Source organism: Variovorax sp. GW531-E2 (assembly GCF_059423125.1).
In genome coordinates this window covers 1-48,206 of sequence record NZ_JBWKXQ010000052.1, presented here as the reverse complement: position 1 = coordinate 48,206, position 48,206 = coordinate 1, and the positions used below count along the sequence as shown (strand labels likewise).

The window sequence follows — 48,206 nt, the reverse complement described above, 5'->3', positions numbered from 1 at the left end:
GCTCCTTGCGTGTGCGCATGCACACGCGGCGTCGCGCGCCTTGATTGGCCCGCCCTGGCAGGCCTTCGCGGCACCAAAACACAGTGTTTACAGGCCCTAAACTTATAGCTGTCCCCGCTTGTTGATGTTGAACGAGACAAACCCACGAAACCCGGCATGACAACCCCCAGACTCCAGCTGGCGCACATCACCAAGCGGTATCCCGCGGTGGTGGCCAACAGCGACATCTCCCTGGCCGTGCAGCCCGGCGAAATCCATGCCGTGCTCGGAGAGAACGGCGCGGGCAAATCGACCCTGATGAAGATCATCTACGGCTCGGTCAAGCCCGACGAAGGCACCGTCACCTTCGACGGCCAGGCGGTCAACCTGCGCAACCCGCAGCAGGCGCGCGCGCTGGGCATCAGCATGGTGTTCCAGCACTTCAGCCTGTTCGACACGCTCACCGTGGCCGAGAACGTCTGGCTGGGCCTGGACAAGTCGCTCGCGCTGGCCGAGGTGGCCCGCAGCATCACGGCCAAGGCCAGCGAATACGGGCTGGACATCGACCCTTCGCGCCCCGTGCACACGCTGTCGGTGGGCGAGATGCAGCGGGTGGAGATCATCCGCGCGCTGCTCACCAACCCCAAGCTGCTGATCCTGGACGAGCCGACCTCGGTGCTCACGCCGCAGGCCGTGATCCGCCTGTTCGGCGTGCTGAACAAGCTGGCCTCGGAAGGCTGCAGCATCCTGTACATCAGCCACAAGCTGCACGAGATCCAGGAGCTGTGCACCGCCTGCACCGTGCTGCGCGGCGGCAAGGTCACGGGCGTTTGCAACCCGCGCAACGAGAGCACCGAATCGCTCTCGCGCCTGATGATCGGCAGCGAGCCGCCGCCGCTGCAGCACCGCCCGCTGCATGCCGGCGCGGTGGCGCTGCGCGTGCAGGGCCTGAAGCTGGCGCGCGAAGACCAGTTCGGCGTCGACCTGGACGGCATCTCCTTCGACGTGCGCGCAGGCGAGGTCGTCGGCATCGCCGGCGTCTCGGGCAACGGCCAGAAGGAACTGCTGTACACGCTCTCGGGCGAGGACGTGCGCGCCGAGCCCGCCATGGTGCGCGTGTTCGACCAGCCGGCCGGCCGGCTGCGCCCGCGCGCGCGGCGTGCGCTGGGCCTGCATTTCGTGCCCGAGGAACGGCTGGGGCGCGGCGCCGTGCCCACGCTGGGCCTGGCGCACAACCTGCTGCTCACGCGCAGCAATGCGGTGGGCAAGGGCGGCTGGATTCGCACCGCCGAGCTCGACAAGCAGGCGCGTTCCATCATCGAACGCTTCAAGGTGAAGGCCGGCGGCCCGGGCGCGGCGGCGCGTTCGCTGTCGGGCGGCAACCTGCAGAAATTCATCGTCGGTCGCGAGATCGACGCCAACCCCAAGCTCTTCATCGTTTCGCAACCCACCTGGGGCGTGGACGTGGGCGCGGCCGCGCTCATCCACGCCGAGATCCTGGCGCTGCGCGATGCCGGCTGCGCCGTGCTCGTGATCAGCGAGGAGCTCGACGAGCTGTTCAACATCTGCGACCGGCTGCACGTGATCGCCAAGGGGCGGCTGTCGCCCTCGATCGACCGCGCGGCGGCCACGCTGCCGCAGATCGGCGAGTGGATGAGCGGCCTGTGGCCGCAGGCGCAGCCCCACCAGAACAACAAGAAGGAGGGCGCGCATGCTCAAGCTTGAACCCCGCCCGGAGCTGTCGCGCTTCTGGAGCTACGGCTCGCCGATCCTGGCGCTGCTGATCACCGTGCTCATCGGCGTGGCGCTGTTCGCCGCGCTGGGCAAGGACCCGGTCAAGGGCCTGCAGGTGTTCTTCTACGAACCGATCAAGAGCGGCTATGCCATCGGCGAGCTGATGGTGAAGGCCACGCCGCTGCTCATCATTGCGCTCGGCCTGGCCGTGTGCTTTCGCTCCAACGTCTGGAACATCGGTGCCGAAGGGCAGTTCGTCTGCGGCGCCATCGCGGCGGGCGGCGTGGCGCTGCTGGCCGACAAGAGCACCGGCAGCTGGATCGTCGTGGCCATTTTGCTGGCGGGCATTCTGGGCGGCATGGTGTGGGCGGGCATCGTCGCGTTCCTGCGCGACAAGTTCAACGCCAACGAAATCCTCGTGAGCCTGATGCTGGTCTACGTGGCCACGCTGATGCTGAGCTACCTGGTCTTCGGGCCCTGGAAAGATCCGCAGGGCTACAACTTCCCGCAGACCAAGACCTTCGAGGCGGTGACGCAGATCCCGCGCCTCATGAAGGGCTCGCGCGTGTCGATCGGGCTGATCATCGCGCTCGTCGGCGCGGGCGCGCTGTGGGTGTTCTTGTTCCGCACGCGCGCGGGCTTCGCGCAGCAGGTCGGCGGGCTGGCGCCGGCGGCGGCGCGCTATGCCGGCTTCTCGGCACGCCGCGCCGTGTGGATCGCGCTGCTCACCTCGGGCGGCGCGGCCGGCCTGGCGGGCGCGCTCGAAGTGGCGGGCCCCATCGGCCAGCTCACGCCCTACGTGCCCGCGGGCTACGGCTTCGCGGCCATCATCGTGGCCTTCGTCGGGCGGCTGCATCCGGTGGGCATGATCTTCTCGGCCATCCTGATGAGCATGTTCTACATCGGCGGCGAACTCGCGCAGTCGCGCCTGGGCCTGCCCAAGTCGCTCACCGGCGTGTTCCAGGGCCTGCTGCTGTTCACGCTGCTGGCCTGCGACACGCTCATCGCCTACCGCATCCGCCGCAAGGCCGGCGCCAAGGCCGCGACGCTGACCACGAGCTCGCTGCAGGTCAGCACGCCGATCACCGCGCCGACCGCGCCCGTCGCGCCAATCGCACCCACCACGCGTGCCACCGAAGGGGGTCTCTGAACCATGGAAAGCTACGCACTCCTCTTGGGCTCGACCCTGAGCGCGGGCACCGTGCTCGCCATCGCGGCGCTGGGCCTGTTGATCAACGAGAAGGCCGGCGTCGTCAACCTCGGCGCCGAGGGCATGATGCTGTGCGCCGCCATCGCGGGCTTCGCGACGGTGGTCATCACGCACAACCCCTGGCTCGGCTTCCTGGCCGGCATGGCGGCCGGCGCGCTGCTCGCGGCCTTCTTCGGCGTGCTCGTGATCTGGCTCAACACCAACCAGTACGCGACGGGGCTCGCGCTGAGCCTGTTCGGCGTCGGCTTCTCGGCCTTCGCGGGCATCAGCTTCGTGCAGGCCAAGCTGCCCGAGAGCACGCCCTTCGCCATTCCCGTGCTGGCCGACATCCCGCTGGCCGGCCCGGCGCTGTTCCGGCACCACCCGATGGTGTACGTGGCCGTGCTGCTGACCATCGGGCTCATCTGGTTCCTGTACCGCACCCGCGCCGGCCTCGTGCTGCGCTCGGTGGGCGAATCGCCCGAGTCGGCGCATGCGCTGGGCTACCCGGTGCGGCGCATCCGCTTCCTGGCGGTGATCGCGGGCGGCGCGCTGTGCGGGCTGGCGGGCGCGTACCTGTCGACCGTGTACACGCCGCTGTGGGTCGAGGGCATGGTCGCCGGCCGCGGCTGGATCGCGCTGGCGCTGACCACGTTCGCCACCTGGCGCCCGGTCCGCGTGCTGCTCGGCGCCTACCTGTTCGGTGGCGTCTCGATGCTGGGCTTCCACCTGCAAAGCAGCGGCGTCGACGTGCCCTCGCAGTTCCTCAGCATGGCCCAGTACATCGCGCCGATCGTGGTGCTGGCGCTGATCTCGCGCAACCCCGCCTTCATCCGCATCAACATGCCGGCATCGATGGGGAAACCGTTCTACCCCGGCTCATAATCGCGTTCTCGTTTTTTTGCCAACCCGTCCTTTTCTTCCGAGGATTTCGACAATGAATGATCTGAACAAGCGTTCCCTTCTCAAGCTCGCCGCCCTCACCGCGGTGGCTTCGGCGGCCCTCATCGGCTGCGGCAAGAAGGAAGAGGCGGCCGCCCCCGCAGCATCGCCGGCACCGGCCCCCGCGGCCGCACCGGCTCCCGCACCGGCGGCCCCGCTGAACATCGCATTCGCCTATGTCGGTCCCGTGGGCGACGGCGGCTGGTCCTTCGCGCACGACAACGCCCGCAAGGCGCTCGAGAAGGAATTCGGCGACAAGATCAAGACCACTTTTGTCGAAAGCGTGCCCGAGTCGGCCGACGCCGAGCGCGTGTTCCGGGACTTCGTGGGCCAGGGCAACAAGCTCATCTTCGGCACCACCTTCGGCTACATGGAGCCGATGCTCAAGGTCGCCAACGACAGCAAGGACGTGAAGTTCGAGCATGCCACCGGCTACAAGACCGCCGAGAACATGCGCACCTACGACAGCCGCACCTACGAAGGCGCGTACATGGCCGGCGTGATCGCAGGTTCGATGACCAAGAGCAACACGCTGGGCGTGGTCGGCTCGGTGCCGATTCCTGAAGTGCTGCGCAACATCAACAGCTTCACGCTGGGCGCGCAGTCGGTCAACCCGAAGATCACGACCAAGGTCGTGTGGGTGAACGAGTGGTTCAGCCCGCCCAAGGAAACCGAAGCCGCCACCGCCCTCATCAACGGCGGCGCCGACGTGCTGTTCCAGAACACCGACTCGCCGGCCGTGCTCAAGACCGCCCAAGAGAAGGGCAAGCGCGCCTTCGGCTGGGACTCCGACATGACCGCCTACGGCCCGAAGGCCCACCTGGGCTCGGCCATCATCAACTGGGCGCCGTACTACATCAAGACCACGCAAGATGCGCTGGACGGCAAGTGGGCCACCGGCCAGACCTGGTGGGGCGTGAAGGAAGGCGCGATCGACATCGTCTCGATCGCCGAAGACGTGCCGGCCGAAGCCAAGGCCAAGGTCGAGGAAATCAAGAAGGGCCTGAAGGACGGCAGCTTCTCGATCTGGAAGGGCCCGATCGTCGGCCAGGACGGCAAGGAGCTGATCGCCAAGGACGCGGTCGCCGACGACAAGTTCCTGTCGGGCGTGAACTTCTACGTCAAGGGCGTCGAAGGCAAGGTGCCGGGCGGCGACAAGAAGTAACCATTGATCGATCGCTTCGGCGATTGCCACGAGAAGGGTCGTCTGCGGACGGCCCTTTTTTCATTCAGGAAAAGGATTCACACCATGAAGCTGCAGAGGGTCATGGCGGCAGGCGCGGCACTGCTGGCCGTGTCGATGTCGTTCGCCGCACCGCCGACGTTCTCGAAGGAAGAGCAGCGCCTGCGCAAGGCCGTGGAGGACGCGGAAATGTGCTTTCACTTCGCTGGCGAATTCAACGGCGATGGGTCGGCACACGACAAGGAAGTGGCGCGCCAGCAGCGCCAGCATTGCGGCAAGGAAGGCCAGCAGCTGGTGCTGCGGGCCTACCGCAAGAACCCGCAGGACACGCGCCTCTACCCGGCGGTGCTGCGGCTGGACGGGCTGATGCCGGGGCTCACGTTGCCCGCGGCCGAGAAGGCCCGGCTGTGCGCCGTGGCCAAGACGGAACTGGCCTGCCCCTGAGTCGGCTTACTGCGCAGCCGCCTGCAGCTGCGCCGCCATCTTCTGATGGATCAGGTTCACCGCCTTCAGCGGCCGCAGCATTACCTTGAACTCGGTGATCTGCCCGTCGGCGTTCCACTTCATCATGTCGACGCCGTTGATGGCGATGCCGTCCAGTTCGAGTTCGAACTCGAGCACGGCGTCGTTCGGGCCCTGGAGCTCGCGCACGTAGCGGAAGCTCTCGTTGAAGAAGACCTGGAAGGCCGCGGCGAGGTACTGCTTGGTGATCGCCTTGCCGACCTGCGGCCGGTGCACCACGGGCGAGAGGAAGACGGCGTCGTCGGCCAGCAGGGCGTCGAGCCCCGCGACGTCGCGTGTCTTGACGAGCCGGTGCCAGGTGGAAAGGGGGTCGATCGCCATGGGTCTCCTCGCGCGGTGGATGGATGGAAGAACGGAAAACCCAGTCTAGCGAAGCGCCTGCGGGCCCGTCGTCGCGGGCGCGACGGGGCCGGCAGGTGGCAGGCTTACGCGCCTTGCCAGCGCTTGAGCACCAGCGTGGCGTTGGTGCCGCCGAAGCCGAAGCTGTTGCTCATCACGGTGTCGACCGTGGCGTTCTCGCGCGTGGCAGTGAGGATGGGCATGTCGGCCACTTCGGGGTCGAGCGCCTCGATGTTGGCCGAGCCGGCCATGAAGTGGCCTTCCATCATCAGCAGGCAGTAGATCGCCTCGTGCACGCCGGCGGCGCCCAGCGAGTGGCCCGACAGGCTCTTGGTGGAGCTGATGGCCGGCGCCTTGTCGCCGAAGACTTCGCGCACGCCCTTCATTTCCATGACGTCGCCGACGGGTGTGGAGGTGCCGTGGGTGTTCAGGTAGTCGATGGGCGTGTCGACGGTCGACAGCGCCATCTGCATGCAGCGCACGGCGCCTTCGCCGCTGGGCGCGACCATGTCGTAGCCGTCGGAGGTGGCGCCGTAGCCGACGATTTCGGCGTAGATTTTTGCGCCGCGTGCCAGTGCGTGGTCGAGCGACTCGACCACGACCATGCCGCCGCCGCCGGCGATGACGAAGCCGTCGCGCTCGGCGTCATAGGCGCGCGAGGCCTTCTCGGGCGTGTCGTTGTACTTGGTGGACAGCGCACCCATGGCGTCGAACAGGAACGACTGGGTCCAGTGTTCTTCCTCGCCGCCGCCGGCGAACACGATGTCCTGCTTGCCCATCTGGATCTGCTCCATGGCGTTGCCGATGCAGTGCGCGCTGGTGGCGCAGGCCGAGGCGATGGAGTAGTTCAGGCCCTTGATCTTGAAGGGCGTGGCCAGGCATGCGGACACGGTGCTGCTCATGGTCCGCGTCACGCGGTAGGGGCCGACGCGCTTGACGCCCTTTTCACGCAGCAGGTCGAGCGCTTCCATCTGGTTCAGCGTGGAGGCGCCGCCCGAGCCGGCGATGAGGCCGGTGCGCGGGTTCGACACCTGCTCCTCGGTCAGGCCGGCATCGGCAATGGCGTCCTTCATGGCCAGGTAGGCGTAGGCCGCGGCGTGGCCGACGAAGCGATAGAGCTTGCGGTCGATGAGGTCTTCGAGGGGAAGGTCGATGGAGCCGGCGACCTGGCTGCGCAGGCCCATTTCGGCGTAGGCCGGCTGGAACCGGATGCCGGGGCGGCTGGCGCGCAGGTTGGCGGAGACGGTCTCCTTGTCGTTGCCCAGGCACGAAACGATGCCCAGACCGGTGATGACGACGCGTCGCATGGCGAAACCCTCAGAAGTTGTCGGTGGAAGTGAACACGCCGACCCGCAGGCCCTCGGCGGTGTAGATCTGGCGGCCGTCGACGCTCACCGAGCCGTCGGCGATGGCCAGGTTCAGCTTGCCCTTGAGCACGCGCTTGATCTGGATGCTGTAGGTGACGAGCTTGGCGGTCGGCAGGACCTGGCCCGTGAACTTCACTTCGCCCGAGCCCAGGGCCCGGCCGCGGCCCGGCAGGCCCTGCCAGCCGAGGAAAAAGCCCACCAGCTGCCACATGGCGTCCAGGCCCAGGCAGCCGGGCATGACCGGGTCGCCTTCGAAGTGGCAGGCGAAAAACCACAGGTCGGGCGTGATGTCGAGTTCGGCCGTGAGTTCGCCCTTGCCGTAGGTACCGCCCTCGGCGCTGATGTGGGTGATGCGGTCCACCATCAGCATGTTCGGGGCGGGCAGCTGTGCGTTGCCGGGGCCGAACAGTTCGCCGCGGCTGCAGCGCAGCAGGTCTTCGCGGGTGAAGGCGTTTTGTAGGGTCATGCGAGTCGATCAAGGACGGCGCCAGGGGCACGAATGCACGCTGCGCGCGGATTGGAGGGAACACGCCCGATGCCGGGCCTGCCGGGGTCCAAGCCTAGCGCATCCGCCATGGCCCGATTTGACCCAGATCAGTTTGGGGGAAATGGGGCTGGCAGCGTATACGTTTTCGGGGATGCCGCGCAGGGTGTCTGCCCTTATGCTGTGCGCGATCACAACGTCGATTTCCCACGCCCCATGACCGATTCCAGCCGCCCCCTCTTCGACCCCAGCTTCGCGCAGCGCATTCCCGCCGAACGCCTGCCCGAGCTGTTGCGCGCCATGCCCAAGGCCGAGCTGCACATGCACATCGAAGGCTCGCTCGAGCCCGAGCTGATCTTCGCGCTCGCGCAGCGAAACGGTGTCTCGATTCCGTATGCCAGCGTGGAAGACCTGCGCAAGGCCTACGCCTTCACCAACCTGCAGACCTTTCTCGACATCTACTACGCCGGCGCCAGCGTGCTGCTCAAGGAGCAGGACTTCTACGACATGGCCTGGGCCTACCTGGAGCGCGCCGCGGCCGACCAGGTGGTGCACACCGAGATGTTCTTCGACCCGCAGACGCACACGGCGCGCGGCGTGTCGATGGAGACGGTGGTCAACGGCCTGCACCGCGCCTGCGTCGATGCGCTGCCGAAGCTGGGCGTGAGCGCCTCGCTCATCCTGTGCTTCCTGCGCCACCTGAGCGAGGAAGAAGCCTTCGAGACGCTCGAGCAGGCGCTGCCGTACCGCGACAAGTTCATCGGCGTGGGGCTCGACTCGAGCGAGGTCGGCCACCCGCCCGAGAAGTTCGCGCGCGTGTTCGCGCGCTGCCGCGAGCTGGGCTTCCACCTCGTCGCGCACGCGGGCGAAGAGGGCCCGCCAGCCTATGTGTGGAGCGCGCTCGACGTGCTGAAGGTCGAGCGCGTCGACCACGGCGTGCAAAGCGCCAAAGACCCGGCGCTGATGAAGCGGCTGGCGCAGGACCGCATTCCGCTCACCGTGTGCCCGCTGTCGAACCTCAAGCTGTGCGTGTTCCCCGACCTGTCGCAGCACAACCTGGGCGCGCTGCTCGACGCGGGGCTGGTCGCCACCGTCAACTCGGACGACCCGGCCTACTTCGGCGGCTACATGAACCAGAACTTCACGCAGACCTTCGCCGCCACCGGCCTGGGCGTGCAGCAGGCCTGGCAGCTCGCGGCCAACAGCTTCGAGGGCAGCTTCATCGACGCGGCCGCCAAGCGCGCCTACGTCGACCGGCTCAACGCCGTCTTCGCGACCTTCTGAGCCAGCTCTGCCGCGCAGGCGCCGGGACCGGCGTTGCGGCGCGGCACGAGCAGCGGCATCGCCACCAGCGCACAGGCGCTGGCCGCCAGCCACACGACCGGCCAACCCTGCAGCGCCAGCAGGTGCGGAATCGAGAAGGGCGTGACGAAGCACAAGAGGAACACGCTGGTGTTCGCCATGCCCAGCGCGGTGCCGGCGCGCGCCGCACCGGCCAGCGTGGCCAGCTCGGTGTACGCCACGCCGTGCCAGGCCGACACGCACACGCCGCTCACGGCCAGCAGCGCGATCAGCGCCAGGCGCAGCGGCGCGGAGGGCGCCTCGGTGCCCGCCGCCATCACCAGCGCGGCCAGGCCCGCGAACAGCACCACACTGAGCGCGCTGCAGGCCCGCAGGTAAGCCGGACGGTTGCGCCGGCGGTCGGTCCAGCGGCCGCTCCACACGCGCATCGCCATCGCGCCCACCTGCACGAAGACCATGGCCGCGGTGATCGTGCCCAGGCCCACGTGGCCGAAGTCGTGCAGGAACACCGTGCCGAAGGACAGCACCGCGAACTGTGGCGCGCACAGGATGCCGATGCCGGCCACGATGCGCCACACGCGCACATCGCGCAGCGGGCCGGTCTTCGGCGCCGACGCTTCCACGTTCGCATGGCGGGGCGCCACGGGCGGCTCGTGCACCCAGGCCCAGCTCATCGCCGCGCTCAGCGCGCACAGCAGCGCCAGCAGACCGTACAGCGCGGCAAAGCCGAAGTGCAGCGCCACGAAGGGCAGCACCAGTGCGCCGATGCCGCCGCCCATCGGCACGGCGGTCTGGCGGATGCTCATGGCCAGGCCGCGCTCGCCGGCGTCGAACCAGGTCATCACCGCGCGCCCGCTGGCGCCGTTCACGCTGCCGCCGAGCAGGCCCACCAGCAGCAGCCCCGCGCCCAGCACGCCGAGGCCCGGCACGTGGCCGGCGCCCGGCGCGGCCCACAGCGCCATCGCGACCAGCGCGATCGCCGTGCTGCCCAGCCCGGCCAGCAGCACGGGGCGGTCGCCCCAGCGGTCGGTCAGCAGGCCCCAGGGCAGCTCGCTCACGGCAATGCCCAGGCCCATGAGGCCGAGCACCAGGCCGAGCGCGGCGTTGTCGAGCTGGTAGCCGGTGCGCATGAGCACTGCGGTCATCGGGATGCCGCTGAAGGCGACCGAGAAGGCCGCGTTGGCGGCCACGCCGGCGGCGAGCACCTTCCAGCGGTGGCGGGGCGACAACGGAGGGGAGGAGGGCGATTGGGTCATGTTGCAGCGCAGTGTCGGCCGCTGCAAAGGTTTTGAAAATCAGAAAATAATGAGCGGATCGTCCTGAAATTCAGGATGATCGAGAAGCCTCATGCAAGGACCCGCGATGACCCAGGTGATGTTCGATCTCGACGTGCTGCGCACCTTCTCCACCGGCATGGCCCTCGGCAGCTACGCGCGCGCGGCTGACAAGCTGGGCCGCTCGACCTCGGCCGTGAGCGCGCAGCTCAAGAAGCTGGAGTCGCAGGCCGGCACCGTGCTGTTCCGCAAGGAGGGCCGCGGCCTGGCGCTCACCGATGCCGGCGAGACGCTGCTGGCCTACGCGCACCGCATGCTCGAGCTCAACGACGAGGCCAGCGCCGCCCTGCGTGGCGCCGACCTGCAGGGCTGGGTGCGGCTGGGCCTGCAGGAAGACTTCGGCGAGACGCTGTTGCCGGCCGTGCTCGGCCGCTTCGCGCGTGCCCATCCCAAGGTGCGCATCGAGGCCTGCGTGGCGCGCAGCGGCGAGCTGCGCGAGCGGCTCGAGCTGGGCCAGCTCGACCTGGCGCTGGCGTGGGACGCGGGCGACCAGCCGCTGTCGCCGCATGCCGAGCGCGTGGCGCGGATGCCGCTGCTGTGGATCGGCCCCACGGCGCCCGAACGCGTCGATGCGCCCTGGTGGACCGAGCGCGAGCACCGCGCGGGCGTTCGCGCGGTCAAGAGCAAGGAGCCGCTGCCGCTCATCATGCTGGACGCCCCGTGCCCGCTGCGCGAGATCGTCATCACCGCGCTCGACCGCGCCGGCCTGCCGTGGCGCCGTGCCTTCGGCAGCGCCAGCCTGGCGGCGCTGTGGGCCGCGACCTCGGCCGGGCTGGGCCTGACCGTGCGCACGCCGTTCGGCTTGCCTGCGCATGTGCGCGCGCTCGACCGCGCGGTGCTCTCGCTGCCGGCGCTGCCGCAGATCTCGCTCGTGCTGTACCGCGCGCAGGACCACGCCGAGGCGCCGGCGAGCCGGCTGGCCACGCTGCTGCTGGAGGCCGTGCGCCAGCATCTGCAGCTCGAGACCGTGCAACCCCGCTGAGCGCAGGCCCTTGCGCGGGCCGCCGCCGCGATGCGTGAGAATCCGCCGCTGGAGACAAGTACAAGAGACAAGACCCAAGCGAGACGGCATGACCACCACGCGGCACAACTCCCTGCACCTGTGGGACGACAGGTTCCTCTACATCACGCCGGCGATCCAGTCGGGGCTCACGGCCCGTTCGTCGGCCACGCTGCTGGCCTCGGTCAGCGGCCACCCCTTCACGCTGGAGGCGGTCGACGGCACGCGCGTGCGCTGCACCGCAGCGCTGGTGGGGCCGCACGTGTCGCGCCGGCTCGACGTCGACGGCTGCGGGCTGCTGTCGCTCAACCTCGACCCGGCCTCCAGCGCCTACCGAATGCTCGCGCGGCACATGGGCGGCCACGGCATCCAGCCGATCGACGCGCGCCGCTTCGGCCGCGCGCGCGACGACTTCGAACCGGCACAGCACGGCGCGCTGTCCGACCGGCGCCTGCAGGTGCTGAGCTCCAGGCTGGTCACCGCGATCACCGAGTGCCCCGAGATCGAGGCCGCCATCGACCCGCGCATCGAGCGCGTGCTGCAGGCCATCCGCACGCATGCGGGGCAGATCCCGCTGCGCGAGCTGTCGGCGCTGGCCTTTCTCTCGCCCGACCGGCTCACGCACCTGTTCGCGCAGCAGGTGGGCGTGTCGATCAAGCGCTATGCGCTGTGGACCAAGGTGCGCCGCACGGTGCAGCAGTTCACCGCGCGCCGCCCGCTGACCGACGTGGCGCTGGCCAGCGGCTTCACCGACGCGGCGCACATGAGCCGCACCTTCCAGCGCTACTTCGGCCTGTCGCCGTCCTTCCTGTCGAACCAGGTGCGCGTGACGGCCGACGAGCAGGCCTCGCACGCGTGGGGGCGTGGCCTCGCGCACTGAGGCGCCTTCGAAGGTCTTCAGGCGCGGCGCAGGACAGCGGCTGCGTTCAAGCCGCAGCCGGCCTGCCTGCCTAAGCTGGCGGTGCTCCATCAAGAGAGCATCAACCGGAGACATCCATGAGACAGACATCCTCGCGCGGCGCCATGCCGCTGTCCCTGCTCGCGTTGGTCACAGCGACCACGCTCACCGCCTGCGGTGGCGGTGGTGGAGGCGGCAACGGGTTCCCGTTCTTTCCCATCGGCGGCAACCCGCCCACCAACCCGCCGGCCGAAGGCAGCTACAAGGCCGAGATCCGCCGCACCGCCCTGGGCGTGCCGCACATCAAGGCCGACAACTGGCCCGGCGTGGGCTACGGCTACGGTTTTGCGCAGGCGGAAGACGACCTGTGCACGATGGCCGACTCCTTCCTCACCTACCGCGGCGAGCGTTCGCAGTACCTCGGCGGCGATGCGCAGCTCGTGGCCAGCAGCACCATCGCGCGGCCGAAGAACATCGACTCCGACTTCTTCCACAAGCAGGTGATCTCGGCCGACGTGCTCGCGAAGATGATCGCGGCCCAGCCCGACAACCTGAAGCAGCTGGTCGAGGGCTTCGCCGCTGGCTACAACCGCTACGTGCGCGACGTGAAGGCCGGCGGCACGGCGCACCAGGCCTGCCGCAACGAAGCCTGGGTGAAGCCCATCACGGCCGAGGACATCTACCGCCGCATGTACGCGGCCAACCTCGCGGGCGGCTACAGCAACTTCCTGGCGAACATCGCCAATGCGATCGCACCCGCACCGGCGGCGCCCACCAAGATGGCTGCGCGCGGCGGCGCGAAGAAGGCCTCGCTGCAGGTGGCGGCGCTCGTCAACGTGCCCGAGCTGCAGGTCGGCGGCAAGGAGGGCGTGGGCAGCAACATGATCGGCTTCGGCACCGCCGCCACCGGTGACAGCAGCCCGCTGCTCTTCGGCAACCCGCACTGGTACTGGCGCGGGCCGGACCGCTTCTACCAGGCGCAACTCACGATTCCGGGCCAGCTCAACATCAGCGGCACCTCGTTCCTCGGCATTCCGGTGATCCTCATCGGCTTCAACGACAACATCGCGTGGAGCCACACGGTGTCGACCGCGCGCCGCTTCGGCTTCTACGAACTGAAGCTCGCGGCGGGCGACCCGACCAGCTACATGCGCGACGGCAAGCCCGTGAAGATGCAGGCGCTCAACATCACCGTCAACGTGAAGCAGACCGACGGCAGCGTGGCGCCGGTGACGCGCACGCTCTACAAGTCGGAGTACGGGCCGATGGTCAACCTCACGACCTTCGGTGCGCCGTTCGCCTGGAGCCAGACCACGGCCTTCGCGATCCGCGACATCAACGGCGAGAACTACCGCACCTTCAAGAACTGGCTGCGCTGGAACCAGGCCAAGTCGCTGGACGAGTTCATCGCCATCCAGCGCGAGGAAGCGGCCATTCCGTGGGTCAACACCGTGGCCGTGGGCCGCGGCGCGGCCAAGGCCTGGTATGCGGACATCGGCGCGATTCCCAACGTGTCGCCCGCCCAGGTGGCCAGCTGCACGACGCCGCTGGGCGCGGCGGCCGGCGCCTCGCTGCCGCGCGTGCCCTTCTTCGACGGCTCGAAGAGCGAATGCGACTGGCAGACCGATGCCGACTCGGCGCAGAAGGGCGCCATCGGCGCGGCTCGCTTGCCGAGCCTGCTGCGCGACGACTACGTCGAGAACTCGAACGACAGCTACTGGCTCGCGAACCCGAAGGCGCCGATGACCGGCTACCCGGCCATCATGGGGCCCGCGGGCACGGAGGCCGTGAGCTTCCGCACGCGCCTGGGCAACCTGATGGCGCAGGCGCGCATCGACGGCACCGACAGCTACGCCGGCAAGGCGGCCACGCCCGAGACCGTCAAGCAGATGGTGCTCAACAGCCGCGTGCTGACGGCTGAACTGTTCAAGGACCAGGCGCTGGCCATGGTGTGCGCGACGCCGACGATCAACGTGGCGACCGATCCGCAAGGCGGCGCCGCCATCGGGCGCGACGTGGACACCGGCCCGGCCTGCGCGGTGCTCAGGGCCTGGAACAACACGGGCACGCTCGGCGCGCGCGGTGCACACATCTGGGACGAGTTCTGGAACCGCGCGTCGCTGCAATCCGCGGCCACGCTCTACAACGTGCCGTTCAGCGCGAGCGATCCGATCCACACGCCGCGCGACCTGAAGGCCGGCGCCGCGAGTGCCCTGCAGCAGGCTTTCGGCGCGGCCGTCGCGCGCGTGGAGGCCAGCGGCTTCGCACTCGATGCGCAGCGCGGCGACTACCTGTTCGCCACGCGCGGCGGCCAGAAGATCCCGCTGTACGGCGGCTGCCATGGCCCGGGCTACTTCACCATCGCGTGCTCGGAGAATCGTCTGGACAAGGGCGGCTACACCATGGACGGCAACCCGAACGGCAACAGCTACATGCAGATCGTGCGTTTCCCCGAGGGCGGCGTCGAGGCGCACACCTTCCTGACGTTCTCGCTGTCGGACGACCCGGCCTCGGCGCACAACGCCGACTACACCCGGGCCTACAGCGCGGGGCAGTGGCTGAAGGTGCCGTTCTCCGAAGCGGAGATCAAGGGCGACGCGGCCTACCGCAGCGCCGTCGTCAGCGAGTAGATCAGCGAGTAGTGGACGACGTACGGGACGCGGCTCGCTGCGCGAGCCAGTTCCACCCGGCGCCTGCGGCCATGAGCACGCAGGTGCCGAGGAACACGGCGCGCATGCCGATGTGCCCGCCCACGAAGCCGCCCAGCAGCGGGCCTGCCACCTGGCCCGCGTACTGCGCCGACGTCGAGTAGCCCAGCATGTTGCCGGCCACGCGCTCGGGCACGTTGTGGCGGATCACGCTCGCAATACACGGCAGCAGCCCGCCGAGCGACAGCCCCATCAGGAAGCGCAGCACCACCAGCTGCCAGCCCGACGTGACGAAGGCCTGCGGAATCAGCAGCAGCGCCGACACCGCGAGGCACCCGACGATCACGTTCCAGTGCCCCACGCGGTCGGCCAGCTTGCCCAGCCGCGAGGCCGAGAGGATGCTGCCGAGCGCGGCGGCCGACATCACGAGGCCGGCCATCATCGTCACGCGCTGCGGGTCGTCGAGCAGCGTGGCGACGTAGACCGTGATGATCGGCTCGATCGACATGTTGGCCAGCATCAGCAGCATGCCGGTGAAGAGCATCGCGACCAGCGGGCGCTTGTCGGGCACGGCGGCCCAGCCGGTGTCGTCGGACGTGCCGCGTTGCTTCGATGCGGAAGGCGCCTTCTTCTCTTCACGGATGAGAAAGGCCGTGGCGAGAAAGGCGATGAAGATCATCGCGCCCGCCGCGAAGAAGGTGTTGCGGATGCCGACCAGCGGCGGCAGCACCCCACCCACCAGTGGCCCCACGAGGTTGCCCGCCATGATGGCCGACGACATCGTGCCCAGCGCCCAGCCCGTGCGGTCCTTGGGCGTCTGCGTGGCGACCAGCACCATCGAGCCCGAGGCGTACCCGCCGAGCAGCCCCGCCAGCAGCCGCAGACCCACGAGCTGCCACACGTTGGCCGCCAGGCCGATCAGCGCCATCGCCACCGCCATGCCAAGGCTCGCGCGGATCAGCATCGGCTTGCGCCCGTAGCGGTCGGCCAGCCGGCCCCACAGCGGCGCGACCAGCGCGGCGCTCAGGAAGGTGGCGCCATAGGCCGCGCCGGACCACTGCACGATGGCCGCGTGGTCCTTTACACCAAGCTGCTCGACGTACAGCGGCAGGAAGGGCAGCAGCAGCGTCATCGCGATGATGGTCGTGAAGGAGCCGAACATGCAGACGGCGAGGTTGCGCTGCCAGTGTGCGTGGGCGCCCGGTTCGGCTGTGGGTGCGCCTGCTGTCGTTGTCGTCGGGTTGGTCATGGTGGGGAACGCCCATTGTGGGACGACCCGCGCGGGCTGGCGCTTGCCGATTGGTGGGGGCACCCATCGCCGCGCGGGAAGGCCGCGGGCCGTATCCCTCCCGCTGGCGCGGTGGGACGGGTTGGTCTAGCCTTGCGTCTGCTATCTCGAACAACCCTCTTTTCAGGACATGGCCATGAAACGCATCGGCATGCTCGTCTTCCCCGGTTTCCAGATCCTCGACCTCGCTGCCATTGCCGCGTTCGAGCTCGCGAACATCCATGCCGGCAAGCCGGTCTACCAGGTCGAGCTGCTGTCGGAAGAGGGCGGCCTCGTGACCAGCTCGTCGGGCGTGGTCACCGACAGCAAGCGCTTCGGCACGGGGAAGTTCGACACGCTGGTGATGAGCGGCGCGCTCTTCATCGCGCCCACGTCCGAGAAGATGTGCCGCTTCCTGCGCGCGGGGCTGCGCAACGCGCGCCGCGTGACCAGCATCTGCACCGGCGCCTTCGGGCTGGCGGACGCGGGCCTGCTCGACGGACGCCGGGCGACCACGCACTGGTCCTTTGCGGGCGAGCTGCAGAAGCGCCATCCCGCCGTCAAGGTGCAGCCCGACCGCATCTTCATCAACGACGGGCCGGTGTGGACCTCGGCCGGCATGACGGCGGGCATCGACCTCGTGCTGGCACTGGTGGAGGAAGACCTCGGCGTGGAGGCGGCACGGTTCGCGGCGAGGAAGCTGGTCGTGTACCACCGCCGCGCGGGCGGGCAGTCGCAGCATTCCGCGCTGCTCGAGCTGGCGCCCAAGTCGGACCGCATCCAGAAGGCGCTGGTGCATGCGCGCGCCAACCTGCGCGAGACGCTGTCGGTGGAAGAACTGGCCGAGGTCGTGCACCTCAGCCCGCGCCAGTTCAGCCGTGCCTTCAAGGCCGAGACCGGGCAGTCGCCGGCGCACGCGGTCGAGAACCTGCGCGTGGAGGCGGCACGCGCGCTGATCGACGAGGGCAGCCTCGCGCTCGGCGTGGTCGCGCGCGAGACGGGCTTCGGCGACCCCGAGCGCATGCGCCGCGCCTTCCTGCGCACGCTGGGGCATCCGCCGCAGAGCGTGCGACGCGTGGCCCGGCGGGAGGCTGCGGCGGCGTGAGCAGTGCATGTCCTGAAAGGTGGCTTATATGACATTTACGCCATCTCCTTGCAGGAAGAGACTTCTCCCCACGGCCACACACCCGTGGCGACGAAGGAAACTCCATGACTGCAACTCAAGCAAATCTGAACAAGGGCACGGCCCTCGTCACCGGCGCGTCGTCGGGCATCGGCGCCGTCTATGCGGACCGTCTCGCGCGGCGCGGCTTCGACCTGATCCTGGCGGCGCGCAACCGCGAGCGCCTCGCCGCGCTGGCCGCGAAGCTCTCGGACCAGACCGGGCGCAAGGTCGAGGTTCTTCCGGCCGACCTGTCCGACCGGAAGGACATCGCCTCCGTGGAGTCCGTGCTGCGCACGCGTGGCGACATCACCCTGCTGGTGAACAACGCCGGCTTCGGCGCCGCCGCGCCGCTGCTCGGCTCGGACATCGACAAGATGGAGGAGATGATCGAGCTCAACGTGAGCGCGCTCACGCGGCTCACCTATGCGGCCGTGCCCGGTTTCGTCGAACGTGGTGCCGGCACGCTGGTGAACATCGCCTCCATCGTGGCGATCTCGCCCGAGACGCTCAACGGCGTGTACGGCGGCACCAAGGCCTTCGTGCTGGCGCTGAGCCAGTCGCTGCAGCACGAGCTGAAGGACAAGGGCGTGCGCGTGCAGGCGGTGCTGCCCGGCGCGACAGCCACCGAGTTCTGGGGCGTCGCGGGCGTGCCGATGGCGCACCTGCCCAAGGAGATCGTGATGACCGCGCAAGACATGGTCGACGCGGCCCTCGCGGGGCTCGACCAGGGCGAGCAGGTCACGATTCCGGCGTTGCCCGATCTCGCCGAGTGGGATGCGTTCGACGCGGCGCGGCGTGCGATGTCGGGGCGGTTGTCGAGCACGGTTCCCGCCGCGCGCTACCTGGCGAACGGGGCGGATGCGGCGGCGCGGGCATGACACCTGTGCCTGCGTGGCTGTGGGCGGCGAGCAGGGCTCGCTGAGCCCCGACGCTTAAAATCTCCACCCCGCAGCAGGGCGTCCCGGCCTGCTGCGGGGTTTTGCTTTTCCGGGGCCATGTAGAGGAACACCATGTACAAAAACCTCGCGGGCCGCGCCGTTCTGGCGCTGGCAGCCGCTTGCTTTTTATCTCCCGCCCTGTCCCAGACCGCACCGCCGAAGCCGCCTCCCGCCAAGGACGCGCTGAAGGTCGGCTTTGTCTACGTCACGCCGGTCACCGATGCCGGCTGGGTGCGCCAGCATGAAGAAGGCCGCAAGGCCGTCGAGGCCGCGCTGGGCCCCCGCGTGAACACCGTCTTCGTCGAGAACGTGCCCGAGGGCGCCGACGCCGAACGCGTGATCCGCGACCTCGCGCAGCAGGGCAGCCAGCTGATCTTCACGCCCAGCTTCGGCTACATGGAGCCGACGCTGAAGGTCGCGAAGGACTTTCCCGGCGTGAAGTTCGAATCGATCACCGGCTACAAGACCGCGCCCAACGTCGCCACCGCCAACGCCCGCTACTACGAGGGCCGCTACCTCGCGGGCATCGCGGCCGGGCGCATGACGAAGACCAACGTGGCCGGCTACGTCGCGGGCTTTCCGATTCCCGAGGTGCTGCAGGGCATCAACGCCTTCACGCTCGGCATGCGCTCGGTGAACCCGAAGGCCAAGGTGATCGTGGTGTGGCTCAACGAGTGGTTCGATCCGCCGAAGGAGCGCGACGCTGCGATGGCGCTGTTCAACCAGAACGCCGACGTGCTCGCCTTCCACACCGGCTCCACCGCCGTGATGGCCGCCGCGCAGGAGCGCGGCAAGATGGCCGTGGCCTACCACTCCGACATGCGCAAGATCGCGCCCGACGCGCAGATCGTCGCGGTCACGCACCAGTGGGGTGGCTACTACACGCAGCGCGCGAAGGCCGTGCTCGACGGCACCTGGAAGAGCGGCAACCTCTGGGGCGGCGTGAAGGAAGGAATGATCCGCGTCGGCGACTTCGGTACCAAGGTGCCCAAGGCCGTGCAAGAAGAGGTGCTGGCGCGGCAGAAGGACATCGCGGCGGGCAAGCTGCAGCCGTTCCGCGCGGCGGCGGCCGATGTGCGCGACAACGAAGGCCGCGTCGCGATCGCCAAGGGCGTGCAGCTGAGCGACGAGCAGATCCTGCAGATGAACTGGCTGGCCGAGGGCGTGCAGGGGCGGGTGACGCGCTGAGCGCGGCCTTTTGCCCCGCCTGAAGAGAGCGTTGCGCGTATAGCACTCATACGCGCAGGGCAATTCCCACCGTCCGGGGCTGGATTACCCTCCGCATCCACGATGAAAAAAGCCTACCGCGCCTCCCTCCTGCGATTCGACGCCGCCGGCCTGCCTGTCTTCGACGAGGACGGCCTGCTGGTCGTCGCCCCCGACAGCACCGGCCGCCAGCGCGTGCTCGACGCCGGCAGCCATGCCGACGTGTCGCAGCGCCATGCCGGCGCCCACACCACCCACCTGCCGGGCCGCATCCTGGCGCCGGGCTTCGTGGACATGCACGTGCATTACCCGCAGACCGACATCATCGGCGCGCCCGCCGCCGGCCTGCTGCCCTGGCTCGAGAACTACACCTTCCCGGCCGAAAGCAAGTTCGCCGACCCCGCGCATTCGCGCGTGGTGGCCGACGTGTTCTTCGACGAGCTGCTGCGCAACGGCGTGACCACCTCGCTGACCTTCGCGACCTCGCACGTCGCCTCGGTCGACGCCTTCTTCGAGAGCGCGCAGCGCCGCCAGCTGCGCATGATCACCGGCAAGGTGCTGCAGGACCGCAACTCGCCCGACGGCGTGCGCGACGACACCGAGCAGAGCCTGGTCGACACCGAGGCGCTGATCCGCAAGTGGCACAACGTCGATCGCCTGGGTTACGCCATCACGCCGCGCTTCGCGCCCACCAGCACCGATGCGCAGATGCGCGGCGCCGGCGAGTTGGCCGCGAAGTACGGCGACACCTGGATCCAGTCGCACGTGGCCGAGAACCGCGACGAGGTGAAGTGGGCGCGCGAGCTGTACCCCAAGTCGCGCTCCTACCTGGACGTGTACGCCGACTTCGGCCTGCTGCGCGAACGCGCCGTGTACGCCCACTGCATCTACCTAGACGACACCGACCGTGCGCTCATGCACGAGACGAAGACGGCCGCCGCCGTGAGCCCCACGAGCAACCTGTTCCTGGGCAGCGGCTTCTTCGACTTCGGCGCGGCCGACCGCCTCGAGCAACCCTACGGCCTGGCCAGCGACGTGGGCGGCGGCACCAGCTTCAGCCCCTTCCACACCATGCTGGCCGCGTACTACGTGGGCCGCGAGGGGCAGACCAAGACCGGCCTGAGCATCGCGCCCTCGCGGCTGTGGTGGCACCACACCGGCGGCGCCGCGCGCTCGCTGGGGCTCGACGGCGTGGTCGGCAACCTGCAGCCGGGCTGCGAGGCCGACTTCCTGGTGCTGAACCCGTCCGCCACGCCGCTCCTGGCGCGCAAGACCTCGCTGGCCAACAACCTCGAAGAGCTGCTGTTCGCGATGATCGTGCTGGGCGACGACCGGCTGGTCGAGCGCACGGTGATTTCGCAGGCGGGCTGAGCGGCGCCGGCGGGGGGAGGGCGCGCAGGGCGCCCATGCCACAATTCGGCCCCGATTTCCCCCGCAGCAGCATCAGCGAGCGCATATGAGCATCAAGAGCGACAAATGGATCCGGCGCATGGCCGAGAACGAAGGAATGATCGATCCCTTCGAACCGGGCCAGGTGCGCGAGAACGACGGCCACAAGATCATCAGCTACGGCACCTCGAGCTACGGCTACGACATCCGGTGCGCGCCCGAGTTCAAGGTCTTCACCAACATCCACAGCACCGTGGTCGACCCGAAGAACTTCGACGAGAAGAGCTTCGTCGACATGCACGGCGACTACTGCATCATCCCGCCCAACAGCTTCGCGCTGGCGCGCACCGTGGAGTACTTCCGCATCCCGCGCAACGTGCTGACCATCTGCCTGGGCAAGAGCACCTACGCGCGCTGCGGCATCATCGTCAACGTGACCCCGTTCGAGCCCGAATGGGAAGGCTACGTGACGCTGGAGTTCAGCAACACCACGCCGCTGCCCGCCAAGATCTACGCGGGCGAAGGCTGCGCGCAGGTGCTGTTCTTCGAGAGCGACGAGGTCTGCGAGACCAGCTACAAGGACCGCGGCGGCAAGTACCAGGGCCAGCGCGGCGTCACGCTGCCCAAGACCTGACAGCCTGATACAGGCATCCTGACCGCCGGTTACGTTCCGGGCGGCCGGGCCAAGTACCATCCTGCGACGTTCCGGCAAATACGCCGTTCAGCAAGCCGGCAAGGAGACTGCGATGAGATGGGAAGGCAACGAACAATCCGACAACGTCGAAGACCGCCGTGACGGCGGGGGTGGCGGCGGAGGCGGCGGTTTCATCGGTGGGCGCGGCATCGGCATCGGCACCATCGCGGTCGCGCTCATCGCTGGCTGGATCTTCGGCATCAACCCGCTCACCGTGCTGAGCCTGCTCAGCGGCGGCGGCGACCCGGTCCAGGTGCAGCAACAGCAACAAGGCCCCGCGCCCAAGCCGCCCACCGGCGACCGCGAGGCGGCCTTCGTCTCCACCGTGCTGAAGAACACCGAGGTGGTCTGGACCGATCTCTTCCGCAAGAGCGGCGGCAATTACCAGGCGCCCCGGCTCGTGCTGTTCCGCGGCGCCACGCCCACGGCCTGCGGCACCGGCCAATCGGCCATGGGGCCGTTCTACTGCCCGGGCGACAAGAAGGTCTACATCGACCTGGCGTTCTACGACACCCTCAAGAACCAGCTCGGCGCGCCCGGCGAGTTCGCGCAGGCGTACGTCATCGCGCACGAGGTCGGCCACCACGTGCAGGACGAACTCGGCATCACCGCCAAGGTCGACGGCATGCGCGGGCGCCTGAGCCAGTCGCAGAACAACGCCATCAGCGTGCGCGTCGAGCTGCAGGCCGACTGCTTCGCGGGCGTGTGGGCGCACCACTCGCAGGAGTCGAAGAAGTGGCTTGACCCGGGCGACATCGAGGCCGCCATGAACGCCGCGCAGAAGATCGGCGACGACGCTTTGCAGCGTTCCGCAGGCCGCGCCGTGGTGCCCGACAGCTTCACCCACGGCTCCAGTGCACAGCGCCAACGCTGGTTCGGCACGGGCTACCAGACGGGTGAAATGAAGTCCTGCGACACCTTCAACGCGCGCAATCTGTAAAGATTGTCTCCCGAGAGCCCCGAGTTCATTGAGGTCTTTGCTATTGAATAAATAGCAATTCGGCCTGCGCGGATGTTGTCGTTTCGTTGTCACTGCCGTTTTTTGCGGCAGTGCGACAATAGAAGGCTCAATGACAATGTCCTTCTCCAATCTTTCGCTGGCAGAACCGCTGGCCCGCGCCGTGGCCGAAATGGGCTACGAGACCATGACGCCCATCCAGGCACAGGCCATTCCGGTCGTGCTTTCAGGCCAGGACGTGATGGGCGCCGCGCAGACCGGCACCGGCAAGACGGCGGCGTTCTCGCTGCCCTTGCTGCAGCGCATGCTCAAGCACGAAAACGCCTCCACCTCGCCCGCGCGGCATCCGGTGCGTGCGCTGGTGCTGCTGCCCACGCGCGAGCTGGCCGACCAGGTCGCGCAACAGGTCAAGCTGTACGCCAAGTACACCAACCTGCGCAGCACGGTGGTGTTCGGCGGCATCGACATGAAGCCCCAGACGCTGGAGCTGAAGAAGGGCGTCGAAGTGCTCGTGGCCACGCCGGGCCGTCTGCTCGATCACATCGAGGCCAAGAACGCGGTGCTCAACCAGGTCGAATACGTCGTGCTCGACGAGGCCGACCGCATGCTCGACATCGGTTTCCTGCCCGACCTGCAGCGCATCCTGAGCTACCTGCCCAAGCAGCGCACCACGCTGCTGTTCTCGGCCACCTTCTCGCCCGAGATCAAGCGGCTGGCCAGCAGCTACCTGCAGAACCCGGTGACCATCGAAGTGGCACGGCCGAACGAAACGGCCTCCACCGTCGAGCAGCACTTCTACAGCGTCTCTGACGACGACAAGCGCCGTGCGCTCAAGCAGATCGTCAAGCAGCGCGGCATTACGCAGGCCTTCGTGTTCGTCAACAGCAAGCTCGGCTGCGCGCGCCTCGCACGCTCGCTGGAGCGCGACGGTCTGCGTACCACCGCACTGCACGGCGACAAGAGCCAGGACGAACGCCTGAAGGCGCTCGCCTCGTTCAAGGCCGGCGAAGTCGACCTGCTGGTGTGCACCGACGTCGCGGCCCGCGGCCTCGACATCAAGGACGTGCCCGCCGTCTTCAACTTCGACATCCCGTTCAACGCCGAAGACTACGTGCACCGCATCGGTCGCACGGGCCGTGCCGGCGCCTCGGGCCTGGCCGTGAGCTTCGCCAGCGGCGGCAACGATGCGCGCCTGGTGGCCGACATCGAGAAGCTGATCAAGAAGAAAATCGAGCTCGAACCCGTCGAGTTCGAAGAAGACCGCCCGCGTGGCCGCATCAACGACGGACGCCGCCACTGGCGTGAAGAAGGCGAAGCCGGCGACGCACGCGACGTGCTCGACCAGCCGCGCGAACGCCGCGAAGCCGACACCCGCCGCAGCATGAGCGGTGGCGGCCGCCCGCACCGTGCGCCGTCGGCGCCGCGCGACCCGTTCTTCGACAAGCCCTACGAGTCCGGCGAGCGCGAAGCCGCGCCGGCCTGGGAAGCGTCGGCCAAGGCCGCGCCCGCGCGCGGCATCTCGAGCAACATCAAGAGCAAGCGCAAGGTCGCGGCACTGTTCAAGGCGGCCGAGCCGGGTTGAGCCGGGGCTGCGCGACAGCGAAAGCAAAAAAGCCGGGCATGCCCGGCTTTTTTTCGTCTGCGCTCTGCGCGCTCAGGCCACGCGGAAGTGATGCGTGCCGTCGCGCCCCAGCTGCTCCACCAACCCGAACTCCCAGTCCAGGTAGCCCTGCATGGCCTCGGCGGGCGCGTCGGTGCCTTCGTAGGGTCGGCGGTAGCGGTCGGTGCGGGCGGTGGCCAGGCGGGTCTCGCCGGTCTCGGCCGGCAGCCCGGCGGCGAACCAGGCGGTGTTGCCGCCCGTGAGCACCTGCACTTCCACGTCGCGCTGGCCGCGCGCATCGAGCAGGGCGCGCAGGTCCGCGGCGGCGTAGCGCGCGAGCAGGCTGCTGCCGCAGGTCAGCACGTAGCGCGGGGCGGACGGAAGGGCCTGGCGGTCGAGCGCCTGGGCGAGCTGCGCGCGGATCGCGTACCAGGCGCCGGGGATGTGGCGCTTCACGTAGTTGGCGCTCGTGGTCACGTCGATCACGGCGGTGGTGGGTTGCTGCTTCAGCAACTCGGCCAAGGCCTGCGGCGCGATCTCGGTGACCGTGGCCGCGACGGGCGGGTAGGCCGACGTCGGCGTGCCGGTTTCGCTGAGCGCGGCGGCTGGCGGCACCGCATCGGGCACGTACACCTCCCAGCCCATCTGCGCGAGCCATGAGGCGCTCATCGACGCGCGCACGCCGTCGTCGTCGGCCAGCACGATGCGTGCGCCGCGCACCGGCACCTGGTGGTCGGTTTCCTGCACGAGCTGCCCGCCGGGCGCGCTCGCGAAGCCGGGCAGGTGGCCGGCGGTGTATTCCTCGGGCGTGCGCACGTCGAAGCGGTACACGGTGCGGCCCGGGGCCTCGAGCGTGCCGAGTGCGTCGAGGGCGATGCGGTGCACGCCCGCGGCGTCGGCCACGCGGCGCGCATCGGTTTGCGCCTGCGCGCGGTTCGCCTCAGACACTGCAGCCGGTGCCTGCCGGCCCGCGCCGTGGTCGAGCACCTGGCCCGCGAGCTTCCAGCCGATGGTGCCGTTGCGCAGCGCCGCGACCGGGTTCGGGATGCCCGCGTTCACGAGCGACTGCGTGCCGATGATGCTGCGCGTGCGGCCCGCGCAGTTCACGATCACGCGCGTGGCCGGGTCGGGCGCGAGCTCGCGCACGCGCAGCACCAGCTCCGCGCCCGGCACGCTGGTGGCCGAGGGGATGCTCATGGTCTGGTATTCGTCGAAGCGGCGCGCGTCGAGCACGACCACGTCGGCGCGGCTGTCGATGAGCGCCTTCACCTCGGGCGCCGACAGCGACGGCGTGTGCCGCTCGTGCTCGACCAGCTCGCCGAAGGACTTGCTCGGCACGTTGACGTCGCGGAACAGCTCGCCGCCCGCTGCGCGCCAGCCTTCAAGGCCGCCGTCGAGCAGGTGCACGTTGGTGTAGCCGAGCGCGGCGAAGGTGCGTGCCGCGAGAGGGGCGAGATCGACACCGTCGTGCGCGCCGTACAGCACGATGAAGGTGTCGCGCCGCGGGATGCGTCGCCACGCTTCGATCTCGATGCGCGACAGCGGCAGGTTGGCGGCCCACAGCGGGTGCTCCTGCGCGAACGGGTCTTCCTCGCGCAGGTCGAGCAGCGCGGTCTCCTCGCGCGCGATCAGCCGTTCGCGCAGCGCGGCGAAGGGCAACAGGGGAAAGGAGGCGGTCGTTGTCGTCGTCATGCGGCAGTGTTTCGGAGTTCGGCGGAGCGGTCCCACAGGTTGGGCAGCAGCGTGTTGGAGTAGCCGGAGACGAAGGGCTTGCGCCCGCCTTCGGCCGGGTAGGTGTGGCGGCGCACGGCGCCGATGTTGGCGCCGTACACGTGGATGCTGATCGACACGCGGTCGGCGTGCGCGTTGTGCACGCGGTGCAGGTCGCCCACGGTGGGCGACACGGCCTCGACATGGCCCGCATCGAGCCGCACCGGCTCGCCCCGGGGCCGCGCGGTGCCGTCGGCGTCGAGCGCGTAGGGCTGGCTGTACTCGGCGCCGCGCAGCATGCCGATGAGGCCCCACACCGTGTGGTCGTGGATCGGCGTGGCCTGGCCCGGACCCCAGACGAAGCTCACGACCGAGAAGCGCTCGGTGCTGTCGGCGTGCAGCAGGAACTGCTGGTAGTAGGTCGGGTCGGCCACGGCGAAGGCGTCGGGCAGCCAGTCGTCGCGCGCCACCAGCGTGCGCAGCAGCGCGCCGCCTTCGGACAGGATGCGCGGCTCGTCGGGCCGGCTGTCGAGCAGCCGGCCGAAGGCGCCGACGAAATCGCGCAGCGGAGCAATCATGCGGGGCGTTTCCAGAGTTGGGTGTCGGTGATCGCGCGCACATCCACGCGTGTGGGAAGGATACCGTCACGCGCCGAGCGGTCGGCCACAGTTTGCAGCGCGGCGATGTCGGCCTCGCTCACGGGCCGCCCCGCCACCGAGGCGCGCGCCGTGATGAGCCGCGCCGAGGCGATCGGCAGCCGCGTGAGCTGGCTGTAGGCCTGCGCATAGGCCTCGGGGTTGGCCAGCGCCCAGTCGCCCGCGCGGGCGAGCCGCTCGAGGAACTGCACGATGGCCGCGCGCTTGGCCGCATCGGCCAGCGAATGCTCGCTCGCGGTGATGAAGCCCAGCGCCGTGTTGATGCCGCGCCCGTCGCGCAGGACGCGCCCGCCCTGCTGCAGCGCGATCGCGTAGTAGGGATCGAAGATGGCCCAGGCGTCGATCTGCTTCGACGCGAACGCGGCGGCCGCGTCGGTGGGCAGCACGAACTTCACCGTGACCTCGTCGCGCCGCACGCCGGCCTCTTCGAGCGCGCCGTAGAGCTGGTACTGCGAGATGCTGCCGCGCGCCGACGACACGACCACCGTCTGGCCGCGCAGGTCGGCCACGCGGCGCAGCGGTGAGTCGGGCTGCACCACGATGCCCAGCGACTCGGCCTTGCCCACGCGCGTGGCGACGATCTTCAGCGGCGTCTTGCCGACGGCCGCCGCGAGCACCGGCAGGTCGCCGGCCATCGCGGTGTCGACGGCGGCGCTGCGCTGCGCCTCGAACAGCGGCGCGGCGCCCTGGAAGTTGGCCCAGCGGTAGGCAAAGGGCGCGTCGTCGAGGGCCTTGGAGGCCTCGAATAGCGAGCGCAGGCCGCCGGCCTGGTCGCCGAGCACCAGCGTGGCCTGGGGTTGCGCCAGGGCGCGCAGCGGGCCGGCCACGGCCAGCGACAACGCAGCGCCTTGCGCGAGCCAGCTGCGGCGAGAAATTGGCAGCGCGCTCATGCCGCACCTCCCGCTGCCTGCAATGCACGCTGCCCCGCCGCGACCAGGATCGCGTCGTTCTGCGGCGTGTGGATGCGGCTGCACAGCACGTCGCGGTAGTGGCGTTCGAGCGGGTTCTGTCGCGTGAGGCCGTGGTTGCCGCTCAGCTGCAGCGCCAGCTCGACCACGCGGATGGCGTGCGTGGTCACGGTGTGCTTGAGCAGGCCGCTGTCGGTGGCGGGCGGCGTGTGGCCGCTGTCGACCGCGGCGGCCGCGTCGTCGAGCAGCACGCGGTTGGTGCGCAGCAGCGCCTCGATCTCGCCCACCTGCTCCTGCACGCGCGGCAGGCTGGCCAGCGGCGCACCGAGACTGCCGGGCGCGCGCCGGTTCAGGAAGTCGACCAGCCAGTCGCGCGCGGCGCGCGCCACGGCGTCGTAGAGGCTGCCCAGCAGCACGACCATCCAGGCCTGCTGCGCCGCATGGGCGTCGATGTCGGTCTGGCTGCCGGCGCCGGGCGCCCAGTCGGCGGGCGCGCGCAGGTCGACGGCGTGGTCGGCGGCAATGGCGACGTCTTCGAACACCACCTCGTGGCTGCCCGAGGCGCGCAGGCCCAGGTGGTCCCAGCTCGCGATCACGCGGATGCCGGGCGCGTCGCGCGGCACCAGGAACACACCGGTGCGCGGCGCGGCCTCGTCGGTGCGCGCCCAGACCGCCAGCCACGACAGGCCCTCGATGCCGGTCGTGTAGAGCTTGTGGCCGTCGATGCGCCAGCCCTCGGGCGTGCGCCGCGCCACGGTGCCGGGCAGGCCGCCGCGTGCCGGCGAGCCCAGCGCGGGCTCCACGCGCAGCGCGTTGATGAGCGCGCCGTGCGCCACCGCATCGCGTGCCACGCGCTCGCGCAGGTGCGCGGGCCAGCGGCTCTCGCGGCGCGCGAGCGCCTGGTGCTGCAGGTAGGTCATGGTGAGGATCAGCGCGGTGGCGGGCTCGCCGCGCGCCACCGCCGCGATCACGCGGCGCGCCGTGGCCAGCGTGGTACCGCCGCCGCCGTATGCGGCGGGCGCGACGAGGCCGACCAGGCCGTGCGCCTGCAGCGCCTCGAAGTTCTGGCGCGGAAAGGCGCCGCTGCGGTCGTGGTCTTCGGCCGTGGACGCGAACTGGTCCGACAGGCGGGCCAGCACGGCGGGATCGACGGAGGGCGGGGTGTCTGTTTCGGGAACGGCCGGCGCGCGGCGCAAGGGGAGTGCACTCATGGTGCCCGCACGGTAAAGGCCCGCTGCCAGCGCGCGAAGGATGCATCGCGCATATCCAAATTCGTTTTTCTGCGTTCGTTTTCGGGGTCCGTCTCGGTACGGTCTCGCTTCTCCTCGTGAGTGAGTGAAGAAGAAAGAACACAAGGCATGACACCCGATTTCCCGCTGGACCGACGCCGCCTGCTGCAGGCCGCCGCCGCATGGGGCGTGGCGGCTTCGGGCGTGGCGCAGGCCGCCGCGCCCTCGCGCGACCTGTCGGGTGTGACGCTGCGCGTGGGCACCTACAAGGGCCTGTGGCGCCCGCTGCTCACGGCCTCGGGCCAGGCCGACACGCCCTACAAGATCGACTGGCGCGAGCTCAACAACGGTGTGCTGCACATCGAGGCCATCAACGGCGACGCGCTCGACCTGGGCTCGGGCAGCGAGATTCCGCCGGTGTTCGCGGCGCGCCAGAAGTCGAGCGTGCGGCTCGTGGCCGTGACGCACGAAGACCTCAACAACCAGGCCACGCTGGCGCGCAAGGACGCGCCGATCCGCAGCATCGCCGACCTCAAGGGCAAGCGCGTGGGCTACGTGCGCGCCACCACCTCGCACTACTACCTGGCCAAGCAGCTGGCCGAGGCGGGCCTGTCGTTCGCCGACATCCAGCCCGTGAGCCTCACGCCGGCCGACGGGCTCTCGGCCTTTGCGCGCGGCGACCTCGATGCCTGGGCCATCTACGGCTACAACGGCCAGCTCGCGCGCACCCAGTACGGCGCGCGCACGCTCAAGACCGGCGTGGGCTACCTGTCGGGCAACTTCCCCATCTACGCCAACCCGCGCGCGCTCGACGACACGCTGCGCCGCGCGGCGCTGGGCGACCTGCTGCAACGCCTGCAGCGCGCGTTCGCCTGGATCAACGGCAACTTCCTGGCCTATGCCCGCGCGCAGTCGGCCGAGACGCGCGTGCCCGTGGGCGACCTGGTCGAGCTGTTCAACGGCCGCAGCGGCGACTACAGCCTGGGCCCCGTCACCGACGCCGTGGTGCGCAGCCACCAGGACGTGGCCGACACCTTCCAGAAGATCGGCGTGCTCGACGGCCCCGCCGACGTGAAGCCGCTGTGGGATCGCCGCTTCGAGAACCTGCTGCGGTTGCCTGCCGCCTGACCCCTTCATTCCATCCGCATCCACGAGGACACCATGAGCCAGAACGACGTTGAATTCATCGGCATGATCCAGGGCCAGAAGGTCTCGGAGATCCACGCCGCCAAGGGCCCGGCCATCGACCGCGACTACGTGCGCGCCTTCGCGCAGGCGCACGAGAACGCCGGCTTCGACCGCGTGCTGGTGCCGCACCATTCCACCAGCCCCGACGCCACGCTCACCGTGGCCTACGCGGCCTCGGTGACCGAGCGCATCCACTTCATGCTCGCGCACCGCCCGGGCTTCGTGGCGCCCACGCTCGCGGCGCGCCAGTTCGCTTCGCTCGACCAGTTCAGCGGCGGGCGGCTCGGCGTGCACTACATCTCGGGCGGCTCCGACGAAGAGCAGAAGCGCGACGGCGACTGGCTCGACCACGACCAGCGCTATGCCCGCACCGACGAATACCTCGAGGTGCTGCACAAGGTGTGGACCGCAGAGAAGCCCTTTGACCACGAAGGCGCGCACTACCGCTTCCAGAACGCGTTTTCCGAAGTGAAGCCGGTGCAGACGCGCCACGGCAAGCCGCACGTGCCCGTGTACTTCGGCGGCGCGTCGGAGGCCGCGATCCCGGTCGCGGGCAAGTACGCCGACGTGTACGCGCTGTGGGGCGAATCGCTCGACCAGGCGCGCGAACTCACGACGCGCGTGCGCGCCGAAGCCGCGAAGCACGGGCGCAGCGTGCGCTTCTCGGTGTCGTTCCGCCCGATCCTGGCGGACACCGAAGAGGCCGCATGGGCGCGCGCCGAGAACATCCTGGCCGAAACGAAACGCCTGCGCGTGGTGCAGGGCTACAACCGCGGCGGCCCGCAGCAAAGCGAAGGCGCCAAGCGCCTGCTGGCTGCGGCCGAGAAGGGCTCGCGCCTGGACAAGCGCCTGTGGACCGCCGTCGCGCAGGAGATCGGCGGGCGCTCCAACAGCACCGCGCTGGTCGGCACGCCCGAGCAGGTGGCCGATGCGCTGCTCGACTACTACGACCTCGGGGTGACGACCTTCCTGATCCGCGGCTTCGATCCGCTCGAAGACGCGACGGACTACGGCCGCGCGCTGATTCCGCGCACGCGCGAACTCGTCGCGCAGCGCCTGCAGTCGCAGCGCAAGGCGGCCTGAGCCATGAGCGCCGTCCTGTCGATCGACCGCCACGCGGCCCAGCCGCTGAAGCTGCACGCGAACCCGCAGCAGAAGCACTGGTTCGACCCCATTCCGCCGCGCCCCACCGTGCAGGCCGAGCGCCGCCACCGGCAGGAGCGCCTGGCGGGCGCCTTCCGCCTGTTCGCGCGCTTCGGCTTTGCGCAGGGCCTGGCCGGCCACATCACGGCGCGCGACCCCGAGCTGACCGACCACTTCTGGGTCAACCCGCTGGGCGTGCACTTCTCGCGGATCAAGGTGTCCGACCTGCTGCTGGTCAATTCGAAAGGCGAGACCGTCGTCGGCGACCGGCCGCTCAACAAGGCCGCCTTCGCGATCCACGCCGCGATCCACGAGCACAACCCGAACATCGTGGCCGCTGCCCACACGCACTCGACCTACGGCAAGGCCTGGTCCACGCTGGGCCGCAAGCTCGACACGCTCACGCAGGACGCCTGCGTGTTCCACGACGACGTGGCGCTGTTCGACGACTTCACCGGCATGGTGGTCGACACCAGCGAGGGCGATCGCATCGCCCGCGCGCTGGGCGACAAGAAGGGCGCGATCCTCAAGAACCACGGCATCCTGACGGCCGGCCCTACCGTGGAGGCCGCCGCGTGGTGGTACATCGCGCTGGACAACGCCTGCCACACGCAATTGCTGGCCGAGGCGGCGGGCACGCCGCAGCCGATCGACGAGGCCACCGCGCGCCACACGCACGGCCAGATCGGCGGGCCCGAAGGCGCGATCCATTCCTTCGACAGCCTGTACGAAGGGCTGGTCGAGGCCGAACCCGAACTCCTGCTTTGACGACGACGACGAACCCCTGGAGCCTTTCCCCGATGAACGCATCCCTTTCCCGCCGCAGTGTGCTGCGCACCGGCGCTGCCGCCGCCGTGGTCGCCTCGGGCGGCCTCATTGCCTCGCAGGCCTTCTCGCAGCAGGCGCGCAAGCTCACCTTCGCCTGGAACGCCGCCGCGTTCTGCCTCTCGCCCGTGGTGGTGGCGCAGGAGCGCGGCTACTTCGAGCGCAACGGCCTGCAGGTGGACCTCATCAACTACACGGGCTCGACCGACCAGCTGCTCGAATCGCTCGCCACCGCCAAGGCCGACGCGGCCGTGGGCATGATCCACCGCTGGCTCAAGCCGCTCGAATCGGGCTTCGACGTCAAGATCGTCGGCAGCTCGCACGGCGGCTGCGTGCGCCTCGTGGGCGCCAAGGACGCGGGCGCCACCAGCCTGGCCAGCCTCAAGGGCAAGATCATCGGCGTGTCGGACATCGCGAGCCCGGGCAAGAACTTCTTCTCGATCCTGCTGGCCAAGAACGGCATCGACGCCGACCGCGACGTGACCTGGCGCCAGTACCCGGCCGACCTGCTCGACATCGCGGTGAAGAAGGGCGAGATCCACGCCATTGCCGACGGCGACCCGAACGTGTACCTGATCGAGAAGCGCAACCAGGGCACCTTCGTCGAGCTCGCGAGCAACCTCTCGGGCGAGTACAAGGACAAGGTCTGCTGCATCGTCGGCGCGCGCGGCGAGCTGGTGCGCAAGGACAAGGCCACCGTCGCCTCGCTGGTGCGCGCCATCGCGCAGGCCTCCGACTACGTGGCCGAGAACCCGAACGAGTCGGCCAAGCTCTTCGCCAAGTACTCGCCCAAGGTGCCGGTCGAAGACCTGCGCGCGCTGCTGGGCACGCTCACGCACAACCACCATCCGCTGGGCCGCAAGCTGCGCGACGAGGTGGAGTTTTACGCGCGCGACTTCCGCGGCGTCGGCGTGCTCAAGAAGACCACCGACCCGGTGCGCTTCGCGGAGCACGTGTCCTTCGATCCGCTGGCATGAGCGCCGTCATCGATCGGGTGCTGGAAGCACCGCCGACGGCGCCGGGCAGTTGGCGTCGCCCTGGCATCGAGAAGGCCGCGCCGGCCGCCGTGTTCGCACGTCCCGCCGAAGGCTTCTGGCGCACCGGCGCGCTCGCGAGCGCGGGCTGGATCGCGCTGGGCCTGCTCACCGTCTACTGGCCCAACAAGGCCGTGGGCTTCAGCGACTGGGCCTACACCGACGAATTCGGCATTGCGGCGATTGCCATCGGTGCGGTGCTGCTGCTCGTGGCGCTGCTCGGCACGCGCGCGGGCCGCGTGGCGCGCACGCTGCGCCCGGCCGGGCCGTGGCTGGTGGCGCTGCCGGTCCTGTTCGCGATCTGGGAGATCGCGACGGCCAAGCTCGCGCTGCTGCCCACGCCGTTCTTCGCGCCGCCGCAGAGCCTCATCGAGACCTACATCGACGACTGGCGCCGCCTCGGCGAAAGCCTGGCCCATTCGGCGCGGCTGCTCGCCCACGGCTTCGTGCTGGGCGCACTCGCGGGCTTTCTCACGGGCGTGACCATCGGCTGGTCGCGCATCGCGGGCTACTGGGTGCATCCGGTGCTGCGCTTCGTGGGGCCGGTGCCGGCCTCGGCGCTGCTGCCGCTGGCGTTCTTCTTCTTTCCGTCGAGCTACGCGGCGGCCGTGTTCCTCATCGCGCTGGCCACGGGCTTTCCGGTGGCGGTGCTGACGTGGTCGGGCGTGGCGGGCGTCAACCGCAACTACTACGACGTGGCGCGCACCATGGGCGCGAGCGAGCGCTTCCTGGTGCTTCGCGTGGCGATTCCCGCCGCGCTGCCGCAGGTGTTCGTGGGCCTGTTCATGGGGCTGGGTGCTGCGTTCTCGGTGCTGGTGACGGCCGAGATGATGGGCGTGAAGGCCGGGCTCGGCTTCTACCTGTCGTGGGCGCAGGGCTGGGCTTCGTACTCGAACATGTACGCCGCGCTGATCGTCATGGCGCTGCTGTGCTCGGGCCTGATCACGCTGCTGTTCAAGGTGCGCGACCGCGTGCTGTCGTGGCAGAAGGGGACCGTCAAATGGTAGCCACCGCGCAAGCCGAAGCGGGTGTGCGCCAGGCTGGCGCGCAGATCGACATCCATGGTGTGAGCCACTGGTTCGATGTGCCGGCGGGTCCGCTGCAGGTGCTCGACGACATCGACCTCACGGTGAAGCCCGGCGAGTTCGTCGCGCTGCTCGGGCCGAGCGGTTGCGGCAAGTCGACGCTGCTGCGCCTCGTGGCCGGGCTGGAGCCCGCCACCGCCGGTCGCATCACGCAAGACGGCGCACCCATCACGCGGCCCGACCCGTCGCGCATCGTCGTCTTCCAGGACCCGACGCTCTACCCCTGGCGCAGCGTGTGGGACAACGTGGCGCTCGGCCTGCAGGCGCGCGGCGTGCTCAAGGCGCAGCGCGGGCGCGTCGACGAAGCGCTGAAGCTCGTCGGCCTCACCGACTTCGCGAAAGCCTTTCCGCACCAGCTCTCGGGCGGCATGGCGCAGCGCGTGGCGCTGGCGCGCGCGCTGGTCAACGACCCGCAACTGCTGGTGCTCGACGAGCCGCTGGGCAAGCTCGACTCGCTCACGCGCATCGCGATGCAGAGCGAGCTGGTCAACCTGTGGCAGCGCGCGGGCTTCTCGGCGCTGCTGGTGACGCACGACGTGGAAGAGGCGCTGTTCCTCGCCAACCGCGTGATCGTGCTGAGCGACCGGCCGGCGCGCATCGCGGCGGAGCTCGTGGTCGACCTGCCGTACCCGCGGCATCGGGGCCATGCGCGTCTTGCCGAACTTCGTCACGAGGCGCTGCGCCACTTGGGGCTCGACGCCACCTGGTGACATGAACAGCAAGCCCGAGGCCGATTGGCTCAACCTGCTGATCGGCCTGCTCCAGGGCGCCCAGTTGCAGTTGCTGCGCGTGCTCGACGCGCTCGGCATCGTGCGCCAGGTGCACGGCCAGCCGGCGTGGCCGTGGGCGCACCGGCTGTCGGGCGAGAACCTGCTGATCGACCTGGGGCAGGCGCGCAGCCTCGCGTGGACGCTGGCGTGCGTCGGCGTTGCTTTGCTGCTGCTGTTGATCGCGTTGCTCTGGCGGCGCCCGCGCTGGTACCTGCTCGCGCTGGTGCCGATGCTGCTGATCGCCGCGCCCTGGCCCCATGCGAACGTCGTGCTCGTGCCTGCGACGCCGGCGAGTTTCCAGGCGTCGCCGACTGGCTTCACAGCCGCGTCCATCGCGCAGGGCCGCGTGCTCTACGCGCAGCACTGCGTGAGTTGCCACGGCACCGACGGCAAGGGCGAAGGGCCGCTGGCCGCCTCGCTCGCCGTGTGGCCGCCGAACCTCACGGGCCCGCTGCTGTGGCGCCGCGCCGATGGCGACCTGCTCTGGCGCGTGCTTCACGGCACCGCCACCATGCCCGGCTTCGACGGCCCGCTCGACGCGGCCGATGCCTGGGCGCTCATCGACTACATGAAGGCGCAGGGCGCGGGCCAGAGCCTGCGTGCGCTGGGCCACTGGCCGCAGCCGGTCGGCCTGCCCGACATGGCGGTGCGCTGCGGCGCGCTGGCGCCCCGGTCGCTCGCGCACTGGCGCGGGCAGCGCGTGCGCGTCGTGGCCGGCGCCGTCGCGCCCAGCGAAGACCCGCGCCTGGTGACGGTGCAGTTGCTGCCGCCCGGGGCGAAGGCGGCGGGCGTTACCGCCGATTGCGTGGCCGATTCACCGGCCGCGTGGGAGGCGCTGGCGCTCATCACGGGCACCGAGCAGCTTGCGGGCATGCAGCTCATCGCCGACCGCGACGGCTGGCTGCGCGTGCGCGGCCAGCCGGGGCAGGCCGGCTGGTCCGACGACGACCTGCTGTGCCGCAGCGACAGCCCGCCGGCCGCCTCGGCGAAAGGCGCCGTGCTGCCACCCGATGGCCTGGGCGCGCTCATCGCGCGCATGGACGCCGAGCCGGTGCGCTTCGTCAAGGGCGGCTTCATCCACTGATTTCCTTTTCACTGCTTCCACGGAGAACGAACCCATGACCTCACACCTCGACCGATCGCGCCGCCAGCTGCTTGCCGGCGGCCTTGCCGCTGCCACGACCGCCACCTTGCCCGCCTTCGTGCGTGCGCAGGGCCGACCGGTGCTCAAGGCCGGCGACCAGAAGGGCGGGCTGCGCGCGCTGCTCGAAGCGGCGGGCGGGCTCGAGGGCCTGGGCTACGACATCCAGTGGTCGGAGTTCCCGGCCGCCGCGCCGCTGGCCGAGGCGCTCAACGCGGGTGCGGTCGATTCAGGCCCGATCGGCGATGCGCCGCTGATCTTCGCGCTCGCGGCCGGCACGCGCGTCAAGGCCATCGGCGCGAACCGCTCGGACGCGTATGGCACGGCGGTGCTGGTGCGGCCCGACTCGCCGCTCAAGAGCGCCGCCGAGCTCAAGGGCAAGAGCGTCGCCACCAACCGCGGTTCCATCGGCCACTACGTCACGCTCAAGGCGATCACCGCGGCCGGCTTGAAGCCCGAGGACGTGAACATCCGCTTCCTCGCACCGGCCGATGCCAAGCTCGCGCTCACGCAAGGCTCGGTCGATGCCTGGGCCACCTGGGAGCCGTACACCGCGCTGGCCGAAATCAGCCGCCATGCGCGCGTGCTGGTCAGCGGGCGCGGCCTGCTGCCGGGGCTGAGCTACCTCGCCGCGACCGACGCCGCCATTGCCGCCAAGCGGCCGGTGCTGCAGGACTTTCTGCAGCGCGTGGTGAAGGCGCAGCGCTGGTCGTACCGCAACGTCGATGCGTTCTCGGCCACGCTGGCACGCATCATCGGCATTCCGCCCGAGGCGGCGAAGCTGCAGTTCGAGCGCCGCCAGCAGCAGTGGGTGGCCATCGATGCACAGGTCATCGCCGACCAGCAGGGCACGGCCGATTTCTACCGGCAGGTGGGGCTCATCAAGCAGCCGCTCGACGTGAAGGGCACGTTCGACACGGGCTTCGGCACGGCGGCCTAGAACCGCCGTTCGAGCGCCTGCACGCGGAAGTCCTGCGGCGCGATGCCGTAGGCGCGGCGAAAGGCGCGGCTGAAGTCCGAGGCGCTGCGAAAGCCCGCGCCGTAGGCGATGTCGGTCACCATCACATGCGGGTAGCGCGCCAGGTCGCTCGCCGCCTGGCGCAGCCGCAGGCTGCGGATGTAGCTGCCCAGCCCGCCTTCGTGCTGGAACATGCGGTACAGCGTGGGGCGCGGCAGCTGCAGCGCGGTCAGCACACTCTCGGGCGTGAGGTCGGCGCGGTGCAGGTGCGTCTGCACATGGCGGCGCACCCGGTCGAACATGGCGGCGCGTGCCGCCGCGCGCGCGTTGCCGTCGAAGCCGGCCTGCTTGCCGAAGGCCGACACCACCAGCTGCGCGCCCGTGCGCACCGCACTCTGGGCCGCCGCCGGCGTCATGCCGCCGATGTGGCGCGCCAGCGAGATCGCATGCCCGGCCGCCAGCCGCGCCAGCGGCGTGGTGCAGGCCAGCGTGCGCCCGTGCAGGGCCTCGGGGTCGGGGAAGCTCTCCTGCACCAGCGCGCCGGGCACGAAGAAGGTGTGGACGCGGCAGTCGTCGCGCCGCATGCGCACCGGCTGGTTCATGTCCAGCGCGAGGATGGTGGGCGTGCCGGCGGGGGCGGGCGGCGGTTCGCCCTTGCGGCGTGCACCCGGCGTGGCCCGCACCCGCAGGTCGTCGACGCCGCCTTCCTCGAACACATGGAACACGAAGTCGCGCACGCTGTCGGTCGACACGCGGGCCAGCGAGCGCTCCAGCACCAGCGTGTCGGAGCGGCATTCGGTGAAGACCAGGCCGCCCACGTCGTAGCGGTCGATCGCGGCGTGGAAGGGGCGCTCGAGCGCGTCGCGCGAGGGCAGAGCGTCCATCACATGGCCGACGCGTGCGCGCCAGGCCAGGAACTGCCGGTCGGGCGGCTCTGCGTGCACGTCGAAATGGCTGTGCGCCACGCCCGGGGGACAGAGGGGGCGTTCGGGGGCCGTGGCGGCGCTGTGCGTCATAGGGCGAGGTCGGAGCGGCGCCAAGGGGCTGGAGGGTCCATGCCCGCCAAATAGTACTAACTAAGCGTTAAAAAATCACAGATTTTGCGAAATTCTCCCAAGAACTGAGACGGAAGGTCAAGGCTGTTTACAAAGCGACCTCAGGCTCGCGAGAGGCGTCCTTGCATTGCATTTCGTGGCAGAGGGACGCCGGGTTTACTTTTTCCCCTAGCGTTGATTGACCGAGCGAGCATTGACATGTCCAAAGGAAGCGCCGAGCTGCGTGCCATTTCGGAACTGGACGACGCACCGCCCTTGAGCCCCGCCGTGGCCGCGAACGCCGCGGCGCGGCTCTTTGCCCAGGCCAACCAGCTGGAACTGGCCCAACTGATGACGGCGGTCGAGCGCGGTGATGTGTGGGCGGCCGCGCGCACGGCGCGGCAGATCCTGTGCGACATCGAGGAGGCGGCCCTGGCGGCGCACGGGCTCGACCGGACGCACGAAGAGGCCGGCGACGAGGGCCTGCTCTCGCCGCGCGAACTCAAGGTGCTGGAGCTCGTGGCCCAGGGCTGGAGCAACCGGCGCGTGGCCGAGGCGCTGCACCGCTCCGACAGCACGGTCGCCAGCCAGATCAAGAGCATCTACCGCAAGCTGTCGGTCCATTCGCGCACGCAGGCCGTGCACGAGGCCACGCGGCGCGGGCTGCTGCGCCCCTCGGGCGCGACGCAGCGCCGGGTGATCAGCTTCCCGGGGGCCGGGCCCGCGCGCGGCTGAGCTCAGGCGGCCTTGCGCGTGCGTGCCCTGGGCGTGCCACCGGCCGGCGGCAACTGCTCGCGCAGGTAGTCCAGGAAGGTGCGCACCACCTCGGGCAGCGTGCGATCGGCCAGCGTCTGCAGCTCGACCGAGCGCCCGCGCATGCCGGGCTCGCGGATCTCGGCCGCCACCAGCTCGCCGCGCTGCACGCGGTCGCGCACCGTGATCTCGCCCGTGATGGCCAGCCCGCCGCCCTGCAGCACGAAGTTGGCGAGCGCCTCGAAACGGTTGCTCACCAGCACGGGCTCGAACACGAGGCCGCGGTTGCTGCAGCCGACGTCGAACAGCTGGCGCACCGTGTTCTCGGGGCTGCCCAGCGCGATGGGAAAGGGATGCATCTGCGCCAGCGTCACGCTGCGCGACTTCGCCAGCGCATGGTCAGGCCGCATGATCGCGAACACCGACGCCGGCTGGCGGTGCTCGACCCGGATGCCGCGCACCGCCGCGCGGCTGTAGGTCAGGCCGATGTCCGCCTCGCCGAGCAGCACGGCGTCGCTCACCTGCGTCGGCCCGGTGGCATCGAGCCGGAAGCGCACGCCCGGGTACTGTTCGCGGAACGCCGCGATGGTGCGCGGCAGGAACTCGTTGGCAAAGCCCGAGGAACAGGCGATGCGCACCCGACCGCTCAGCGGCCCCTGCAGCGCCTGGATGTCCGACAGCACGCGCTCGGCCTCCAGCGCGCCGCGCAGCGCGTGCGCCGCCAGCAGCTCGCCCGCGGCGCTGGGCACCATGCCGCGTGGGCGGCGCTCGAACAGCGGCGCGCCCACCAGCGTTTCGAGCGCGGCCACCTGGCGGCTGATGGCCGAGATGCTGACGTTCAGCCGCGCGGCCGCCTCGGTGAGCGAGCCCGTGCGGGCCACTTCGAGGAAGTAGCGCAGCGAGGTTTCCTGCAGGCGGCGGCTGGGCATGGGGGAGTGTGAGGTTTGCAAGGAATGCAAAGGTAGCTCAAGAAAATAGCAATTGTTGAAAAGGTGCCCGCTTTTTATGCTGCGCAGATTCCCGGTTCCCCGTCCTGCTCCCTTCTGCGCCGTCACCCATGCCCACTCCTTCCCCTCGCTTCCCTCGTGCCACCCGCCGCCTGATGGCGCTGCTCCCCACGGCCGTCCTGCTGCTGGGCCACGGCCTCGCGCAGTCGGCCGAACTCTCGCCGGCCCAGGCAGAGCGCCATGCGCAGGGCACCTACCGCGAGTACTTCGAGCTGCTGGCCCTGCCCAACGACGCCACCGTGCCGGAAGACATCCGCAAGAACGTCGACTGGCTGGAGCAGGCCTTCCGCAAGCGCGGCTTCACGACGAAGCAGCTGCCCAACAGCGGCAAGCCGATGCTCTTCGCCGAGTTCCCGGGCAGCGATCCGGCGCGCAAGACGGTGCTGTTCTACATGCACCTCGACGGCCAGCCGGTGATCCCCGCGCAGTGGGCGCAAAAGAGCCCGTGGACGCCCGTGCTCAAGCGCAAGACGGACAAGGGCGAGTGGGAAGAGATCGATGCGGCCCCGCTCTTCAGCGGCCCGCTGGACCCCGAGTGGCGCGTGTTCGGCCGGGCCTCGGCCGACGACAAGGGCCCGATCATGATGCTGCTGGCGGCCATCGACGCGCTGAAGGCCGGCGGCGGCCAGCCAGCGGTCAACGTGAAGGTGATCCTCGACAGCGAGGAAGAAAAAGGCTCGCCGTCGATCAGCCAGGTCATGCAGGCGCACCGCGAGCTGCTGCGCAGCGACGCCATCGTGATCCACGACGGCCCCATGCACGCGACCAACCGGCCCACGCTGGTGTTCGGCAACCGCGGCGCGGCCGATGCGCGGCTCACCGTGTACGGCGCCAAGGTGCCGCTGCACAGCGGGCACTACGGCAACTACGCGCCCAACCCGGCGCAGCGCCTGGCCAGCCTGCTGGCCACGATGAAGGACGACACCGGGCGCGTGACCGTGCCCGGCTACTACGACCGCGTGAAGATCGGCGAGGCCGAACGCAAGATCATGGCCGCCGTGCCCGACGACGAGGCCGCGCTCAAGCGCCGCCTGGGCATCGCCCGCACCGACAGGGTCGGCACCAACTACCAGGAGGCGATGCAGTACCCCTCGCTGAACGTGCGCGGCATGGCCTCGGCGGCCGTGGGCGACAAGGTGGCGAACATCGTGCCCGACAAGGCCGAGGCCGAGATGGACCTGCGCACCACGCCCGACTCCGACGCGCCCTACCTGGGCAAGCTCATCGAGGCGCACATCGTCAAGCAGGGCTACCACTTGGTGAAGGGCGCGCCGACCGACGAGGAGCGCGCCCGCTACGACAAGCTCGCCAGCTTCAGCTACCGCAGCGAGGGCGCCGACGCGGCGGGCTCGCCGATCAATTCACCCATCGGCCAGTGGGCCTACAAGGCGCTGACCGACACCTTCGGCACCACGCCCGAGCCGGTGCGCATCCGCATGATGGGCGGCACCGTGCCGACGGCGGAAATCGTGCGCGTGCTGCAGGTGCCCTTTGCGATCATTCCGCTGGTGAACGCCGACAACAACCAGCACGCGGCGAACGAGAACCTGCGCATGGGCAACTACGTGACCGGCGTGCAGACGGTCTACGCGCTGATGACGCACGGGTTCTGAGTCCGCCAGGGCCAGCAGTCGTCAGGCTCCCTTGCCGGGCTTCTGCGCCTGCTCGCAGTTCACCTGGATCAGTTCGCGCTGGTCCAGCGTTGCGCCGAAGCGCACCGCACTGAGGCAGCCGCCCCACACGCAGCCGGTGTCGGTCGAGAGCAGGTCGGGCCGCGAAAGCCAGCCCAACGTCGACCAGTGGCCGAAGGCGACGGTGGCCGCGGCCGTCTTGCGGCCCGGCACGTCGAACCACGGCAGGAAGCCCTCGGGGCCGGGAATGGCGCCGTCCTTGCTCTCGAACTCCATCACGCCTTCGGGTGTGCAGTAGCGCAGGCGCGTGAGCGCGTTCACGATCACGCGCAGCCGCGCGTGGCCCGCGAGCGCGTCGTCCCAGTGGTCGGGCGTGTTGCCGTACATCTCGTGCAGGAAGTCGCCCAGCGCGGGGCCGCGAAGCACCGACTCGACCTCCGACGCCAGCGCCAGCGTGTCGCCCACCGTCCACTGCGGCAGCACGCCGGCATGCACCATCAGCAGGTCGCCGCCGCCGACCTGCAGGTGCAGCGCCATGTGCTGCTGGCGCAGCCAGTCGAGCATCGCCTCGCTGTCGGGCGCGCCCAGCAGGCCGGCCACCGTGTCCTTGCGGCCGCCTTTGCGCACGCCGTGCGCCACGCCCAGCAGGTGCAGGTCGTGGTTACCCAGCAGGCTACGCGCCGAGGCGCCGTAGCCCTGCAGGCGGCGCAGCACCGCGGCCGAATCGGGGCCCCGGTTGACCAGGTCGCCGAGCACTACGAGCGTGTCGCGGCTGGGAGAGAAATCGATCTTGTCGAGCAGCCGGCCCAGGGGGACATCGCAGCCCTGGACGTCGCCGATACAGTAAAGTGACATTCCCTCATTCTCTCCCCCCGTTCATGGATGTCTTCCTGCTGGCCTTGCTGACCACCCTCAATGCGGTGTTCGCAATGTCCGAAATGGCCCTTTCCACCAGCCGCCGCGCACGCCTCGCGGCCTTGGCCGAAACGGGGGACACCGGGGCGGAGGCTGCGCTGAAGTTGATGGAATCGCCCACGCAATTCCTCTCGACCGTGCAGATCGGCATCACCTCCATCGGCATGCTCAGCGGCATCGTGGGCGAGGCCGCCTTCGCGGCGCCGCTCGCCGTGTGGATGGAAGGCCTGGGCATGGGCGCCGGCACCTCCAGCATCGTGTCGACCGCGGTGGTGGTGACCTGCATCACCTTCTTCACCATCATCTTCGGCGAGCTGGTGCCCAAGCGCATCGGCCAGCTGTACCCCGAGCCGGTGGCGCGCTTCGTGTCGCGTCCCATGCGCGGGCTGGCCAAGGCGGCCAAGCCCTTCGTGTGGCTGCTGGCCGGCGCCACCGCCACCACGCTGAAGCTGCTGCGCATCGACGCCAACGCCGCGCGCTCGGTCACTGAAGAAGAAATCTCGGCCAGCCTCGAAGAAGGCGTGGACGCCGGCGTGATCGAGCAGCACGAGCACCAGATGGTGCGCAACGTGTTCCACCTGGACGACCGCCGCCTGTCGTCGCTCATGATCCCGCGCGCCGACATCGAATGGCTCGACGCCTCCAACACCGTGGCGCAGGCGCTGCAGAAGGTGGCGGACGCCGCGGCGCTCAACCTCGTGCACTCGTGGTACCCCGTGTGCCGCAACTCGCTGGACGACGTGGTCGGCGTGATCAGCGTGGCGCACCTGCTGCGCCTGGGCTCCACCCACAAGGGCGTGCTCGGCCAGGAGGCCACGCCCGCCGTGTTCGTGCCCGAGACGCTCACCGGCATGGAGCTGCTCGAGCAGTTCCGCACGCGCGCCGGCCGGCTGGTGTTCGTGGTCGACGAGTACGGCGTGGTGCAGGGCCTCATGACCCCGCGCGACCTGCTCGAGGCCATCACCGGCGAGCTGCAGCCCGGCATGCAGGCCGACGCCTGGGCCCACCAGCGCGCCGACGGCATGTGGGAGCTCGACGGCCTCATGCCCGTGTCGGAACTGCGCGCGCGCCTGGGCATCCGCGAGCTGCCCGATGAAGAGCGCGGCCGCTACAACACCGTGGCCGGCCTGCTCATGTCCGTGTCGGGCCACCTGCCCGCCGTGGGCGAGCACATCGACTGCGCGGGCTGGTGCTTCGAGGTCGTGGCGCTCGAAGGGCGCCGCATCGACCGCGTGCTGGCGTCGCCGGACCCAGCCGCGCCGCAAGAAGACTGAAGAGGAGGGCGCGGCCATGCTGTCGCTGCTTGCACTGAGTTGCCCCCAATGCTCGGCCCCGCTGCCGCGCGCGGCGCGCTGGCGCACCGTCAATTGCGGCTACTGCGGCGCCACCATCACGCGCGGCACCGAGACCGTCGAGCGCGAGAGCTTTCGCGCCGCCTGGCGCCGTGCCAACGCGGCGCAGCTCGCGGACACCGGTCGCCTCCTGCAATGGCGCGGCGCGCACTACCGCGTGCTCGCGCCGCTGGGCCAGGGCGAATACAGCGAGGTGCTGCTGGCCGAACGGCTCGGCGCCGTGCCCGAGCGCGTGACGATCAAGCTCGCGCGCGAGGAGGCCGGCAACGCCGTGCTGGCGCGCGAGGCCGTCGTGCTGCAGGCGCTGCAAGCCCTGTCGGTGCCCGGCGCGGCCTACTTCACGCGGCGGCTGCCGCAGCCGCTGGGCCTGGGCGTGACGCAAGGCCTGGGCGACGGCGAACGGCAGGCGCTCGTGCTGCGCCACCCGACCGGTTTCTGGGGCAGCCTGCAGGAAGTGCAGCAGGCCAATCCGCAAGGCATCGATGCCCGCCATGCCGTCTGGCTGTGGCGGCGCATGCTCGAGGTGCTGGCCTTCGTGCACGGCGCCGGCTGGACGCACCGCGCGCTCGCGCCCGCGCATGCGCTCGTGCATCCGCGCGACCACGGCGTGCTGCTCATCGGCTGGTCGCAGGCCAGGCAGGACGTGTCGGGCGGCGCCATCGGGCGCGACCTGATGGCGTCGGCGCGCAGCGTGCGCGCGCTGCTGTCCGACAGCGCCACTTCCGCGCCGCTGGCCGCCTTGCTGCGCGAGTGCAGCGACGACGCCGTCGCCTGCGAGCGCCTGGGCGCGCAGGGCATCGAGCAGGCGCTGTCGGTCGCCTCGCGCGAGGCCTTCGGGCCGCCGCGCTTCGTTCACTTCGACCCCGCGCCGGCCGGCTAGCCGCCAGCCTTTCACTTTTTCCTCACGAAGGAGCACGTCCATGGGTTACGGAAACTACTCGCACGCCGCCCACGCGGCCATCGTGGCCGACCGCGCCGCCAAGTCCGGCAGCGAGGTCTTCACGCAGACCGCCACGCACGCGCTCATGAATCCGCAGGGGCTCAAGGTGCGCGAGTCGCGCGACAACGCCGACCATCCGAACTCGCTGGGCATCGTGTTCGCGCTCGACGTCACCGGCTCGATGGGCGACATCCCGCAGACCCTGGCGCGGCGCGAGCTGCCCACCTTCATGAAGCTCTTGACCGACTGCGGCGTGGCCGACCCCCAGTTGCTGTTCATGGCCATCGGCGACGCCACCTCCGACCAGGCACCGCTGCAGGTGGGCCAGTTCGAATCGACCGCCAACCTCATGGACCAGTGGCTCACCTGGAGCTACCTCGAAGGCGGCGGTGGGGGCAGCGGCGAAGAAAGCTACGAGCTGGCCTTCTACGTCATGGCGCAGCACACCGACATGGACTGCTGGGTGAAACGCAAGAAGCGCGGCTACCTGTTCGTCACGGGCGACGAGCTGCCGTACCCGGCCGTGTCGCGCCACCAGGTCGAAGGGCTCATCGGCGAGAAGCTCGACGAGGACATTCCCATCGAGGAAGTCATCGCCGCCGCGGCCGAGACCACGCACCTGTTCTTCCTGATCCCCGACGCACAACGCCGCCGCCGCTGCGAGCCGCGCTGGCGCGAACTGCTCGGCGATCACGTGATCTGCATGGACTCGCCCGACGACGCCTGCGCGGTGGCGGCCGGCATCGTCGCGCTCACCGAGAAGGCCGTGCCCAGCCTCGACGCGCTGGCCGGCGTGATGAGCTCCACCGGCATGGCCAAGGAACGCGTGGGCGGCGTGCTGCACGCGCTCGACGGCTACGCCGCGCTGCTCGACCCGACCGCACCGCGCCGCGCCACGCCGGCCGCCGGTCACGGGGCGCGCAGCTCGTGGTGGAAGCGGCTCTTCGGCTGACGGCCTGCCGTTGACTTCGACGCGCTACGTCTCGCTGCTCGGCCTCGGTTTCGGCGACTGCGGCAAGGGCCGCTTCACCGATTTCCTGTGTGGCGCCTGGGGCGCGCACACCGTGGTGCGCTTCAACGGCGGCGCGCAGGCCGGCCACAACGTGGTGCTGGCCGACGGCCGCCACCACACCTTCTCGCAGTTCGGCGCGGGCAGCTTCCATGCCGGCGTCGCGACCGTGCTCGCCAGCCCGGTGGTGGTGCACCCGACGGCGTTGCGCGTCGAGGCCGAGGTGCTTCAGCGCGCGGGCGTACCCGACGCCTTCGCGCGCCTGTTCGTCGATGCGCGCTGCCGCGTGACCACGCCGTTCCACCAGGCTGCTGGCCGCCTGCGCGAATGGGCACGCGGCACTGCTGCGCACGGCAGCTGCGGCGTCGGCGTGGGCGAGACCGTGCGCCAGGCGCTCGCTGTACCTGAAACGACACTGCGCTACGGCGACCTTGCGCACCCCACGCGCACGCTCGACAAACTTGAGGCCTTGCGCCTCGCGCTGCACCGCGAGTTCGCGAACGCGGTGCCTTCGTCGGCCGAGGCCGCGCAAGAGCTGTCCGTGCTCGCCGACGCCTCGCTCGCACAACGCTGGCTCGACGCCGTGCAGCCCTGCCTGCGCCAGTCGCCGCCCGCGAGCGCCGACGCCATCGGCGAACGGCTCGCGCGCGCCGGCACGGTGCTGTTCGAAGGCGCGCAGGGCGTGCTGCTCGACGAGTGGCGTGGCTTTCATCCGCACACGACCTGGAGCACCGTCTCCACCGCTGCCGTCGAGGCGGTGCTGCGCGACGTGGGCATTGCCGCACCCGTGCAGCACCTGGGCGTGCTGCGCAGCCACCTTACGCGGCACGGCGCCGGCCCGCTGCCCACGCACGACCACGCGCTCGATGCGCGGTTGGCCGAGCCGCACAACGCGGACGACGGCTGGCAGGGCGCATTCCGCCGCGGCCATCCCGACGCCGTGCTGCTGCGCTACGCGCTCGCCGTTGCCGGGTCGCTCGACGGCCTGCTCGCCAGCCACCTCGATGCGCTCGCGCACGCGGACCTGCGCTGGTGCACAGGCTACCGCAGCGCCGACGGGCACACGCTGTCATCGCTGCCGCTCGGCGATGCGACCGACCTGGACCACCAGCACGCGCTCACCCGCCTGCTGGAAGTCGCCCAACCTTTGTACGACCCGCAACCCGTCGCCGCCCCACCCGAGTGGGTGCGGCGCGTGGAAGCCCTCAGCGGCCTGCCCGTGCGCTTCGGCGCGTTCGGCCCGGTGCGCGAGGCCGTCCGCGCGCGCGACCTGCTGCTCTGATCTCATGAGAAAGCCTGCGTGACCCCCAACCTCTTTCTGATCGCCGGTGCCGTGCTGAGCGCCATCGCCGCGCTCTTGCACATCTGCGTCATCTTCGGCGGCCCGGCCTGGTACCGCTTCTTCGGCGCGGGCGAGCGCATGGCCGCGAGCGCCGAGGCGGGCCACCTGTACCCCGTGGCCGTCACGCTGGTCATCGCCGGCATGCTGGGCGTGTGGGCCGCCTACGCGCTGGCAGGCGCCGGCGTGCTGCAGCCGCTGCCGCTGCAGGCGCTGGTGCTGCCTGCCATCACCGCCGTGTACCTGCTGCGCGGCCTTGTCGCCGTCGCGATGTGGCTGTTCGACCGGCGCCGCCTCAGCGCTTTCTGGGTGTGGAGCTCGCTCGTGTGCTTCGTGTACGGCGTGGTGCACCTCGTCGGGCTCGTGCAGGTCTGGGACACGCTCTGACCACGACCCGCCGCCGCACTCAAGCAGAATCCGAATCGAAGCATCCTCGTCCTGTTTTCCCTCCCACGATCGACACCATGACCACTCCCGAAGACATCTACACCGAACCCCCCGCCGACCCTGACACGCTCGCCAACCTGGGCCCGCTGCGGCCGCTGGCCGGCATCTGGGAGGGCATGAAGGGCGTCGACGTCAAGCCGAAGAAAGAGGGCCCGAAGACGCAGGTCTACGTCGAGCACTACGAGCTGCAGCCCATCGACGCGCAGACCAATGGCCCGCAGCTGCTGTACGGCCTGCGCTATCACACCTACATCCACAAGCCCGGCCTCACCAAGATGTACCACGACCAGGTCGGCTACTGGCTGTGGGAGCCGGCCACCAGCACCGTGTTCCTCACGCTGGCCATTCCGCGCGGACAGGTGGCCATGGCCAGCGGCCACGTGAAGCCCGGCGACACCGAGTTCACGCTCAGCGCCGAGCACGGCAGCCTGGTGAACGGCATCGTGTCGAACCCGTTCCTGGAGCGTGCCTTCACCACGGTGGCGTGGAACATCACGGTGAAGATCAACGCCGACGGCACCTGGTCGTACGACCAGGACACCGTGATGCAGATCCTGGGCCAGGCCGAGCCCTTCCATCACACCGACCGCAACACGCTCACGCGCGTCGGCGAGCCGGGGCTCAATCCGCTGGCGATGACGGCGGCGGCCTGAGGCCGTTCAGTCGGCGGGCGGCTTCCGCGTGCGCAGGCGCCGCAGCCGCACGGTGAGCTCCTTCACCAGCTGAAGCTCCCCGCGCCGCTGCGCCACCTCCAGCGCCTGTGCGAACGAGGCTTCGGCCTTCGCGGCGTCGCCGAGCGCCAGCGCGAGCAGGCCCTGCAGCCGCCACGCGGCGGTGAACTCGGGGTCGAAGGTCAGCGCCTTCTCGACATGCATCAGCGCCGTGGGCGCGTCGTCGCGCCGCTGGTGCGCCAGCGCCAGGCTCATGCGCAGCAGGGCGCCGTCGCGGCCGGCGGCCAGCAGGCGCTCGAGCGCCTCGGGGGAGGGGCCGGGTG

The 48,206-nt window shown here is 69.9% G+C and carries 45 protein-coding genes; 32 read left to right on the top strand and 13 right to left on the bottom strand.

Translation table 11 applies throughout. The annotated features are described in order from the left end of the window. Positions 1-156: 156 nt before the first annotated feature. From AC07XP_RS24320 to AC07XP_RS24300, 5 genes are all read left to right on the top strand, one after another. Entirely contained in the window at positions 157-1,704 is a 1,548-nt protein-coding gene (locus tag AC07XP_RS24320) for an ABC transporter ATP-binding protein (RefSeq protein WP_495266112.1), read from the top strand. After that, entirely contained in the window at positions 1,691-2,863 is a 1,173-nt protein-coding gene (locus AC07XP_RS24315) for an ABC transporter permease (protein ID WP_095744202.1), read from the top strand. Before AC07XP_RS24320 ends, AC07XP_RS24315 begins: the two co-directional genes overlap by 14 nt. 3 nt (positions 2,864-2,866) lie before the next feature. Further along, positions 2,867-3,787: an ABC transporter permease gene (locus AC07XP_RS24310; protein WP_062477512.1), complete on the top strand. Its 921-nt coding sequence runs from the start codon at positions 2,867-2,869 to the stop codon at positions 3,785-3,787. Positions 3,788-3,839: 52 nt separating this feature from the next. Beyond that, positions 3,840-5,009: a BMP family ABC transporter substrate-binding protein gene (locus tag AC07XP_RS24305; RefSeq protein ID WP_062477516.1), complete on the top strand. Its 1,170-nt coding sequence runs from the start codon at positions 3,840-3,842 to the stop codon at positions 5,007-5,009. A gap of 84 nt (positions 5,010-5,093) precedes the next feature. Then, positions 5,094-5,471, top strand: a complete 378-nt coding sequence (locus AC07XP_RS24300; protein WP_492686000.1) for a hypothetical protein — start codon at positions 5,094-5,096, stop codon at positions 5,469-5,471. Positions 5,472-5,477: 6 nt separating this feature from the next. On the opposite strand, the gene AC07XP_RS24295 is transcribed toward AC07XP_RS24300, so the two are convergent. From AC07XP_RS24295 to fabA, 3 genes are all read right to left on the bottom strand, one after another. Continuing rightward, positions 5,478-5,870, bottom strand: a complete 393-nt coding sequence (locus tag AC07XP_RS24295; protein WP_495266111.1) for a nuclear transport factor 2 family protein — start codon at positions 5,868-5,870, stop codon at positions 5,478-5,480. 104 nt (positions 5,871-5,974) lie between these two features. Next, complete coding sequence (fabB, locus tag AC07XP_RS24290; protein ID WP_369644287.1) at positions 5,975-7,195, bottom strand: beta-ketoacyl-ACP synthase I; 1,221 nt, start codon at positions 7,193-7,195, stop codon at positions 5,975-5,977. 10 nt (positions 7,196-7,205) lie between these two features. Further along, complete coding sequence (gene fabA, locus AC07XP_RS24285) at positions 7,206-7,721, bottom strand: 3-hydroxyacyl-[acyl-carrier-protein] dehydratase FabA (protein WP_056574156.1); 516 nt, start codon at positions 7,719-7,721, stop codon at positions 7,206-7,208. 234 nt (positions 7,722-7,955) lie between these two features. Here fabA and AC07XP_RS24280 point away from each other — a divergent pair, with 234 nt between their 5' ends. Further along, positions 7,956-9,023, top strand: coding sequence for an adenosine deaminase (locus AC07XP_RS24280; protein ID WP_307637303.1), 1,068 nt, complete (start codon positions 7,956-7,958; stop codon positions 9,021-9,023). On the opposite strand, the gene AC07XP_RS24275 is transcribed toward AC07XP_RS24280, so the two are convergent. Then, the gene (locus tag AC07XP_RS24275) at positions 8,984-10,297 is read right to left on the bottom strand and encodes an MFS transporter (protein ID WP_495266110.1); all 1,314 of its coding nucleotides are present in this window, start codon (positions 10,295-10,297) and stop codon (positions 8,984-8,986) included. The genes AC07XP_RS24280 and AC07XP_RS24275 overlap by 40 nt on opposite strands. Before the next feature lie 106 nt (positions 10,298-10,403). Here AC07XP_RS24275 and AC07XP_RS24270 point away from each other — a divergent pair, with 106 nt between their 5' ends. The 3 genes from AC07XP_RS24270 to AC07XP_RS24260 all read left to right on the top strand — a co-directional run bounded on the left by AC07XP_RS24270 (position 10,404) and on the right by AC07XP_RS24260 (position 14,903). Next, the gene (locus AC07XP_RS24270; RefSeq protein ID WP_495266113.1) at positions 10,404-11,357 is read left to right on the top strand and encodes a LysR substrate-binding domain-containing protein; all 954 of its coding nucleotides are present in this window, start codon (positions 10,404-10,406) and stop codon (positions 11,355-11,357) included. An 88-nt stretch (positions 11,358-11,445) separates the two neighbouring features. Then, positions 11,446-12,255 (top strand): helix-turn-helix domain-containing protein, encoded by an 810-nt coding sequence (locus AC07XP_RS24265; RefSeq protein ID WP_495266109.1) that lies wholly within the window; start codon positions 11,446-11,448, stop codon positions 12,253-12,255. Between the two features lie 116 nt (positions 12,256-12,371). Continuing rightward, positions 12,372-14,903 carry a penicillin acylase family protein gene (locus AC07XP_RS24260; protein ID WP_495266108.1) on the top strand — a complete coding sequence of 844 codons (2,532 nt, stop codon included), beginning with the start codon at positions 12,372-12,374 and terminating at the stop codon, positions 14,901-14,903. Between the two features lies 1 nt (position 14,904). On the opposite strand, the gene AC07XP_RS24255 is transcribed toward AC07XP_RS24260, so the two are convergent. After that, complete coding sequence (locus AC07XP_RS24255; RefSeq protein ID WP_495266107.1) at positions 14,905-16,170, bottom strand: MFS transporter; 1,266 nt, start codon at positions 16,168-16,170, stop codon at positions 14,905-14,907. 175 nt (positions 16,171-16,345) lie between these two features. Here AC07XP_RS24255 and AC07XP_RS24250 point away from each other — a divergent pair, with 175 nt between their 5' ends. The 7 genes from AC07XP_RS24250 to AC07XP_RS24220 all read left to right on the top strand — a co-directional run bounded on the left by AC07XP_RS24250 (position 16,346) and on the right by AC07XP_RS24220 (position 24,120). Beyond that, positions 16,346-17,293, top strand: a complete 948-nt coding sequence (locus AC07XP_RS24250; RefSeq protein ID WP_495266106.1) for a GlxA family transcriptional regulator — start codon at positions 16,346-16,348, stop codon at positions 17,291-17,293. A 104-nt stretch (positions 17,294-17,397) separates the two neighbouring features. Next, positions 17,398-18,231 (top strand): SDR family NAD(P)-dependent oxidoreductase, encoded by an 834-nt coding sequence (locus tag AC07XP_RS24245; protein WP_495266105.1) that lies wholly within the window; start codon positions 17,398-17,400, stop codon positions 18,229-18,231. 132 nt (positions 18,232-18,363) lie between these two features. After that, positions 18,364-19,479, top strand: a complete 1,116-nt coding sequence (locus tag AC07XP_RS24240; protein ID WP_495266104.1) for a BMP family ABC transporter substrate-binding protein — start codon at positions 18,364-18,366, stop codon at positions 19,477-19,479. A 102-nt stretch (positions 19,480-19,581) separates the two neighbouring features. Next, positions 19,582-20,868 (top strand): guanine deaminase, encoded by a 1,287-nt coding sequence (gene guaD / locus AC07XP_RS24235; RefSeq protein WP_095744216.1) that lies wholly within the window; start codon positions 19,582-19,584, stop codon positions 20,866-20,868. An 85-nt stretch (positions 20,869-20,953) separates the two neighbouring features. Next, complete coding sequence (gene dcd / locus AC07XP_RS24230) at positions 20,954-21,520, top strand: dCTP deaminase (protein WP_062477547.1); 567 nt, start codon at positions 20,954-20,956, stop codon at positions 21,518-21,520. 112 nt (positions 21,521-21,632) lie between these two features. Further along, on the top strand, positions 21,633-22,520 hold the full coding sequence (gene ypfJ / locus AC07XP_RS24225; protein ID WP_159277955.1) for a KPN_02809 family neutral zinc metallopeptidase: 888 nt from the start codon (positions 21,633-21,635) through the stop codon (positions 22,518-22,520). A 130-nt stretch (positions 22,521-22,650) separates the two neighbouring features. Then, positions 22,651-24,120: a DEAD/DEAH box helicase gene (locus AC07XP_RS24220; protein WP_062477554.1), complete on the top strand. Its 1,470-nt coding sequence runs from the start codon at positions 22,651-22,653 to the stop codon at positions 24,118-24,120. Positions 24,121-24,192: 72 nt separating this feature from the next. On the opposite strand, the gene AC07XP_RS24215 is transcribed toward AC07XP_RS24220, so the two are convergent. From AC07XP_RS24215 to AC07XP_RS24200, 4 genes are read right to left on the bottom strand one after another with little or no spacing between them, the layout of a single operon-like run. Further along, positions 24,193-25,830, bottom strand: coding sequence for a rhodanese-related sulfurtransferase (locus AC07XP_RS24215; protein WP_495266103.1), 1,638 nt, complete (start codon positions 25,828-25,830; stop codon positions 24,193-24,195). Beyond that, on the bottom strand, positions 25,827-26,426 hold the full coding sequence (locus AC07XP_RS24210; RefSeq protein ID WP_390345733.1) for a cysteine dioxygenase family protein: 600 nt from the start codon (positions 26,424-26,426) through the stop codon (positions 25,827-25,829). Before AC07XP_RS24210 ends, AC07XP_RS24215 begins: the two co-directional genes overlap by 4 nt. Then, complete coding sequence (locus tag AC07XP_RS24205) at positions 26,423-27,394, bottom strand: ABC transporter substrate-binding protein (RefSeq protein ID WP_495266102.1); 972 nt, start codon at positions 27,392-27,394, stop codon at positions 26,423-26,425. The genes AC07XP_RS24210 and AC07XP_RS24205 overlap by 4 nt, the downstream gene beginning before the upstream one ends. Beyond that, positions 27,391-28,623, bottom strand: coding sequence for an acyl-CoA dehydrogenase family protein (locus AC07XP_RS24200; protein ID WP_495266101.1), 1,233 nt, complete (start codon positions 28,621-28,623; stop codon positions 27,391-27,393). Before AC07XP_RS24200 ends, AC07XP_RS24205 begins: the two co-directional genes overlap by 4 nt. Positions 28,624-28,770: 147 nt before the next feature. On the opposite strand from AC07XP_RS24200, the gene AC07XP_RS24195 reads away from it, so the two are divergent. The 8 genes from AC07XP_RS24195 to AC07XP_RS24160 are packed head-to-tail and all read left to right on the top strand — an operon-like array spanning position 28,771 to position 36,767. Then, on the top strand, positions 28,771-29,769 hold the full coding sequence (locus tag AC07XP_RS24195) for an ABC transporter substrate-binding protein (RefSeq protein ID WP_369644273.1): 999 nt from the start codon (positions 28,771-28,773) through the stop codon (positions 29,767-29,769). A 33-nt stretch (positions 29,770-29,802) separates the two neighbouring features. Next, the gene (locus tag AC07XP_RS24190; RefSeq protein WP_062482534.1) at positions 29,803-30,912 is read left to right on the top strand and encodes an LLM class flavin-dependent oxidoreductase; all 1,110 of its coding nucleotides are present in this window, start codon (positions 29,803-29,805) and stop codon (positions 30,910-30,912) included. Between the two features lie 3 nt (positions 30,913-30,915). After that, positions 30,916-31,740: a class II aldolase/adducin family protein gene (locus AC07XP_RS24185; RefSeq protein ID WP_062482531.1), complete on the top strand. Its 825-nt coding sequence runs from the start codon at positions 30,916-30,918 to the stop codon at positions 31,738-31,740. Positions 31,741-31,772: 32 nt separating this feature from the next. Then, a complete protein-coding gene (locus AC07XP_RS24180) occupies positions 31,773-32,774 on the top strand; it encodes an ABC transporter substrate-binding protein (protein WP_062482528.1) in 1,002 nt (333 codons plus the stop codon). Then, the gene (locus tag AC07XP_RS24175) at positions 32,771-33,838 is read left to right on the top strand and encodes an ABC transporter permease (protein WP_495266100.1); all 1,068 of its coding nucleotides are present in this window, start codon (positions 32,771-32,773) and stop codon (positions 33,836-33,838) included. The genes AC07XP_RS24180 and AC07XP_RS24175 overlap by 4 nt, the downstream gene beginning before the upstream one ends. Continuing rightward, positions 33,832-34,626, top strand: coding sequence for an ABC transporter ATP-binding protein (locus tag AC07XP_RS24170; protein ID WP_495266099.1), 795 nt, complete (start codon positions 33,832-33,834; stop codon positions 34,624-34,626). Before AC07XP_RS24175 ends, AC07XP_RS24170 begins: the two co-directional genes overlap by 7 nt. 1 nt (position 34,627) lies before the next feature. After that, a complete protein-coding gene (locus AC07XP_RS24165; protein WP_495266098.1) occupies positions 34,628-35,770 on the top strand; it encodes a c-type cytochrome in 1,143 nt (380 codons plus the stop codon). Positions 35,771-35,804: 34 nt separating this feature from the next. After that, on the top strand, positions 35,805-36,767 hold the full coding sequence (locus AC07XP_RS24160) for an ABC transporter substrate-binding protein (protein ID WP_495266097.1): 963 nt from the start codon (positions 35,805-35,807) through the stop codon (positions 36,765-36,767). Here the strand turns inward: AC07XP_RS24160 and AC07XP_RS24155 are convergent. Then, complete coding sequence (locus tag AC07XP_RS24155; protein ID WP_495266096.1) at positions 36,764-37,801, bottom strand: AraC family transcriptional regulator; 1,038 nt, start codon at positions 37,799-37,801, stop codon at positions 36,764-36,766. The two genes, AC07XP_RS24160 and AC07XP_RS24155, sit on opposite strands and share 4 nt — an antisense overlap. 237 nt (positions 37,802-38,038) lie before the next feature. Here AC07XP_RS24155 and AC07XP_RS24150 point away from each other — a divergent pair, with 237 nt between their 5' ends. Next, on the top strand, positions 38,039-38,554 hold the full coding sequence (locus AC07XP_RS24150; RefSeq protein ID WP_495266095.1) for a response regulator transcription factor: 516 nt from the start codon (positions 38,039-38,041) through the stop codon (positions 38,552-38,554). Positions 38,555-38,556: 2 nt separating this feature from the next. On the opposite strand, the gene AC07XP_RS24145 is transcribed toward AC07XP_RS24150, so the two are convergent. Further along, positions 38,557-39,501, bottom strand: coding sequence for a LysR family transcriptional regulator (locus tag AC07XP_RS24145; RefSeq protein ID WP_495266094.1), 945 nt, complete (start codon positions 39,499-39,501; stop codon positions 38,557-38,559). Positions 39,502-39,629: 128 nt separating this feature from the next. Between AC07XP_RS24145 and AC07XP_RS24140 the strand changes: the two genes are divergently transcribed. Further along, positions 39,630-41,192: a M20/M25/M40 family metallo-hydrolase gene (locus AC07XP_RS24140; protein ID WP_495266093.1), complete on the top strand. Its 1,563-nt coding sequence runs from the start codon at positions 39,630-39,632 to the stop codon at positions 41,190-41,192. A 21-nt stretch (positions 41,193-41,213) separates the two neighbouring features. On the opposite strand, the gene AC07XP_RS24135 is transcribed toward AC07XP_RS24140, so the two are convergent. Next, positions 41,214-42,065, bottom strand: coding sequence for a symmetrical bis(5'-nucleosyl)-tetraphosphatase (locus tag AC07XP_RS24135; RefSeq protein WP_495266092.1), 852 nt, complete (start codon positions 42,063-42,065; stop codon positions 41,214-41,216). A 23-nt stretch (positions 42,066-42,088) separates the two neighbouring features. On the opposite strand from AC07XP_RS24135, the gene AC07XP_RS24130 reads away from it, so the two are divergent. From AC07XP_RS24130 to AC07XP_RS24105, 6 genes are all read left to right on the top strand, one after another. Beyond that, positions 42,089-43,399: a hemolysin family protein gene (locus tag AC07XP_RS24130; protein WP_139701947.1), complete on the top strand. Its 1,311-nt coding sequence runs from the start codon at positions 42,089-42,091 to the stop codon at positions 43,397-43,399. A 16-nt stretch (positions 43,400-43,415) separates the two neighbouring features. Continuing rightward, complete coding sequence (locus AC07XP_RS24125) at positions 43,416-44,357, top strand: protein kinase family protein (RefSeq protein WP_495266091.1); 942 nt, start codon at positions 43,416-43,418, stop codon at positions 44,355-44,357. Positions 44,358-44,397: 40 nt separating this feature from the next. Next, the gene (locus AC07XP_RS24120; RefSeq protein WP_492729122.1) at positions 44,398-45,369 is read left to right on the top strand and encodes a VWA domain-containing protein; all 972 of its coding nucleotides are present in this window, start codon (positions 44,398-44,400) and stop codon (positions 45,367-45,369) included. A gap of 10 nt (positions 45,370-45,379) precedes the next feature. Beyond that, positions 45,380-46,708, top strand: a complete 1,329-nt coding sequence (locus AC07XP_RS24115; RefSeq protein ID WP_495266090.1) for an adenylosuccinate synthetase — start codon at positions 45,380-45,382, stop codon at positions 46,706-46,708. A gap of 18 nt (positions 46,709-46,726) precedes the next feature. Then, the gene (locus tag AC07XP_RS24110) at positions 46,727-47,152 is read left to right on the top strand and encodes a hypothetical protein (RefSeq protein ID WP_095946794.1); all 426 of its coding nucleotides are present in this window, start codon (positions 46,727-46,729) and stop codon (positions 47,150-47,152) included. A 77-nt stretch (positions 47,153-47,229) separates the two neighbouring features. Next, positions 47,230-47,865 (top strand): FABP family protein, encoded by a 636-nt coding sequence (locus AC07XP_RS24105; protein WP_492729127.1) that lies wholly within the window; start codon positions 47,230-47,232, stop codon positions 47,863-47,865. 6 nt (positions 47,866-47,871) lie between these two features. Here the strand turns inward: AC07XP_RS24105 and AC07XP_RS24100 are convergent. Next, the coding region (locus AC07XP_RS24100; protein ID WP_495266089.1) for a hypothetical protein at positions 47,872-48,206 on the bottom strand (335 nt) is incomplete at its 5' end.

What these genes read in the sequence shown, in the direction of transcription:
- fabA (WP_056574156.1), bottom strand. Translation starts at nt 7,721, where the DNA reads ATGACCCTACAAAACGCCTTCACCCGCGAAGACCTGCTGCGCTGCAGC.
- AC07XP_RS24320 (WP_495266112.1), top strand. Translation starts at nt 157, where the DNA reads ATGACAACCCCCAGACTCCAGCTGGCGCACATCACCAAGCGGTATCCC.
- AC07XP_RS24195 (WP_369644273.1), top strand. Translation starts at nt 28,771, where the DNA reads ATGACACCCGATTTCCCGCTGGACCGACGCCGCCTGCTGCAGGCCGCC.
- AC07XP_RS24215 (WP_495266103.1), bottom strand. Translation starts at nt 25,830, where the DNA reads ATGACGACGACAACGACCGCCTCCTTTCCCCTGTTGCCCTTCGCCGCG.
- AC07XP_RS24175 (WP_495266100.1), top strand. Translation starts at nt 32,771, where the DNA reads ATGAGCGCCGTCATCGATCGGGTGCTGGAAGCACCGCCGACGGCGCCG.
- AC07XP_RS24130 (WP_139701947.1), top strand. Translation starts at nt 42,089, where the DNA reads ATGGATGTCTTCCTGCTGGCCTTGCTGACCACCCTCAATGCGGTGTTC.
- guaD (WP_095744216.1), top strand. Translation starts at nt 19,582, where the DNA reads ATGAAAAAAGCCTACCGCGCCTCCCTCCTGCGATTCGACGCCGCCGGC.
- dcd (WP_062477547.1), top strand. Translation starts at nt 20,954, where the DNA reads ATGAGCATCAAGAGCGACAAATGGATCCGGCGCATGGCCGAGAACGAA.
- AC07XP_RS24220 (WP_062477554.1), top strand. Translation starts at nt 22,651, where the DNA reads ATGACAATGTCCTTCTCCAATCTTTCGCTGGCAGAACCGCTGGCCCGC.
- AC07XP_RS24280 (WP_307637303.1), top strand. Translation starts at nt 7,956, where the DNA reads ATGACCGATTCCAGCCGCCCCCTCTTCGACCCCAGCTTCGCGCAGCGC.
- AC07XP_RS24205 (WP_495266102.1), bottom strand. Translation starts at nt 27,394, where the DNA reads ATGAGCGCGCTGCCAATTTCTCGCCGCAGCTGGCTCGCGCAAGGCGCT.
- AC07XP_RS24200 (WP_495266101.1), bottom strand. Translation starts at nt 28,623, where the DNA reads ATGAGTGCACTCCCCTTGCGCCGCGCGCCGGCCGTTCCCGAAACAGAC.
- AC07XP_RS24315 (WP_095744202.1), top strand. Translation starts at nt 1,691, where the DNA reads ATGCTCAAGCTTGAACCCCGCCCGGAGCTGTCGCGCTTCTGGAGCTAC.
- AC07XP_RS24165 (WP_495266098.1), top strand. Translation starts at nt 34,628, where the DNA reads ATGAACAGCAAGCCCGAGGCCGATTGGCTCAACCTGCTGATCGGCCTG.
- AC07XP_RS24105 (WP_492729127.1), top strand. Translation starts at nt 47,230, where the DNA reads ATGACCACTCCCGAAGACATCTACACCGAACCCCCCGCCGACCCTGAC.
- AC07XP_RS24245 (WP_495266105.1), top strand. Translation starts at nt 17,398, where the DNA reads ATGACTGCAACTCAAGCAAATCTGAACAAGGGCACGGCCCTCGTCACC.
- AC07XP_RS24160 (WP_495266097.1), top strand. Translation starts at nt 35,805, where the DNA reads ATGACCTCACACCTCGACCGATCGCGCCGCCAGCTGCTTGCCGGCGGC.
- AC07XP_RS24190 (WP_062482534.1), top strand. Translation starts at nt 29,803, where the DNA reads ATGAGCCAGAACGACGTTGAATTCATCGGCATGATCCAGGGCCAGAAG.
- AC07XP_RS24135 (WP_495266092.1), bottom strand. Translation starts at nt 42,065, where the DNA reads ATGTCACTTTACTGTATCGGCGACGTCCAGGGCTGCGATGTCCCCCTG.
- fabB (WP_369644287.1), bottom strand. Translation starts at nt 7,195, where the DNA reads ATGCGACGCGTCGTCATCACCGGTCTGGGCATCGTTTCGTGCCTGGGC.
- AC07XP_RS24150 (WP_495266095.1), top strand. Translation starts at nt 38,039, where the DNA reads ATGTCCAAAGGAAGCGCCGAGCTGCGTGCCATTTCGGAACTGGACGAC.
- AC07XP_RS24300 (WP_492686000.1), top strand. Translation starts at nt 5,094, where the DNA reads ATGAAGCTGCAGAGGGTCATGGCGGCAGGCGCGGCACTGCTGGCCGTG.
- AC07XP_RS24275 (WP_495266110.1), bottom strand. Translation starts at nt 10,297, where the DNA reads ATGACCCAATCGCCCTCCTCCCCTCCGTTGTCGCCCCGCCACCGCTGG.
- AC07XP_RS24210 (WP_390345733.1), bottom strand. Translation starts at nt 26,426, where the DNA reads ATGATTGCTCCGCTGCGCGATTTCGTCGGCGCCTTCGGCCGGCTGCTC.
- ypfJ (WP_159277955.1), top strand. Translation starts at nt 21,633, where the DNA reads ATGAGATGGGAAGGCAACGAACAATCCGACAACGTCGAAGACCGCCGT.
- AC07XP_RS24250 (WP_495266106.1), top strand. Translation starts at nt 16,346, where the DNA reads ATGAAACGCATCGGCATGCTCGTCTTCCCCGGTTTCCAGATCCTCGAC.
- AC07XP_RS24125 (WP_495266091.1), top strand. Translation starts at nt 43,416, where the DNA reads ATGCTGTCGCTGCTTGCACTGAGTTGCCCCCAATGCTCGGCCCCGCTG.
- AC07XP_RS24310 (WP_062477512.1), top strand. Translation starts at nt 2,867, where the DNA reads ATGGAAAGCTACGCACTCCTCTTGGGCTCGACCCTGAGCGCGGGCACC.
- AC07XP_RS24185 (WP_062482531.1), top strand. Translation starts at nt 30,916, where the DNA reads ATGAGCGCCGTCCTGTCGATCGACCGCCACGCGGCCCAGCCGCTGAAG.
- AC07XP_RS24120 (WP_492729122.1), top strand. Translation starts at nt 44,398, where the DNA reads ATGGGTTACGGAAACTACTCGCACGCCGCCCACGCGGCCATCGTGGCC.
- AC07XP_RS24170 (WP_495266099.1), top strand. Translation starts at nt 33,832, where the DNA reads ATGGTAGCCACCGCGCAAGCCGAAGCGGGTGTGCGCCAGGCTGGCGCG.
- AC07XP_RS24305 (WP_062477516.1), top strand. Translation starts at nt 3,840, where the DNA reads ATGAATGATCTGAACAAGCGTTCCCTTCTCAAGCTCGCCGCCCTCACC.
- AC07XP_RS24260 (WP_495266108.1), top strand. Translation starts at nt 12,372, where the DNA reads ATGAGACAGACATCCTCGCGCGGCGCCATGCCGCTGTCCCTGCTCGCG.
- AC07XP_RS24180 (WP_062482528.1), top strand. Translation starts at nt 31,773, where the DNA reads ATGAACGCATCCCTTTCCCGCCGCAGTGTGCTGCGCACCGGCGCTGCC.
- AC07XP_RS24145 (WP_495266094.1), bottom strand. Translation starts at nt 39,501, where the DNA reads ATGCCCAGCCGCCGCCTGCAGGAAACCTCGCTGCGCTACTTCCTCGAA.
- AC07XP_RS24265 (WP_495266109.1), top strand. Translation starts at nt 11,446, where the DNA reads ATGACCACCACGCGGCACAACTCCCTGCACCTGTGGGACGACAGGTTC.
- AC07XP_RS24270 (WP_495266113.1), top strand. Translation starts at nt 10,404, where the DNA reads ATGACCCAGGTGATGTTCGATCTCGACGTGCTGCGCACCTTCTCCACC.
- AC07XP_RS24240 (WP_495266104.1), top strand. Translation starts at nt 18,364, where the DNA reads ATGTACAAAAACCTCGCGGGCCGCGCCGTTCTGGCGCTGGCAGCCGCT.
- AC07XP_RS24255 (WP_495266107.1), bottom strand. Translation starts at nt 16,170, where the DNA reads ATGACCAACCCGACGACAACGACAGCAGGCGCACCCACAGCCGAACCG.
- AC07XP_RS24140 (WP_495266093.1), top strand. Translation starts at nt 39,630, where the DNA reads ATGCCCACTCCTTCCCCTCGCTTCCCTCGTGCCACCCGCCGCCTGATG.
- AC07XP_RS24155 (WP_495266096.1), bottom strand. Translation starts at nt 37,801, where the DNA reads ATGACGCACAGCGCCGCCACGGCCCCCGAACGCCCCCTCTGTCCCCCG.
- AC07XP_RS24295 (WP_495266111.1), bottom strand. Translation starts at nt 5,870, where the DNA reads ATGGCGATCGACCCCCTTTCCACCTGGCACCGGCTCGTCAAGACACGC.